Source organism: Pseudomonas sp. W2Aug9 (assembly GCF_023127755.1).
Classification (GTDB): Bacteria; Pseudomonadota; Gammaproteobacteria; order Pseudomonadales; family Pseudomonadaceae; genus Aquipseudomonas; species Aquipseudomonas synxantha_A.
The window spans coordinates 1-57,671 of sequence record NZ_SPKL01000037.1 but is presented as its reverse complement, the minus strand read 5'-3'; the positions used below and the strand labels follow the sequence as shown (position 1 = coordinate 57,671).

Sequence of the window (57,671 nt, the reverse complement as noted above, 5' to 3'; positions counted from 1 at the left end):
ACCGAAGCCCGCGCTGCTGCGCAACTGGAAAAAGCCGTCGGCGGTTTGAAGGGCCTTAGCGCGGCGTTCGGTACCGGCCAGCAAAACGCATTGTCCGCACTGGAAGCCGCCCTCGGAGCCTATCGCAGCGCCGTGCAGAGCTACAAGGCAGCCAACGCCAACATCGTCACCGCCCGCGCCGAAATGACCACCCAGGGCGCCGATATCGTGACGATCAGCGACAAGCTGTACGACATCCAACTGGAACGTCGCGACGCTGAAAGCACCCAGGCCCGCAGCCTGCAATTGATCAGCACCTTGTTGGCACTGCTGGTCGGCGTGATTGCCGCCTGGGTCATCACCCGTCAGATCACCCGCCCGATCCAGGACACCCTGGCGGTGGTGGAGCGCATCGCTTCAGGCGACTTGAGCCACAACATCCAGGTGACCCGTCGTGATGAGCTGGGCGTATTGCAACAAGGCATCCAGCGCATGGGCACGACCCTGCGCGAGTTGATCAGCGGCATCCGCGATGGCGTGACCCAGATCGCCAGCGCCGCTGAGGAGCTATCAGCCGTGACCGAGCAAACCAGCGCCGGTGTGAACAGCCAGAAGATCGAGACCGATCAGGTGGCCACCGCCATGCATGAAATGACCGCTACCGTGCAGGAAGTTGCGCGCAATGCCGAGCAGGCGTCCCAAGCCGCCTCCGACGCCGACGGCCAGGCCCGCGAAGGCGACAAGGTGGTGGCCGAAGCTATCGCCCAGATCGAACGCCTGGCGGCCGAAGTCGCCCGCTCCACCGACGCCATGACGCACCTGCAACAAGAGAGCAACAAGATCGGCAGCGTGATGGACGTGATCAAGGCCGTGGCCGAACAGACCAACCTGCTGGCCCTCAACGCCGCCATTGAAGCCGCGCGTGCCGGTGAAGCCGGCCGTGGCTTTGCCGTGGTCGCCGACGAAGTACGCGGCCTGGCCCAGCGTACACAGAAATCCACCGAGGAAATCGAAGGCCTGGTGGCCGGCTTGCAGAACGGCACCCAACAAGTCGCCAGCGTGATGAACAACAGCCGCAGCCTCACCGACAGCAGCGTCGAACTGACGCGCAAGGCCGGGGTATCCCTGGAAAACATCACCCGTACGGTGTCGAATATCCAGTCGATGAACCAGCAGATTGCCGCGGCCGCCGAGCAGCAAAGCGCCGTGGCGGAAGAGATCAGCCGCAGTATCGTGAATGTGCGGGACGTGTCCGAGCAGACCGCGACTGCCAGTGATGAGACGGCCAAGTCGAGTGTGGAACTGGCTCGATTGGGTAGCCAGTTGCAGCAGATGGTCAGTCATTTCCGGGTGTAGACACCAAAAAGCCGCCTCGATCTAGACCGAGGCGGCTCCACCTCTCAGACCTTAACGGTCATCGAAGCTGTCCCGCAGGAACTTCCATACGTGATACGCACGCAGGCAGTTCACTACGAGGTTCCATGTACGTCGTGCAAACTTAGACATACTCGGCCCTCCGTGAGTTGGGCCTTACCTCCAGCGCACTTACCGGAACATGTGGGCCTTTGGATGCACACCAGTGCTCCTGTGAGGCGGCTGGGTTTATGGTCCTCCCGCGTGAATCCGGCACGGATTACTAGCCCGTGGCGGGCGGTCCAAAATTTGCGCGCGAACCCAGCCAACCTACTTCACGACGAACACAGAACGAGGGCGATACTAGCTCAGCACTCTGCTCCAAGGTGTAACGAACAACGGCCAGCTAGCCTTAAAATCTGTTGCTGTTTTTTGCAAAGTTAAACAACACAAAAGATCAATGCTGCCGTGAAAAACTCTTGTTCGTCTGGTGTTGCATAACGCCCTAAAGCAGCAGTAGTATTGTGACCACGCCAGTGCTCCTGTGAAGCCGCAACCCCAGCCACTAACTGGGTTTGCAAAAAAAACCGCCCTATCAAGGCGGTTTTTTATTGCCTGCCATTTGCCACTTAGCCCTCGCTGTCCTCGACAAACACCAAGCGATTCCCGAACGGATCCCGGATGCTCATTTCCCGCGATCCCCAAGGCGTTTCCTCGACCCCAGGCTTGGCATAGCGGTAATCCTTGCCGAGCAATTGCTGCTGGTACGCATCCACCCTTTGCGCCTGGATCCGCACCGCCGCGCCCGGCGAAGCATCGCCATGGTGCTCGGACAAATGCAACACGCACTCACCCAGCGACACTTGCAGGTACAACGGGAAATTCGCCTCGAACCGATGCTGCCAATCGACCTTGAACCCCAGGAAGTCGACGTAGAATTCCAACGCTTTGGTCTCGTCGAAAATCCGCAGGATGGGGGTGACTTTTCCTAAGTGCATGGCGACCGCTCCGTGTATGAGAACGCCCACTATAAAGACGAAAAGCCGCCACGCAAATCCCCACTGCGCGCCAGGAATCGCCCTGGCCGCTGGCCGTTGGCCTGCCCATTGCTGTAGCTCAGTACGCCGTTAACCCACACACCGTCGATCCCTTCCGCTGCACGTTGCGGTGTGTTGAAATCTGCCACATCACGCACCCGCAACGGGTCGAACAACACCAGGTCGGCCCAGTACCCTTCGCGGATTTCGCCACGCTCGGATAAGCCAAAGCGCGCTGCCGACAGACCAGTCATCTTGTGCACCGCCGTGTGCAACGGGAACAAGCCGATATCGCGGCTGAAGTGCCCCAGCACCCGCGGGAACGCCCCCCACAAGCGCGGGTGGGGAAACGGATCTTCGGGCAAACCATCGGAGCCCACCATCGACAACGGATGGGCGAGGATGCGCCGCACATCGTCTTCGTCCATCCCGTAGTACACCGCTCCCGCCGGTTGCAGGCGACGGGCAGCGTCCATTAGCGAAACGCCCCACTCGGCAGCGATAGCCTGCAGATCCCGCCCACCCATTTCGGGGTGCGGCGTCGACCAGGTGATGGTGATGCGAAACGCGTCGGTCACCTGCTTGAGATCCAGGGTCGAGGAGCTGGCGGCATAGGGATAGCAATCACAGCCCACCGGATGGTTTTTTGCCGCAGCTTCCAGGGCCGCCAACAACTGCGGACTACGCCCCCAGTTACCGGCACCAGCGCATTTAAGGTGGGAAATAATCACTGGCACCCTGGCATGTCGGCCGATCAGAAACGCCTCATCCATTGCCTCCAGCACCGGCTCGAACTCGCTGCGTAAATGCGTGGTGTACACCGCACCATAGGCCGTCAGTTCCTCAACGAGTTGCAACACTTCATCGGTCTCGGCGTTGAATGCGCTGGCGTAGGCCAGGCCTGTGGATAACCCCAGGGCACCGGCCTCCAGGCTCTCTTGCAACTGCACGCGCATGGCCGCGATTTCATACGGTGTGGCGGTGCGATGCAGGTCATCCATATGGTTGCTGCGCAGCGCGGTGTGGCCGATCAATGCCGCAACGTTCACCGCCGGATGGGCGCCTTGCACTGCGTTGCGATAATCGCTGAACCGCGGATAACAGAACTGCTCACGGCTGCCCAACAAGTTCATTGGGTCTGGCGGGTCACTGCGCAAACTCACCGGCGAAGCGCTGATGCCACAGTTGCCGACAATCACCGTGGTCACGCCCTGGCTGAGCTTGGGCAGCATCTGCGGCTGGCGGATCACCACCGTGTCATCGTGGGTGTGCACATCGATAAAGCCCGGCGCCAATACCCGGCCATGCGCATCGATGACATGCGCGGCCTCGTCGGCGGACAGGTCACCCATCGCCTGGATGCGCCCACCGCGCACGCCCACATCGGCGACAAACCCTTCGGTGTTGCTGCCATCAATGACCAGCGCCTGGCGAATCAGCGTGTCGTATTTCATATCAGTCTCCAAGCGGCAGGCTGTCAGGGCCGCCGCGGTAATCATCCAGGGCCAGCTTGATCCGGCGCAGGCGTTCCTGATTGTCGTCCGGCAAGGCCAGCGCCAGCTCGGTGGCAAGCAGGTCGATGGCCAGTAACATGCCGTAGCGGGCGGCGGTGGGTTTGTAGATAAAGCTGGTCTCCGCCGGTTGCAGCGGCAGCAACACATCCGCCAGTTCGGCCAGGGGTGAGTCCGCGAGGGTGAGGGCAATAATCCGCGCGTCGTAGTTGCGCGCCAGCTTCACCACATCCAGTAATTCGGGCGTACGGCCGGTGAGGGAACAGACAATCAAGGCATGTTGCGGGCCCAGGGTCGCGGCCGTGACGCGCATCATCACCGGGTCATGGCAGGCGGCAATCGGGTAGCCCAGACGCACCAGGCGCACTTGCAGTTCATCACTGCACAGGCTGGAGGGGCCGCCCATGCCGAACGCGTGAATCATCCGCGCCTTGCTCAGCAAAGTGACCGCGTCGGCAAAGCTGTGCTGGTTGAAACCTGACAAATGCTGGCGCAACGTCGCTTCGATATCGCCCAGGATTTGCCGATGAAAGGCCGACTGTTCCGGCAGCCCCGCCGGGTCCAGGAAGCGACTGCCCACGCCACTGGCCTGGGCCAGTTGCAGGCGCAAATCGCGCAAGTCACGGCAGCCGACGCTGCGGGCAAAACGCGACAAAGTCGCGGTGCTGACCTCGGCCCGCTGAGACAACGCCTCCAGGCTGGCCGAGGCGGCAAAGCCCACATCCTCAAGCATCAACTTGGCGATACGCCCTTCGCCGGCGCTGAACGAGTCCTGGCGGGCGCGGATCTGGTAGAGGATGTCCATGGAGGCTCCGGTTAGAGGGTCAGGCTCATAAAACCAGTGACAGGCCGTAGGTCAGACCGAAGGCGACCAGCGAAATCAGGGTCTCCAGTACGGTCCAGGTCTTGAAGGTCTGGATCACCGTCATATTGAAGTATTCCTTGATCAGCCAGAAGCCGCCGTCGTTAACGTGAGAAAAAATCACCGAGCCCGCGCCGGTCGCCAGCACCAGCAATTCGGGGTGTGGATAACCCAGGCCCAAAGCAACGGGCGCGACCACCCCGGATGCAGTGGTCATGGCAACGGTGGCCGAGCCCGTGGCGATGCGCATCAACGCAGCGAACAGCCAGCCCATCACCAGCGGCGACAAGTGGAACGCGTGGGCCAGGCCGAGGATTTCATTGGTCACACCGGCATCCACCAGAATGCGATTCAAGCCACCGCCCGCGCCCACCAGCAAGGTGATACTGGCGGTCGGCGCCAGGCACTCGTTGGTGAACTTGAGAATCGACTCCCGGTTGAAGCCCTGGGCCAGGCCCAGGGTCCAGAAACTCACCAGGGTCGCCACCAGCAGGGCGATCACCGAATTGCCGATAAACAGCAGGAACTGATTGAAACCACTGCCCGGGGTGGAAATCACATTGGCCCAGCCGCCGATCATCATCAGTACCACCGGCAACAGGATGGTGCCCATGGTCAGTGCAAAACTGGGCAGGCGAGTACGCGGTTCGCGCTCGATAAACTGGCGCTCCAGCGGGTTCTCGGCCGGCAGGTGAATATGCGGCACGATGAACTTGGCGTAGACGGGGCCGGCGATGATCGCCGTGGGGATACCGATCAAAATCGCATACAGCACCGTCTGCCCGACCGAGGCGTTGTAGGCCAGCACCGCCATCATCGCGGCCGGATGCGGTGGCACCAGCGCGTGCACCACCGACAAGCCGGCGACCATCGGCAGGCCGACCATCAGGATCGATACGCCCACGCGCCGCGCCACGGTAAAGGCAATCGGCACCAGCAGCACAAAGCCGACCTCGAAAAACAGCGGCAGCCCCACCAGGAACGCAATGCACACCATCGCCCAGTGGGCGTTGCGTTCACCGAAGCGGTTGATCAGCGTACGCGCCACCTGCTCGGCGCCACCCGACTCGGCCATCATCTTACCGAGCATGGTGCCCAGCGCCACCACCAGGGCGATATGCCCCAGGGTTTTACCGACGCCCGCCTCATACGACCCCATGATCGTGTCCGCCGGCATTCCGGCCATCAGCGCGAGGCCGATGGACACCAGCGTAATGACGATAAACGGGTTGAGTCGGTAACGTGCAATCAGCACGATCAATGCAATGATGGCAATGGCAGCGTATGCCAATAGCCCGAAGCCCGGTAATGCGGCCATGCGGTACTCCTCGGAAAGGGTCACGTCGAATTGGTTGTGAAACTCATAAATCATTACCGAGGAGTACTTTCAATTTTCATGAAAGTAATTTTCGCCCACGGACAAGCGTTGTCGCATGGAGATATGTCCAGCGCCAGCCCATGAAAATACGGGGGATGTTCTTACATGAAGATCAGGAATGCCGGAAACTCAAGCGCCGCCCTTGAGTCATAGAATGCGCATCCACTCATGCTCAGGAAACCGCCCATGATTCGCACCACACTCGTCGCCAGCGCCCTGCTTCTCTGCTTGGGTGGCACAGCGTATGCCGCCGACAATGCCGCGTTGAAAAAATGCATGGACAGCGCCAATACCACGGCAGACATGGTCAATTGCAACGCCAAACAAGCCAAGGTGCAGGACGAGCGCTTGAACCGCGCCTACAAGACCGCCCTGGCCGCCCAGGACGGCGCGCACAAGCAGCAACTGCAAGACGTGCAGCGCCTGTGGACCAAATACCGCGATGCCAACTGCGCCTTCGCCGGCAGCGCCACTGGCGGCACCATTGATCAGGTCAACGGCTCCGGCTGCGTGCTGGACATGACCCAGACCCGCGCCCAGGAGCTTGAAGACCTGGTAGGCCCCTGACTGCTGGAGCCGGTCTATTGTGGCGAGGGAGCTTGCTCAGTCATGGTGAACCCTGGCGCGCTTGAGCAGCTTCTTGCAGCGCTCGGATAAATGCAGCACCCGCAGATGCTTACCGGCCTTGGCATAGCGCTCGCGCAACGTCATCAGCGCAGCGATCGCCGAATAGTCGACAACACTCAGGTGGCGGCAATCCAACGTCACCTGGGCCGGGTCATTGGCCGGGTCGAACTGGTTCAAGAACGGCGTGGTCGAGGCGAAGAACAAGGTGCCATGCACCCGGTAAAGCTTGCTGCCGTCGGCCTCCAGATGTTCATCGGCGTACAGCTCTCGCGCCTGCTGCCAGGCAAAATTCAACGCGGCGATGACGATACCGCACAGCACCGCGGTGGCCAGATCCGTGAACACGGTGATGATCGTCACCGCCATGATCACCAGCACATCATTGAGCGGCACCTTGTTGATCACCCGCAACGAGGCCCAGGCGAAGGTCTGCTGCGACACTACAAACATCACGCCCACCAGCGCCGCCAGCGGAATACGCTCAATCAGCGGTGACAGAAACAGAATGAACAGCAGGATCATCACACCGGCAAACACCCCTGAGAAACGCCCGCGCCCACCGGAGCTGAGGTTGATCACGGTTTGCCCGATCATCGCGCAACCGCCCATGCCGCCAAACAGGCCCGAGACCATATTCGCTGCGCCCAGCGCCACGCTTTCGCGGTCGGGGTAGCCTCGGGTTTCGGTGATTTCGTCGGTGAGGTTGAGGGTCAGCAGGGTTTCCAGCAGGCCGACCATCGCCATCAGGAACGCGTAGGGCGCGATGATGCCGAGAGTGTCGAAGGTCCAGGGGATTTGCGGCAGGGCGAAGGTCGGCAAGCCACCGGCGATATGCGCCATATCGCCCAGCGTACGGGTCGGCAGACCAAGCAGGTACACCGCCAGACCAACGCCAAGGATCGCCACCAACGCGGGCGGCACAGCGCGGGTCAGGCGTGGCAGCAGGTAGACAATCGCCATGGTCACCACAACCAGGCCCGCCATCACATATAAAGGCGTGCCGCTTAGCCAGCGTTCGCCGCTCTTGAAATGTTCCAGTTGCGCCAGCGCAATGATAATCGCCAGGCCGTTGACGAAACCGAGCATCACCGAGTGCGGCACCATGCGCACCAGCTTGCCCAGGCGCAGCAGGCCGAAGGCGATCATGATCAACCCGCCCAGCAGTACTGTCGCCAGCAAGTATTCCACGCCGTGTTGCACCACCAGCGCAACAATCACCACCGCCATCGAGCCGGCTGCGCCCGAGACCATGCCCGGGCGGCCGCCGAACAAGGCAGTGAGGGTGCAGATGATAAAGGCGCCGTAGAGCCCCATCAGCGGGTTGAGGTGAGCCACCAGGGCAAAGGCGATGCATTCGGGCAGCAGCGCAAAAGACGTGGTGAGGCCGGCCAGGGCGTCGGCGCGCAGACGGGTGAGGTTCATGGAGTACCGGGGAATTGCGAGGGATGAGGCGAGGAATGGTACGGAATTGCGGCGAGTGGGGCTAGCCTCCAGAACTGAGTGGCCCCAATCGGGAGCAAGCCCCCTCCCAGACTTGAATGCATTCCAAAGTTTGAAATCGGTCAAATGTGGGAGGGAGCTTGCTCCCGATAGCGACACCCAGGTCTCAAGCGAATCAGACCATCTCGTTACGAATCCACTCCACCACCGACGTACGCTTGGGCACCCAGCCCAGCAGTTCGCGAGCGTGCTTGCCGCGTACGCGGCTGTTGGAGCCCAACCCGTAGTTGGCCATTTCATAGCCCCACTCGGCTTCAGCCTCGGCCAACGGCCAATCCTGCGGTTCGCCCAGGTTCAGCGCCTGCGCAATCGCCGTAGTCATGTCGATAAACGCCGCTTCGCCGCTTTCCACAAAGTAGAAAGTACCCGGGACGTTTTTGGTCAGTGCCAGCAGATACAGGTCGACCACATCCTCAATGTGCACGTTGGACCAGATGTTCTGCCCGCTGCCCACATGGCGCACTACACCGCTCTTGCGTGCCTGCTTGAGCAAGCGTGGCAATTGCACGCTGTCACGCTTCACGCCCAGGCTGTGGCCGTAGATCAGGGTGTTGCAGATCACCGCCGAATTCACACCGTCACTGGCCGCCGCGAGGATCAGGTTGTCGATCGCCACCCGCGCGGCTTTGTCGACGGTCGGCTCAGGCAGGTTGCCTTCGAAGTAGATGACTTCACTGGCCTTGCCGCCCGACGCATCACCGACAATGCTCGACCCGCTGGTATGCAGGAACGGCTTGTTCGAGCCTTTCAAGGCGGCCAGCAAGGTTTCCACGGCGGCGCGATGGTCGCTGCTGGCAGCGTTGATCACCGCATCAGCCTTCTGTGCCTGCTCGGTCAATACGGCTGCGTCGTCGAGGGTGCCGATCACCGGCGTAATGCCCAGGGCGGTCATTTCGGCGGCTTGTTCGGCGCTGCGCACCAGGCCGGTGACGTCATGGCCAGCGTTGACCAGGCCGGTGGCGATGGAACCGCCGATAAACCCTGCTGCACCGGTAACGAATACATTCATGGAGGTTGCTCCTGACTGGGTAAGTGATGCACCCAGTATCCAGCCCCCACTGCTGTCGAATAAGCCCGTACGGCCCAATTCACTCTTGCGTGCAAGTCACGAATCAGCGCGCATACCGCGCCAGCTTGGCCTGAATGAAGTCCAGGAAGCACTGAATGCGCAGCGCCAATTGCGAGTTGCGATAGAACACCGCGTGGATCGGCTGGCGATAACCGCTGTTGGACGCCTCCAGCATGGGCACCAGGCGGCCGGCATCGATATCGTCGACCGTCATGAAATTCGACAGGCAACAAATACCCTGCCCCTGCAGCGCCAACTGGCGCACAGTTTCGCCACTGGATGCGCTGACACCGGGCTGGATCAGCCAGCGGTCACCTTCACCATGACGCAGCGGCCAGTGGTTGAGGGTCTCGGTGTGGGTGAAGCCCAGCAAGGTGTGATCGGCCAACTCGGCAACGGTCGTCGGCGTGCCGTATTGCTTGAGGTAGTCGGGGCTGGCCAGGATATGCAGCGGCGTGCTGCCCAGGGAGCGCGCATGAAGGGTCGAGTCGGCCAGGGTGCCAATGCGAATGGCGATGTCGGTGCTTTGCTCAAGCAGGTCGATGATCAAGTCGTCGCTGTTGAGCTCCAACTGGATATCCGGGTACAAGCGGCGAAACTCGGCGATGTACGGCACGATCCCGTGCAGCATGAACGGCACGGCGGCATTGATACGCAGGCGACCGGCCGGTTTTTTCTGGCGCGACGACAGGCGCTCTTCCAGCTCGTCCATCTGCGCCAGGATCACCTTGGCCTGCTCGAAGAAGTACTTGCCCTCTTCAGTCAGGTCCATGCGGCGCGTGGTGCGGTTGATCAGCGTGGTGTCGAGCTTGGCTTCCAGGCGCGACAGCGTGCGGCTGACCGCAGACGGCGTTTGCCCGACCTTTTCGGCGGCGGCAGAAATCGAGCCGCATTCAATCACGCTGACGAAGATCTGTAGCTCATCGGAACGGGCTTTCACGGGCGGTCCTTCATTTATCGGCTGACACAGGCACGGTCATTATTAACCAGCCAGCAACAAATGGCCTCCCAACAACGCCATGCCCGTGAAAAACCCACGTTTGAACCACAGCGCACTGATGCGTCGGCGAACCACTTGGCCCAGCCACATCCCCAGCAATGCCGGCACCAGCGCCAACACTGACGCACCGATTTCACCACCGCCCAGCGCTCCGCGCCAGGCCAGCCCGGCGGCCAGCGCCAGTGTCGACACCGTGAACGACAGCCCCAGCGCCTGCACCAACTGATCACGGCTCAAGCCCAGCGCTTGCAGATACGGCACCGCAGGGATCACGAAAACACCGGTGGCCGAGGTGATGATGCCGGTGATCAGCCCACACAAGGGCCCCAGCCAGCGCTCGGCCCAGGGCGCGACCTTGAAGGTCGGCAGGAACAAGCCGCTCAACGCATATACCAGCAACGCCGCACCCAACGCGCGGACCACCCACGGCCCACCGTCCATGCCCAGCCACACGGAGCCTAGCCCGGTGCCGCAGAAAATAAGCGACAGCATCGGCCACAGGCGTTTGAGCAAGGCACTCAAATGACCGCCAAACGTCAGCTGCCAGAGATTGGTGATAGTCGAAGGAATGATCAGCAACGCCGCAGCCTGCGCCGGTAACATAGCCAGGCCGAGCATGCCCATGGCTACAGTGGGCAGGCCAAGGCCGATGATGCCTTTGACCGTACCGGCCAGCAGGAAGGTAGTGATGACCAACGCTGTCAGGGCTGGACCGAGGTTTTGGTAGAATGCTAGGAAGGTATTCATGCACCGATTGTGCAGGGCTGGAGAGAGGCTGAAAATTCGCCATATACTGAGGCAGCCTCTTGTTTTGTGTGAGGCTGATGCCGTCATCGCAGGCAAGCCAGCTCCCACATTTTGAACTGTGAATACATCCAAGTGTGGGAGCTGGCTTGCCTGCGATGACGCCCGCCCAGTCACCGGAAACCTGCAGCCATGCACTTTGACCTGATCGACCTGCGCCTCTATCTGCACATCCTCGACAGCGGCAATATCACTGCCGGTGCAGCCCGTAGTCATTTATCCCTGGCGGCCGCCAGCGCACGCATCCGGGCAATGGAGTCTTCACTGGGCATCGCGTTTCTTGAGCGTGGCCGCCGTGGCGTCACCCCAACGCCGGCAGGCAAAGCCCTGGCTCGGCATGCTCGCCTGCTGTTGCAACAGGCCGAACACCTGCAACAGGACCTGGCCGAATACGCCAATGGCGTCAAAGGCCAGGTACGCTTGCTGTGCAATACCACCGCCCTTAGCGAGTACCTGCCTGAATTGCTCGCACACTTTTTGCGCGAGCACCCCAACCTCGATATCGACTTGCAAGAATTGCCCAGCCTGCGCATCACCCACGCCTTGCGCCAGGGCACTGTCGACCTGGGGATTATTTCCGATGCCGTGGACACCCACGGCTTGCAGACCCTGGCGTTTCGCGATGATCCGCTGGTGCTGATCATGCCCCTGGACCACCCGTTGACCCGCCCGAGTTTTATCGACAGCTTGCAATACGACTACGTGGGCCTGGCGGCCAACAGCGCGCTGGCGGTTTATCTGGAAGAACAGGCACTGCACACAGGCTTTCGCTTGCAGACACGCATTCGCGCCGACGGTTTTAATGGGTTGATTCGCATGGTCGCCGGCGGCGCGGGTCTGGGCATCGTGCCGCAGGCAGCCTTGGAGCGCTGGCCGTCAGAACGCCGTTTCAAGGCCCACCCCCTGCAAGAGGAGTGGGCCTGTCGCTCGTTGCTGTTATGCGCACGCTCGTTCGAGCAACTGCCGGGTTACGCCAGGGCTTTGTTCGACGCCTTGGCCCTGCCCTTGCGGAAGAACCCGTAATACACCGCCGACAGAATCAACAGGAACGGCACGCCGAATACCAAGGTCATCTTGAACGCTTCGGTGAAATAGGTGGTGATCATTACCGCCCCCATCAGCACCAACCCCAGCAGCGTACTGTAGGGAAACAGGCGCAACTGGAACGACAACTTCGCCCCGCCATGGCGCTTGCGATAGCGGCGAAAGAACAGGTGCGTGAGGAATATCATGAACCAGGTGAAGATCGCGCCAAACATCGAGATCGCCATCATCAGGGTGAATGAGCTTTCCGGGTACACCACATTCAGCAGGGTCGCCAGGGCAATGCCCGAGCTGGAAAGCAACAAGGCATTCAGCGGGATGCCGTTCTTGCTCAAGGCGCCCATGGACCTGGGTGCAAAACCTGCACGCGACAGGCTGAACATCATGCGCGTGGTGATGTAGAGCTGACTGTTCATCGCCGACAACGCCGCGATCAGGATCACGAAGTTCATCACCCCGGTGGCGCCGGGAATGCCGATGGTCTGCATCACCGTCACGAACGGGCTCTGGCTCTGACCAGCCTGGTTCCACGGCACGATGGCAAGCATCAGCGCCAGGGTCAGCAGGTAGAACACCACCAGCCGCACGATGGTTGCGCGAAAGGCTTTCTTCACCGCCTGCTCCGGGTCGGCCGCTTCACCAGCGGCCACGGCGATCATCTCGACGCTGAGATAGCTGAAGATCGACACAATCACCGCGATCCACATGCCGCTCAAACCATGGGGGAAAAAGCCGTCGTGGGCCGTGTAGTTCTGCACACCGTACTGCGGGTTGCCGGAACCGAACACCACATACACCGCCAGGATGATGAAGCCGACAATGGCGCTGATCTTGATGGTCGAGAACCAGTATTCGAAGTTGCCGAAGGTCTTCACGCTGATCGCATTGAGCACAATCAACACACTGGAAAACGACACGATCCATACCCACTCCGGTACGTTGGCGAACCAGTACTTCATGTACATCGCCACCGCCGTAACCTCGGCCCCCACCGCCAGCACAATCGCCGCCCAATAGGCATACCGCACCAGGAACCCGGCCAGCGGGCTGATGTAGAACTCGGCATAGGCGCCAAAGGAGCCAGAGGTGGAATGGGCCACCGTCATCTCTGCCAGGCAGCCCATCAGCAGCAAGGTGATCAAGGCGCCGATGGCATAGCTCACCAGCACACTGGGCCCGGCATAGCCAATGGCGTAGGCGCTGCCCATGAACAGCCCGGTGCCGATGGCGCCGCCGATAGCGATCATGCTCATCTGGCCGGAAGTGAGCTGGCGCCTGAGGCCCAGTTCGCGGTGGGTGATTTCTGCAAAGCCGTTGTCTGGCGCGGTCACTGGAGTGCCCCTTTATTATTGTGATGGTTGCTGCTGGCGGTGAATCCTGTGGGAGGGAGCAAGCCCCCTCCCACATTGGGTGTGTGGTGCTATTAAGTAACGCTGTTTCGGACTTTGAATTGCGGCTGGTCCCAGGTGCGGTTGTCGAGAATTTCACCAAGGATTTCCACCGCGTCCCACACCTCGGTAAAGCTTGTGTACAGCGGCGTGAAACCAAAGCGCATGATCCGCGGCTCACGGTAATCGCCGATCACGCCTCGGGCGATCAGGGCCTGGATCACCGCGTAACCTTCGGGGTGTTCGAAGCTCACATGGCTGCCGCGCCGGGCGTGCTCACGCGGCGTGATCAGTTCCAGGCCATGGGCGGCGCAGCGGCTTTCGACCAACGCGATAAACAGGTCGGTCAATGCCAGGGATTTGCGGCGCAGGCTGGCCATGTCGGTCTGGGCGAAAATGTCCAGGCCGCATTCCACCATGGCCAACGAAGTGATCGGCTGGGTACCGCACAGGTAGCGCGCGATGCCGGCGCTGGGGGCGTAGCTCGATTCCATGGCGAACTGACGGGTATGCCCGAACCAGCCTGACAACGGCTGGCGCACCACATCCACCAACGCCGGGTTGACCCAAACAAATGCCTGGGAGCCCGGGCCGCCGTTGAGGTATTTGTAGGTGCAGCCAATGGCATAATCAGCGCCGGCCTGGTGCAGGTCCACAGGCACCGCGCCCGCTGAGTGCGCCAGGTCCCAAAGGCTCAGCGCGCCACACTCGTGGCTCAGCGCAGTCAGCGCCGCCATGTCGTACATGTAGCCAGTCTTGTAGTTGACGTGGGTGAGCATCACCACCGCCACGTCTGCGTCGATGGCCTGGGGCAGTTCGGCCGGGCTGTTGACCAGGCGCAGGGAATAGCCTTGTTGCAGCAGTTCGGCCAGGCCCTCGGCAATATACAAATCGGTGGGAAAGTTATTCGCTTCGCTGACGATCACCTTGCGCGCCGGGGAGCGTTGACGCTGCACACTCAACGCCGCGCTCAGCACCTTGAACAGGTTGATCGAGGTGGTATCGGTGACCACCACTTCGTCCTCACGCGCACCGATCAACGGTGCCAGGCGATTGCCCAGGCGCTGGGACAAATCCGCCCAGCCTGCGCTGTTCCAGCTGCGAATCAAGCCATTGCCCCACTCTTGGGCGATCACCTGCTGTGCCCGTTCCAGCGCTGCCACCGGGCGCGCGCCGAGGGAGTTGCCGTCGAGGTAGATCACGCCCTCGGGCAGGGCGAATTGGGCACGCAGGGGTGCCAACGGGTCCTGGGTGTCGAGGGCTTGGCAATGGCTTCGAGTGGTCATGGGTCGTCCTGGTTTTTGTAAGTGAGGATGGACCAAATAATGAACGAACTTTTAGAGAATTTTCGTGCAAAGTGGTGGGTAAACGGCTATTTAAGCTGTAGGAAATTCGAATTTAATCTCAAAATACGCGGATATCTTCCAAGCATGATTCTCGACGCCACCGACCTGCGCCTCCTGCATTTTCTGCAACAGGATGGCCGTATCAGCAACCAGGAACTGGCGGAAAAAGTCGCGCTGTCACCCTCTGCCTGCCTGCGCCGTTTGCGTTTGTTGGAGAGCGAAGGAATCATCAGCGGCTATCGCGCGGTATTGAATGCCGAACAGTTGGGGATCGAACTCGAAGCCATCGTGCACCTGTCGCTGCGCCAGGATATCGAGGACTGGCATGAGACGTTCATCAAGAAGGTGCAAGGCTGGCCAGAGGTGGCAAGCGCCTATGTGATCACCGGTGCCAGCAACTATGTGCTGCGGGTGCAGGCACGCAACCTCAAGCACTTTTCGGACTTTATCGTGAACCACCTGAACCGCACGGCGGGGGTGATGGATATTCGCTCTGAAATTGTGCTGCAGAAGATCAAGGATCGGGATGAGGTGCTGGATCTGGTCCTGCGCAAGTAACCCATCACTACAGATCAAATGTGAACTAAATGTGGGAGGGAGCTTGCTCCCGATAGCGCAGGATCAGTTAGTAAATAAGTGACTGACACACTGCTATCGGGGGCAAGCCCCCTCCCACATTCTGCCCGCGCTCAGTCCTCGAGAGCCCGTGTGCGTTGCATGCGCTTTTGCTCCACCGGCGCATCAGCCACCTGCAACTCAAAGTCAAAATCAATCTGCGCAAACCGCCCTTCCACGCCAAATTCCCGCGCCAGTTGCGGATCGTCGCTGAAGCGGATCTCGGCAATCAGTTCATCGCGGGTGGCATAGGCAAAGTCATCATGCAGGTACGGGTCATCCGAGAGGTTGATCTGGGTGGTCAGGTGCCGATGCCCGGGCGCCGAGATGAAAAAGTGGATATGCGCTGGCCGTTGCCCGTGGCGCCCCAATTGATCGAGCAACTGCTGCGTCGGCCCGGTCGGCGGGCAGCCGTAGCCCGAGGGTACGATGCTGCGAAAACGGTAGTGGCCCTGGGCATCCGTCTCGATACGTCGGCGCAGGTTGAATTCAGACTGGTTCGGGTCGAACCACGAATAAGTACCGCCCGTATTGGCCTGCCACACATCGACAATCGCCCCCGCCAATGGCTTGCCCTCGGTATCGCGCACTTGCCCGCGCATGAACAACGGCACCGCGTCGTCCTTGCCATCATCCAGCCGTGCCTCGTATTTGGACAGCGGCGCGCCGGCCACGTAAAGCGGGCCTTCGATGGTGCGCGGTGTACCGCCGGACTTGCCCGCCTGCTCATCGGCGGCGTCCATCAACAGGTCCAGGTAATGCTCCAGGCCCAGGCCAGCGGCGAGCAGGCCGGCTTCCTGGTTTTTACCCAGATCATTGAGGTAGTTGACCGCCTTCCAGAACTCCTCGGGAGTCACTTCCAGGTCTTCGATGATGTTCACAGTGTCGCGCAGGATCCGGTAGATCAGCGCCTTGGCGCGCGGGTTGCCGGCGTCATTGAGGTTGCCGCTGGCTTCTTCGAGAAAGCGTTGGGCGTGGGCAGTCTGGGACAGGCGGATGGACATGGTGCACTCCTCATCTTGTAATTATCAGGTTGAAACCGGCTTAGCGGTCGTCCGCATGGATGGACGACGGGTGCCGGCACAGCGCATTCACTTCGATAGCCATGTAAGGAAACAATGGCAGTTGCATCAGCAGGTCATGCAGGTCCTGCACGCTGTCGACATCGAACACGCTGTAGTTTGCGTAGTGCCCGGCGATGCGCCACAGGTGGCGCCACTTGCCCTCTTGTTGCAGGCGTTGCGCCAGGGCTTTCTCTTCGGCCTTGAGGCTGTCGGCACGCTCGGGATGCATGTCGAGGGGCAGGTTCACAGTCATTTTTACGTGGAACAACATGGCAGGCGCCTCTTAATATTTGTCACGGCTAAAGAACGCCAGACGCTCTTCATCGAGCGCCAGGCCCAGGCCCGGTGCAGTGGAAACATGCAGCTGGAAATCGCGGTACACCGGTGGCTCGGCAAGGATGTCTTCGGTGAGCAACAACGGGCCGAACAGCTCGGTGCCCCACGCCAGTGTGCTCAGCGTAAGGAAGGCATGGGCCGACGCCAGGGTGCCGATACCGCCTTCGAGCATGGTGCCGCCGTACAGGCCGATGCCTGCCGCCTCGCCGATCGCCGCCGTACGCAGCACGGCGCGGGGGCCGCCGTTCTTGGCAATCTTGAGGGCAAACACCGAGGCCGCGCCTTCACGCGCCAGGTTGAACGCATCTTCGACACACTCGATAGACTCATCGGCCATGATCGGCACCGGGCTCGACAGGTTGAGCCGGGCCATACCGCCACGGTTGTTGCGTGAGATGGGTTGCTCGATAAGGTCGATACCGTTGTCGCCGAGCACCTTGCACGCCCGCAGCGCCACGGCCTCATCCCAGGCCTGGTTGACGTCGACACGCACACTGGCGCGCTCGCCCAAAGCTTTTTTGATCGCGATCACATGGGCCAGGTCGCGGCTGACTTCACCGGCGCCGATCTTCAATTTGAAGATGCGGTGACGGCGCAGGTCGAGCATTTTCTCGGCCTCGCTGATGTCCTGTTCGGTATTGCCGCTGGCCAGGGTCCAGGCCACCGGCAACGCGTCACGCACGCGCCCGCCCAGCAGTTCGCTGACCGGTAGGCCCAGGCGTTTGCCGAGGGCGTCGAGCAAGGCGCTTTCGATGCCGGATTTGGCAAAGGTGTTGCCGCGAATACTGCGCTCCAGGCGCAACATGGCGGCGTTGATGTTGTTCGCATCCTGGCCGATCAGCAGCGGCGCGAAATGGCGGTCGATGTTGACCTTGATGCTGTCGGGGCTTTCATTGCCATAGCTGAGGCCACCGATGGTGGTAGCTTCGCCGATGCCTTCAATGCCGTCGGTGCACCGCAGACGGATAATCACCAGGGTCTGGTTTTGCATGGTGTGCATCGCCAGCTTGTGCGGGCGAATGGTGGGGAGATCGACGATGAGGGTGTCGATCGACTCGATGGTGCAAATCGGCATGGCAATACCCGTTGGGTTCTTTATAGATTTGCGTCGATTCTGTTCCGCATTTTTTCGGGCTTCCAATATAGAATTGGTCTTGTGCGATACCCTCAAGGTATGAAAGGAGTCGATATGGAACTGCGTCACTTGCGCTATTTCCAGGTGCTGGGCGAGACCCTTAATTTCACCCGGGCTGCCGAACGCCTGCACATCGCCCAGCCGCCCTTGAGCCGGCAAATCCAGCAGCTGGAGGATGAACTGGGGGTGCTGCTGCTGGAGCGTAGCCGACCGTTGCGCCTGACCGAAGCCGGGCGGTTTTTCTATGAACACGCCAATGTGCTGCTTGAACAGCTGGGCACGGTTTGCGACAACACACGGCGCATTGGCCTGGGCGAAAAGACGTGGCTGGGCATCGGCTTTGCACCCTCGACCTTGTACGGCGTGCTGCCGGAACTGATTCGCAGGCTGCGCAATCACGAGGCCCTGGAGCTGGAGTTGGGCTTGTCGGAGATGACTACGCTGCAACAGGTCGAAGCGCTCAAGGCCGGGCGCATCGATGTGGGTTTCGGGCGCATTCGCATCGACGACCCGGCCATCGTCCAGCGCGTATTGGTGGAGGATCGCCTGGTGGCCGTGCTGCCCAGCGGTCACCCCTTGCTGGGTGCCCCTGCCACCCTCGCCCAGTTGGCCACCGAGCCCTTTGTGCTCTACCCAGGCAACCCGCGCCCCAGTTATGCCGACCATGTGATCGCGCTGTTCGACGCCCACGGTTTGAGCCTGAAGGTGGCGCAGTGGACCAACGAGTTGCAGACCGCCATCGGCCTGGTAGGCGCCGGTATGGGTGTAACGCTGGTACCGGCGTCGGTGCAGGTGCTGCATCGGGCGGATATTGGCTATACGCCGGTGGTGGAGGCGACTGCGACCTCGCCGATCATTCTGAGCCGACGGGTGAATGACCAGTCGCCGGGGCTGACTCATTGCCTGCAACTGGTGGAAGAGTTGATCTGAGATTCCATATGCACTGAAAATCCAATGTGGGGGGGGCTTGCTCCCGATAGCTGTGGTTCAGTCAACTTTTCCAGTGCCTGACACACCGCTATCGGGAGCAAGCCCTCTCCCACATTTTGATCTTCATCAGGTTCAAGTAATGCGCATGCGCTTGCGCTGCTGTGTCTGACTGGGCGACTCATCAAACAACTTGCGGTACTCCGCCGAAAACCGCCCCAGGTGAGTAAAGCCCCAACCCAACGCAATTTCAGAGATAGTACGCACCGAGCCCTGTTCAAGAATCTCCTGTCGCACCGCCCCCAACCGATGCTTCTTCAGATACGCCATGGGCGACAAGGCGAAGTACTTGCGAAACGCATCGAACAGCTTGAACCGCGACACCCCGGCCGCCGCTTCCAGGTCTTCCAGGTGCAGCGCTTCACGGGCGTTGTCGTGGATGTACTGGCGCGCACGAATCAGGTAGTGCGGCAGTTTTACCCCCAACACCTCGCGCAACTCTTCAGAATAGTTATTCGGCTGGGCCAGGATCAGCCCTTTGATCAGCGAGCTTTCCAGGTCCCGGGTAAATGCTGCCTGCTCGTACAACTCGCTGCTGCATTCCAGTTCGGCGATGAAGTATCGTGCCATGCGCCACCACGAAGCCGGGGCGCCGTCCACGGCATCCATCACCGATTCAAAGCGCAGCGGCGCATCAATGGGCCGTTGCAGCAAACCTTCCAGCGACTCGCTCATCGCCGTACGGGTGATCACCACCTGCAACTTGCGACAGTCACCGGAAATCGCCAGCACCTGGTGCTCGTTGGGTGAAATGATCACGCCCTGGTCGCGGTTGGAACTGAGGCGTTCACCGTTCTTGCTCAGCTCCTGTTCGCCCACCAACGGCAGGCTCAGGCTGTAGCTGCTGAAATGCTCGGCGTCTTCGATGTCGATAGTCACGTCGGTGCCGTACTCAATCACACCCAGGGTGGTGGCGCGGGACTTGAACACGTTGGCGCTGTGATGAAATCGCAGGCGCTCAGGGGTAGCCGTCGCCAGGCGATGGGGCCCGCAGATGCCGGACATCCAGCTGCGGGCACCTTCGAGGTCAAAGCGTTGAATATGAATATCGTGTGTCTGGCTACTCATCGGGCTGCACCCACGGCGGTTAGGCGTTTGCGCGCTCTGGCGGCGCATCGTTGAACATCGACAGCAAGTTCCAAGCCACGTCGGCGCCGTTGCAACCACGTGGATAGCAACCGTCGACTATGTGGATAAATTCAGGTTTTCTGCGACCGTCACCTGCAATGACAGTAGCCCATTGCGTCACCGCGCCGCACCGTGTTGAGTATTTGCTGCCCAACTTTGCGGCCCATCTTCCCCCATTAAGCGGATAGCCCACCGCCCTTCTGCAGCGCCTTAATGGCTCACCCGTTTTAGCCATTATCAAAAGGTGCCTCCCATGAGTGGTGCAAGAACCGTCGAGCAGTGGAAAACCTTTATCGAAAGCTGCCTGGACTTTCGCCCGGCAGATGAAGTGTTCCGCATCGCCCGCGACATGTTCACCGAACCCGAGTTGTTCGACCTGGAGATGGAACTGATCTTCGAGAAAAACTGGATCTATGCCTGTCACGAAAGCGAACTGGCCAATAACCACGACTTCGTGACGATGCGTGCCGGGCGCCAGCCGATGATCATCACCCGCGACGGCGAAGGCCGGCTCAACGCGTTGATCAATGCCTGCCAGCATCGCGGTACCACCCTCACCCGCGTGGGCAAGGGCAACCAGTCCACCTTCACCTGTCCGTTCCACGCCTGGTGCTACAAAAGCGATGGCCGGCTGGTCAAGGTCAAGGCGCCGGGGGAATACCCCGAAGGGTTTGATAAAGCCACCCGCGGCCTGAAAAAGGCGCGCATCGACAGCTACAAAGGCTTTGTCTTTATCAGCCTCGACGTAAACGGCACCAACAGCCTGGAAGATTTCCTCGGCGACGCCAAAGTGTTCTTCGACATGATGGTCGCGCAATCGGCGACCGGTGAGCTGGAAGTGCTGCCGGGCAAGTCGGCCTACACCTACGACGGCAACTGGAAGCTGCAAAACGAAAACGGGCTGGACGGTTATCACGTCAGCACCGTGCACTACAACTACGTGGCCACGGTGCAGCATCGCCAGCAGGTCAATACCGAGAACGGCGCAGGCGCAAGCACAACGCTGGACTACAGCAAGCTCGGCGCCGGCGACGCGAATACCGATGACGGCTGGTTCGCCTTCAATAACGGCCACAGTGTGTTGTTCAGCGACATGCCCAACCCCAGCGTACGTTCCGGCTACGCCACCATCATGCCGCGCCTGGTGGCCGAACATGGCCAGCAAAAGGCCGAATGGATGATGCACCGCCTGCGCAACCTGAACATCTACCCCAGCCTGTTCTTTCTCGACCAGATCAGTTCGCAGCTGCGCATCATCCGCCCAGTGGCCTGGAACAAGACCGAGATCATCAGCCAATGCCTGGGGGTCAAGGGTGAATCCGACGCGGATCGCGAAAACCGCATTCGCCAGTTCGAAGATTTCTTCAACGTCTCGGGCATGGGCACGCCGGACGACCTGGTGGAGTTTCGCGAAGCCCAGCGCGGTTTCCAAGGCCGCCTGGAACGCTGGAGCGATATATCACGGGGCAGCCACCGCTGGGAGACCGGACCCACGCCTAACAGTGAAGCCATCGGCATTCAACCGGCCATGACCGGCACTGAATTCACCCACGAAGGCTTGTACGTCAACCAGCACCGCAATTGGCAACAGTTTCTGCTCAAGGGTTTGGACCAGCGGGCCCTGAGCCTGCGGGAGGTGAAGTGATGAATGCGCAATTGCAGTACCGGGTCGAGCAGTTTTTTTACCGTAAATCCGAACTGTGCGACGCCCAGGACTGGGACGCCTACGTGCAGTTGTTCGACCCCCAGAGCGAATTCCATTTGCCGCAATGGGACTCGGAACACGTCTACACCAAAGACCCAAAACGTGAGATGTCGTTGATCTACTACGCCAACCGTTCGGGCCTGGAAGACCGCGTGTTCCGCCTGCGCACCGGCAAGGCTGCCTCGGCGACGCCAATGCCGCGCACTCTGCACCTGATCAATAACCTGCGCATTTCGGAGCAGGCTGACGGCACGTTGGAGGTGCGCTTGAACTGGCACACGTTGTTCTATCGCCTGGCCACGTCCGAGCAGTTCTACGGGCATGCCACGTACCACCTGAAGCCTGCGGGCGACAGCTGGCTGATCATGCGCAAGCACGCCTTACTGCTCAACGACACCATCAACTCGGTGCTGGATTTCTATCACCTATAGGCACCGGGAGTTTTTCCAATGAATCACAAAGTGGCCTTCAGCTTTGCCGATGGCAAGACCTTGTTCTTCCCGGTGGGCGCCAATGAAATCCTGTTGGATGCAGCCCTGCGCAACGGTATCAAGATCCCGCTCGATTGCCGCGAAGGCGTGTGCGGCACTTGCCAGGGGCGTTGCGAATCCGGCGAGTACACCCAGGACTATGTCGACGAAGAAGCGCTCTCGAGCCTCGACCTGCAGCAACGCAAGATGCTCAGTTGCCAGACTCGGGTGCAGTCCGACGCCACCTTCTACTTCGACTTCGATTCAAGCCTGTGCAATGCATCCGGGCCAGTGCAGGTACGCGGTACGGTGAGCGACGTGCAGCAGGTCTCCACCAGTACGGCGATCTTGCAGGTGCAACTGGACCAGCCACTGGATTTCCTGCCTGGCCAGTACGCTCGTGTCGCGGTGCCCGGCACCGACAGTTGGCGCTCCTACTCCTTCGCCAATCGGCCGGGTAACCAACTGCAGTTCCTGGTGCGCCTGCTGCCGGATGGGGTGATGAGCAACTACCTGCGCGAACGCTGCCAGGCGGGCGACGCGATGCTGCTGGAGGCGCCATTGGGGGCGTTCTACCTCCGGCATGTCACCCGGCCGCTGGTGCTGGTGGCGGGTGGTACCGGGTTGTCGGCGTTGCTGGGTATGCTCGATGAACTGGCGGCCAACGGCTGCTCGCAACCGGTGCACCTCTACTACGGCGTGCGCAGTGCCGAGGATTTATGCGAAGCGGCGCGTATCCAGGACTACGCGAGGACAATCCCGGGCTTTCGCTACACCGAAGTACTCAGCGATGCTTCATCCGAATGGCCCGGCAAGCGCGGCTACCTCACCGAACATTTTGACCTGGCCGAATTGCGGGACAGATCGGCGGATATGTACGTGTGCGGCCCCCCTCCAATGGTCGAATCCATTCAACAATGGCTGGTGGATCAGGCACTTGATGGCGTTCAGCTGTATTACGAAAAGTTTACGCAGAGTAATATCTGACCCTCAGCAGTTCTGAGGGGCCGATGCGGCGTGCAATCACCCTTGAGAAAAACAAGTAGAAGGGAATGTTAATGGCGGATGACATGGTTAACCCGGTGGGCCTCAAGCGTGGCCTGAAGAACCGGCACATTCAGCTGATCGCCTTGGGAGGCGCGATTGGTACAGGCTTGTTCCTCGGCTCGGCCGGGGTACTCAAGTCGGCGGGGCCGTCGATGATCCTGGGCTATGCAGTGGCCGGCTTTATCGCGTTCCTGATCATGCGCCAGCTCGGCGAGATGATCGTCGAAGAGCCGGTGGCCGGCTCCTTCAGCCACTTTGCGCACAAATACTGGGGCGGCTACGCGGGTTTTCTGGCCGGCTGGAACTACTGGGTGCTCTACGTGCTGGTGGGCATGGCCGAGTTGACGGCGGTAGGCAAGTACATCCAGTTCTGGTGGCCGGAGATTCCAACCTGGGTCAGCGCGCTGGTGTTCTTTGTTGCGGTGAACCTGATCAACACCCTGAACGTGAAGTTCTTCGGTGAAGCCGAGTTCTGGTTTGCGATCATCAAGGTGGTGGCGATTGTCGGCATGATCGTGCTCGGCTGCTACCTGCTGTTCAGCGGCACTGGCGGCCCGCAAGCGTCGGTCAGCAACCTGTGGAGCCACGGCGGGTTCTTCCCCAACGGCGGCATGGGGCTGCTGATGTCCATGGCCTTCATCATGTTCTCGTTCGGCGGCCTGGAACTGGTCGGCATCACCGCCGCCGAAGCCAGCGAACCGCGCAAGGTCATCCCCAAAGCGATCAATCAGGTGGTGTACCGCATCCTGATTTTCTACGTCGGCGCGCTGACCGTGCTGTTGTCGCTATACCCGTGGGATCAATTGCTGCAAACCCTCGGCGCGTCGGGCGATGCCTACAGCGGCAGCCCGTTTGTGCAGATCTTCTCGTTGATCGGCAACGACACCGCCGCCCACATCCTCAACTTCGTGGTGCTGACCGCGGCGTTGTCGGTGTACAACAGCGGCGTGTACTGCAACAGCCGCATGTTGTTCGGCCTGGCCGAGCAGGGTGACGCGCCCAAGGCGCTGATGAAGCTCAACAAACAAGGCGTGCCGCTGCGGGCCCTGGCGATTTCGGCGTTGGTGACGATGCTGTGCGTGGTGGTCAACTACGTCGCGCCGCACAGTGCGCTGGAGTTGCTGTTCGCGCTGGTGGTTGCTTCGTTGATGATCAACTGGGCGCTGATCAGCCTGACCCACATCAAGTTCCGCAAGGCCATGGGCGAGCAAGGCGTGACACCGTCGTTCAAGACCTTCTGGTTCCCGTTCAGCAACTACCTGTGCCTGGCGTTCATGGTGATGATCATTGGCGTGATGCTGGCGATTCCGGGGATTCGCGAGTCGGTGTATGCGATGCCGGTGTGGGTGGGAATTATCTACATCGCCTATCGGTTTCGGATCAGAAACGGGAAAGTTGCAGTAACCCAGTAACCTCTGTGGGAGGGGGCTTGCTCCCTCCCACATTTTTAGCTGCATTCCAAATGAAAAGCCCCGCAGATCCGGGGCTTTTTTGTTTAGAGCGTGGAACGTACTCGCCAGAGTTCAGGGAACAGCACCGTGTCGAGCATCTTGCGCAAATACCCCACGCCCTCTGTGCCGCCGGTACCCGGCTGGAAGCCGATGATGCGCTCCACCGTGGTGACATGTCGGAAGCGCCATTGGCGGAACGAATCTTCCAGGTCGATAAACTTCTCGGCCAACTGATACAGGTCCCAGTACCGATTCGGGTCGCGATACACCTCGCGCCACGCCGCCTCCACGGAGTCGTCATGCACTGTGGCCGCCGTCGGGTCGCGTTCGGCGCGCTGCGGGTCAATCGCCAGTCCGGCCTTGACCATCAGGTTGACCGCTTCGTCATACAGCGACGGCGTGGCAATTGCCACCTGCAATTGCTGCAGCAAATCCGGGCGATGAGCATGGGGCCGCAGCAGCGCCGGGCTTTTGTTGCCCAGGATGAATTCGATCTCACGGTACTGGAACGACTGAAACCCCGACGACTGCCCCAGGAACGGGCGAATCGCCTTGTACTCCGACGGCGTCATGGTCGCCAGCACGGCCCAGGCGTGTACCAGTTGATCGAAGATCCGCGACACCCGCGCCAGCATCTTGAACGCTGGTGGCAGCTCACCCAGGCGCACATGTTCGCGGGCAGCCTTGAGTTCGTGAAGCATCAGCTTCATCCACAGCTCCGAGGTCTGGTGCTGGATGATGAAGAGCATTTCGTTGTGGTCTGGCGACAGCGGGTGCTGGGCGCTGAGGACTTTGCCCAGGTCCAGGTAATCGCCATAGCTCATGGACTCGGAAAAATTCAGTTCGGCGTTATGCCATTCTTCCGGCGGTTGGTAATCAGCTGAGAAAGGACATTGGCTCATCGCGTGGGCTCCTTGAGCGGGCGGAGAATGGCGCGGACCGGGCTGGCATCGAGATGGGCAAAACGTAGCGGCAGCGCGATCAGTTCATAGTCGCCCTCCGGCACTTCATCGAGCACGATGCCTTCGAGGATCGCCATGCCATGGCGCGCCACGGCGTTGTGGGAATCCATGGTCTTGGATTGTTGCGGGTCCAGGGACGGCGTATCGATACCGATCAGGCGCACACCCAGGCCGGCGAGCAGCTCAATGGTTTGCGGGGCGATGGCAGTGAAATTCGAATCCCATTCAGTCAGTGGCGCTTGTGGATAAGTACGCAAGAGCACGCGCTCCGGCAGGTTATCCACACGCCCTTGCAACTGATGCGGCTGCACCAACGCGCCGCTGCCCAGGCAATGCAATACCCGGCACGGGCCCATGTACACATCCAGCGAAACCTCGCCAATCGGCGCGCCATCGGCGCTGTAATGCAGCGGTGCATCCACATGGGCACCGGTGTGCGGCGACAGGGTTACGCGGCCCACATTTACCGGACACTCCGGGCCGAACTGCCACACGCGCTCTTCCTGGAACGGCGTATCGCCCGGCCAGGTCGGGGTCGCCGTGCTCAAGGGCGGGCTGATATCCCACCACGTTTTTATTGGGTTCATTGCAAGGCTCTCACTGGGTACTGGGGTGAATGATACGAGGGCCAGCTCTGAATTTTCTTGCGAATTCTGGCGTGAGATGGGAAATATTTCGCACTTACTGCGAGGAAATGGTCAGTTACTGCACAAATCTTTCGTTTAGACATGCCCCTTGTGGGAGCCGGGCTTGCCCGCGATGACGATGGCGCAGCCAGCCTCTTCATTGCCTGACACTCCGCTATCGCGGGCAAGCCCGGCTCCCACAGGGATGGGGGTGATTTCCAGTTCATCACATGGCCTGCGCTTCTGGACATCCCGATGTCGAGTTCAGACCACTGGCGCAGCGCCCAAGGCCTTAGGGTTGAGCTTTCCCTTCCCTGCCTCGGAGTCATCATGTCCAAGCCCATCACCGTACTGCGCGACACCCACCCACTGCCGGTCCTGGATGCCTGCAAATGGGAAAAGCTTGAAGGCGACCCGCACACCGTCAACCTCAACGCCTACACCAGCGAAGACGGCAGCAAGATCATGGGCACCTGGATCTGCACACCGGGCAAGTGGTACGTGGAATACGTGAAGTGGGAATACTGCCATTTCCAGGAAGGCTACTGTGTGATCACGCCTGAAGGGATGGCGCCGATCCATCTGCGCGCAGGGGATATCTTCGTGGTGGAGCCAGGCATGAAAGGTACCTGGGAAGTAGTGGAGACCGTGCGCAAGTACTTCGTTTTTGCTTGATCCCGCCACCTGAAAAAGGGTCATCCTGGCCCTTTTTGCTTCAACGCCCCGGCGTCGTGCCAACTGCCCCGCTGCCCCCCAAACCACAAAAAGTAAAAACAAACAACAGCCGTTTTTTCGAGTTGTATTTTTCGGCGAAACACTCCAAAAAAAACCGGCATAATGAAAAAAAGTCGCCTGCCTACATTATCAGCGCGCCCATACACTACTTTAGTTATAGATAGTATTAATTTTGACAGCTGCGCCTGCTTCGTATAATTTCATTGCAGCCTTGTTAGTATTCAGGCTCATTGGATTACAATCGCATGATAATAGGGATATAGGTAAAAGGTGCAGAAGCTCACATTATCTGAACTTTCAATCACCTTCTGTAGAAAATGCCAGGAGAGTTGAATTAGAATCCCGGCGTATTGACTGCACGGCTCTAAGCCTTCAACACTTCTCGCATCACGTGCTGCCCGCGGCAGTTGAGACCGCGCTTTTGTATGTAAAAGGACTAGAAAAATGCCTGATAAAACTACGCGCCTGACCATCCTCATCGACGCGCCGACCAAACAACGGCTGGAATCCTTGTCCAACGACGTTGACCTTACTATCTCTCAGGTCATTCGCAAACTGATTCGCGATCACCTCCAACAACACGAAAACCTGGTGGCCTCACCTGTCCGAGAGCCCGCAAAGGAAGACTCTTCGATGTATTCCTGATATATAAATTCGAACATCAGCCTATGGACGGACAATAACTTCTGCTGCGAGAAAGTTTGCTTTTTTGACGTACCCACTCGTCAATTAACAATAGCCATCGCCAAGTTATGATGCATGGAGAGTTTCGCCTGTGAAACAGCAACTGCTCGCTTGCTACACTCTTTTGAGCAAACACGTTAACGAGCCGGGTGCCTCAGCCAATTCCCCGCCTACCTGCACTTTATTTTTTTCAATAAGTGATAGCACGTACCGTGCAGTGGTGTTTCATATTACGGCTGACAACTTCGAAACTGCGTGGCGACTGGGTGAGATTGAACTGCTACATCGCGACAAACAGGCTGTTCTCCAAGGGACTCATAAAACAGATCGTTGGTGGATCCGCGTCGAACGTGCATTCAACGTGACGCCAATAACCTGGGAACAGTTCAGTGAACGCCTCAAGCGCCACAAGCGCAATTACTTCAGGCACGGCCTTGCATTCGATGCCGATATGCAGCTGGCAATCACCGAACAGGAATTGAATGCCAATGCCATCCTGTACGGCGGCAGCGACATTGCCCACGCGACCTTCAACACCAATAACTTCGTCACCTATGCCAAGCGGCGGTTCAGCGGCTCACAGGCCGCAGCCATCGTGGCAGCGCTTGCCCCCGAAACCCGCGTGTTCACCTTCAACACCATCGGTGTGTTCTGCGCCGAAGATGGCGTCGCCCACCCCCTTAACAGCAGCGGGCCGCAAACCGGCTGGCGTGCCCTGGGAGCGCTCGCACCTGATGATGTTCGGGCGTGTATAAACAGCGCATCCAGCTACCTGAGCACGCAGGTGCAAGACAGCGGGCAGTTTATCTACGGCTACTTCCCCTGCTTTGACCGAACCATCAAAAACTACAACACGCTACGCCACGCAAGCACCACTTACTCGATGATCGAGGCCTGGGCACTGACCGGCGATGAACAGCTCAAGGCAGCGATCGAGCGCTCGCTGACTCACCTCGCCGAGGTACTGATCAGGCCCTCCTTGCTGCCCAATGGCAGCGTGGCGGCGTTTCTCATCGACACCGACAACGAGATCAAGCTGGGCGGCAATGCGGTGTGCCTGCTGGCACTGGTCAAGTACAGCGAAGTCACCGGCACTCGCCGTTACCTGCCGCTTCTTGAAGCCCTCGCCAACGGCATGGCCTGGATGCAGGATCCTGTCAGCGGGGCGTTTGTGCACGTTTTGCATGCCCATGACCTGAGTGTCAAAGAACCATTTAGGATTATCTACTACGATGGCGAGGCCGCTTTCGGGTTGATCCGTCTCTATGGGCTGACCCGCAACGAGCGCTGGCTGGCCGTGGTGGAAAAAGCCTTCGACTATTTCATCGAGAAAGAGCACTGGCGCGAGCATGACCATTGGCTCAGCTACTGCGTGAACGAACTGACCCGCTACCGACCTGACGAAAAATATTTTCGCTTTGGCCTGAACAACGTCGCCGGCTATCTGGGGTTCGTCCAGCAACGCATCACCACCTTTCCGACGTTGCTGGAGTTGATGATGGCAGCGCAGCAGATGCTGACACGCATCGCCCAGCAACCATCACTGCGCCACCTGCTTGAAGAGATTGATCTGCACGCGTTCTACCGCGCGCTGCATCATCGCGCCCGCTATCTGCTCAATGGCTATTTCTGGCCGGAACTGGCGATGTATTTTGCCAACCCGGCGCGCATCGCCGGGGCCTTCTTTATTCGTCATCACGCGTTCCGGGTACGGATCGACGATGTAGAACACTATCTTTCCGGGCTGATCGCTTACCACCGTTATCTGCTTGATGGTGCCCCTCAGGTCAGTTGGGTCCAGGCCGCAACCGGCGTGGATCGAGCCTGGAACGCAGATACCCTGGCGCAAGTCACCCAGGGCACGTGGGCAACCCCAACGCCGCCCGGCTGGCGCGCAACGGGGCTGACGCCCTCCATGCAGTTCTTCAAGCCGCAGCGGATCCTCAGTCGCCATCCCAGCCGGGTCGGCCCCAATGAAGCGCAATCGGCGCAACGCTGGGCCCAGGCCAAACCCGAACGTCGACCGTCAGCCTTCCTGTGTGTAGACCCCACCCCCTACCTGAGCAGTGGGCTGCCGGTATTGCAGGTTGCCGACACCAGCGAGGCCATGTTGCAGATGGGCCGCCACGCCCGGCAGCACTTCAGTGGAACAGTGTTTGGCGTTACCGGCAGTTTCGGCAAGACCACTGTGGTGGCAATGCTTGCCCAGGCGTTGAAACCCTGGGGCAACGTGGGCCAGACCGAAGCCAACGCCAACCTGCCCCACGGCATTGCCTGGAACCTGGCGAGCATGACTGAGCCGGCAGAATTCTGGGTGCTGGAAATGGCCGTTGGGCGTATGCCGATCAACTCGGCGCTGGTTCGCCCGCAGATCGCCGTCGTCACCGGCATCGCACCGGCGCACTTGGAGTATCACGGAACCCTGGAAAACCTGGCGCGCAAAAAAAGCGCAATATTCGCCTCCATGGCCCCGGGCGGTCACGCGGTACTCTGTCGCGACATGCCTTACTACGAGCTGTTCGCCGAAGCCGCCGAGGTGGCCCACTTGCACGTGATCAGCTTCGGCGAACACCCCGAAGCGGACCTGCGCTTGCTGGATTGGAACAGTGAAGTCCATCAAGTAAACGTCAACGCACTCCTTGCCGGGCAACCCTTGAATTTCAGTCTGAAGGCGCGCGGCAGGCATATGGTAATCAACGCGTTGGGAGTACTGGCGGCCCTGTCTGCACGCGGGCTTGCGGTCGAGCAGGCGCTGGAAACCCTAGGGACCTTCATGCCCGTCGAAGGCCGCGGCAATACCCTGTCAATTACCTGCACAGGCGGCCATTTCCAACTGATCAACGATGCCTACAACGCCAACCCTGGCTCGATGAGTGCCGCGCTGCGCTCAATGACCGATCTGCCTGCCCCACCGCAGCACCGTGTGCTGGTGCTGGGGGATATGCTCGAACTCGGGCCCGACGCCCAACGTTATCACCTGGAGATGGCCGAGCCTTTGCGGGCGGTGGCGCCACGGCATGTGGTGCTGTGCGGCCCGTTGATGCACGCGCTGTACCTGTCGTTGCGTGACGAGCTGCCAGTGCAATGGTTCGAGAATGCCAAGGCGCTGAACCAGGCACTGGCGAACGACCCGCAACCGTGGTTTCAGCCTGGCGATTGGGTCATGGTCAAGAGCTCGGGCGGGACGGGGCTGTCGCAGCTGTGTGATTGGTTGACCTCACGCGAACAGGCGGTGCCGGTCTAGCCCGCGCACTGCGCCGCCGTCTTCAGCCCGATGTCATGGCGCAACTGGTGAAAGGCCGTCGGCACGCCCAGCGCCTTGATCAAATGCGCCTGGTGCCCGGCCCGCATCAGTGCCTGGAAGAAAGCTTCCTGCAGGGCGAACGGTGCGACTTGATCGTCCGGGCTGCCAATCACATACAACTGCCGTGCGGGTGCGACGGCTATGCCATCGATGTGCCGGGCCGGATCATAAGGGTGCAGCAACCCATTGGTGTCACGCCCAGGCCTTGAAGGCAGGCCCTTGCTCTGGCGGATCATCTGCGCCCGCTGCACCAGCGAGAAAGCACCGGAGGTCATCACCGCGCATTTCACGTCGGTACGGCCCAGCGTCAACAGTGCAGCGGCAACCGTAGCGCCACCACTGTGCCCGAGCAACACGAACTGCCCAATGCCATAGCGCTCGCGCAACTGATCCAGCGCCCCATTGAGCGCAATGAACTCCTGCGCCTGACGCCGTTGCCCGTGGTTGCCGCTGGAACCGTAGGTGCCGGGGCGCGCTACGATCACCAGGGGCACACCCGCGCGCTTGGTCAGCATCGTGGCCTGGCTGACTTTGGCGGCCAAGGTGTTGCCGGCAATCGCCTGCGGCGCACGATGCATCTCGCTCGTGCGATCACCGTGGAACATCACAATCACCACGGACGCACGCTCCAGGGCGCCGCCAGCGAAGTAACGAATGCAGGCATCGCCTCGGGCAATCTCGACCCACAGCGCCGAACCTGGCTCAGTGCAGGTAGCGCGGTCGGCGGGCGCATTCCAGCGCAGTGGGGTCGTCGCCTCATCGAACGCCTGCGCCCAGGACGTACAGACCATCGTCAGGCCCAACAGCACACCGATGCCGAACGTTCTACCCATCCTGCCTCCTTAGCGTTCTCGCAACGCTTCGCGTGCCCGGTTCATCGGTTTGATCAGGTAGTCGAGCACGGTTTTCTGACCGGTCTTGATGTCTACCGAGGCGATCATGCCGGGCACGATCGAGAACGTCTTGCCGGCCTTGTTTTTCAAGGTGTCGGCATCGGTGCGGATAAACACCCGATAGTAAAAAACTTCCGGTTTGACTTCGTCCTGAATGGTGTCCGGCGAAATGGTCACTACCTTGCCGTCCATGCCGCCGTAAATGGCATAGTCATAGGCCGTGATCTTGACCTTGGCCATCTGGTCGGGATGGATGAAGGCAATGTCCCTGGGCGAGACTCGCGCCTCGATCAGCAGCTGTTCATCCAGCGGCACAATCTGCATCAGCCGCCCATTGGGAGGGATGACGCCGCCGATGGTCGTGACCTCGATATCCTTGACGATACCGCGCACCGGCGAGCGCAAGGTCAGGCGGGTTACCGAATCCGAACGCCCGCGCATCACCGACGACAGCGTCTGCACATCCGCGTTGACCTTGGCCAGGTCCTCACCGGCGCGCACCAGGTAATCGGAGCGCGCCTGGCTGAGTTTCAATTCCAGCTCGGCCTTCTGGCGCTTGAGGCGCAGCACCTCGACATTGCTGGCGGCCCCAACCTTGGCCAGGTTTTCGGTAATCTCCAGCTCACTGCGCACCAGCCCCAGGGAAGAGCGTACACCGGCCAGGGATTCCTCAAGGCCTTTGCGCCGGGTGTTGAACAGATCGGTTTCAGCGCTGATCAGCGCCGGGTAACGTGACAGCTCCGCCGGGAATGCCAACGGTTTGCCGTTCACTTCCGCCTGCAACCGCGCCACGCTGGCCAGGGACGCACGGTACTTGGAAGCGCTTTCATCGAAGTTGGATTCGGTCTTGGTCGGATCAAGCCTGGCCAGGACCTGCCCCTGTTTGACGATATCGCCCTCCCCCACATTCAGCTCCGTGACGATCCCGCCTTCCAGGGACTGAATGATCTGCTCGCGGGAGGTGGGAATGACCTTGCCGCTGCCGGTGGACACCTCGTCCACTTCAAACACGGAGGCCCAGGCGCCAAACGCGACAAGCATGACGGCCACCCACGCCACCACCCGTGTAGCGCGCAGCACCGTACTGTCATCCACGCCCGCGTGGGGGCGGCCGATGTGTTCGTCTTCACTGGCAAGCAGGGGGATTGTTTTCAGCGCATGGGTTTTCACTGGTTTTTCCCCTTGGGTCTGGATAGCCGTGCAATGGCGTTGTCCTTGCTGTCATCGACGATGACCTGGCCGTTGTCGACCACAATGATGCGGTTGACCAGGCTCAATACACTCATGCGGTGGGTGGCGATGATCAGCGTGCGATGGGCCGCCCAGCGATCCAGGTTCTGAATCAATTGGCGCTCGGTAGCTTCATCCAGGGACGCGGTGGGCTCGTCGAGCAAGACAATATGCGGTTGGCGAATGATCAAGCGTGACAAGAGCAACGATTGGCGCTGGCCGCCAGAGAGGCCTAGCCCGCCTTCGAGGATCAGGTGGTCCATGCCGTCGGCGAATTTGCCGATGAAGTCGGCGGCGCCGGTTACCGCCAGGGCCTGGAGGATTTCCTCATCCGATGCATGCGGCGCCCCCATGATCAGGTTGTCACGCAGGGTGCCGTGGAACAGACGCGAGTTTTGCGTCATCAACCCCACATCCCGGCGCACGTCCGCCGGGTCGAGGTGGCCCAGGGCAACCCCGTCGAGGCTGATGTTGCCGCTCTTGAGGTCGAGCATCCCGGCCAGGGCCTGCAGCAAGGTCGATTTGCCCGCGCCGTTACGGCCGAGAATGGCGATGCGCTCGCCCGGCTGGATCTGCAGATCCGCCACCAATAACGCCGGCACCGGCGCTTCGTCGCAATACTGGAAGGCCGCCTGTTTGAGCACGTAGTGACCGCGCACCAGCGGTAAATGCACGCGCTTGCTGCCTTCAGCGTGGTCCACCGGCAATTCCATGATGCGGTTCAAACTCTGCAATGCCACCTTGGCCTGCTGCCAGCGCGTGAGTACCTGAGTGATCTGCGACATCGGCGCCATCATGCGCGAGGCCAGGATCGAGGCGGCCACCAGGCTGCCGGTGGTCATATCGCTGGCCATGACCATGGGCGCCCCGAATACGACGACCACGGCAAACACCGAGCCCTGGACGTTGTTGCTCCATGCCACCAACTTATTGGTGAGCAGGCGCAGGCGCAGGCTGGCATCGCCACAAGTGGCGTTGTAATGGTTCCATTGCTGCGAAAAACGCTGCTCGGCTTGCAGGGCCTTGATGTCGTCGAGGCCTTGTACGGTTTCAACCAGCATCGCGCTGCGCAACGCGCCTTCGCGCATCGACTCAGTGGCCAACGCCGCGAGTTTTTTCTGCGCCAGCAGGCCCGGCACCACCAGAAACAGCACGGCCACCAGGGGCACAGCGACCAACGGACCGGCGATCAACCAATAGATCACCAGAAACAGCAGGAAAAACGGCAGGTCTGCCAGCGCGGTCGCCGTGCTTGAGGTGATCAGTTCACGCAGTTGTTCCAATTCCTTGAGTTGGGAAATGAACGAACCGGTGGACTTGGGTCGGGCGCTGTTGCGCAGGCGGATGGCGTGCCCGAACACCAGGTCCGAGACGCGCAGGTCGGCGCGTTTGCCGAGCATGTCAGTGATGCGCACGCGGGTGATGCGCATGATGAAATCAAAGACCAGCGCCAACATCACGCCGCCGAACAGCACATACAGGGTGGGCATGGACTCGGCGGGAATAACGCGGTCGTACACCTGCATCGAAAAGAGCACCCCGGCGAGGCCGAGTACGCTGGTGACCAGGGACGCCAGCATCACGTAGCCATACGGCCGCAGGTCGCGCAGCACGATGGCACTGAACCAGTTCTTTTGGTACGGCTTGATGTAATCATCGACGCGAGTGTCGCGCACCGCGCGCATTGGCCGCAAAATCACCGTCTTGCGTGCCTGCTCAAGCAATTCGCGGCGGCCCAGACGGCTTTGCAAACCGCCATCACCGCTGTAGGCGATGCCGATGCTGTCATCCTCACCGATGAGCTCCAGCACACCGACCTGCCCATCCGCAAACTGCACCACCAGCGGCAACTGGCGCTGCATCAGGGTCGAGGCGCTAAAGTCGCCGATCACGCAATTCAACCCGGCCTGACGCGCCATACGCCGCACCACGTCTTCCACCGACGCGCTGTCGGTCCATTGGGCTGCCAGGCGCACGCTTTGCGCTGAACACTCCAGGCGGTAATGGCGGGCCACCCCCAGAATTGCCTCCAGCCATACCTCGTAATCAAAGGTCGGCGGCGGTGTGTGCTGTAGGGGCGCTGCACTCAAGTCGTCATCCAGTTTCACGGCTTCATTCATGGCCGAATCTCCACACCCTGCAGGGTGCTGTTGTCCAAATGGAACGCCGTGCGAAGCCCGCCCGTGTTGTAGAGGCAATCGATATTCAGGCGACGCAGGTCTGCCGCCGTGTTTTCCCGATCCATGCGCGCCTGGTGGATTTCCTGCTCGGCATTGAGCAAGTCGAGTAACGGCCGCGTGCCCAGCTCAAGGTATTGCTGGCGATAAAGGTCACGGGTTTCGGAGATGCTGCGCTCACGAAAATCCAGGGTCGACAGACGTTGCGACAAGCTTGATATCTGGTCGCGGGCTTCGAGCAAACCCTGGCGAACCGCAAGCCGTGCGGCGTCGTTGGCCGCCTCGGCCGAGCGCAGCGCCTGCTGCGCCGCGGTTTTGCGCGCGGTGATTGCGCCGCCCTGGTACAGCGGCATCTTCACGTTGAGAAACACGCCGTAGCGGGTGCGATCGCGGCCGCCGGGCAGGTTGCTTTCATCGTTGTTGTCCAGGTAGTGCGTGATGGACGGGTCCAGCGACACCGTGGGCAAGGCTTCGGCACGCGCCTGTGCAATCAGTGCCAAGGCATCGACCCGCTGGGCCTGGGCGATCAGCAACGTCGGGGTGACGGCGGCATCGGGCACCACGCCCACGCAGGACTGTTCCAGGCTGGCAGGAAAGCCGCTGGCCACGTTCACCGGCGACTGGGCCCCCAGCAAACTGCTCAAGGCGCTGCGCCAGCGGTTGAATTGCGCGGTGAACTGCATTTGGGTGGCCATTGACGCCTCGACTCGCGAACGGGCCTGGATCAAATCGGAACGGGTGCTGGCGCCCATGTCGCTGCGTTTTTTGGCCAGTTCGGCAATCGCCGAAATCCCCTCGATCTGCTCGCGGGCCACAGTCACCAAACGTTGCGAGCGTTGCAGTTCGATCATTGCAAACGAGGTGTCGCGGGCCACTTGGTCAATCGACAACAAGATCGCCGCCTGGCTGCCGCTGACCCGCGCCAGTGCGCTGTCCACTGAGCTGGAAACCTTGCCGAAGTCATAAAGCATCTGCGACGCCGACAACGAAAACGCTCGGCTTTGGCCATTGCCACTCAAGCCGCTGTCATAGCCCGAATTGAAGCCACCGCTGACTTGCGGGTAATACCCGGACCGGGCGATGTTCACGTTCTCGTTTTGTTGGTACAGCTGGCCGATCGCCTCGGCAATCGCCGGGTGCCACTCTACGGCCAACTGAATGGCGCGCATGAGGTCGAGGTTGCTCGGTATGTTGCGCTGGGGTGCCACCGGTGCGCTGACGCCCGCTGGCCCTCCCGGTAAATTCGTGCCCAGGTTGCTGGGGCTGATGATGTTGACGGGTTCTTCATCGTCGAAAAGCGACGTGGCCATGACCGGCTCAATCCCTGGCGCGATCATTGCGACTGCCAGAACCGTGGCAGACAGTTGGTTGGCCAAACTCTTATGCCTCACTGCAAGTCACCTGACTGTTGTCAAACCGGAGGGGGACAACAACGAACCGTGACTGGCATCAGTCACGGCCCATCGCTGCAAGCTTGTTGGTAAGGAAAACCGGGCATTGCGGCCCGGTTATCGGGAAGTGGCGTTACACCACGTTGATGCCGCTTTGTACCCAAAGCTGATGGGCCTGATCTTCCGCACTGGTGTAGACCACGTACTCCAGACCGTTCTCTACTTGCGTCACACCGCCAGTCCAGTCGCCGGTCAGGTGCACGCTGTCCTGATCGTCGCCCTGAATCATCAAGCGATCCGACTCAGGCCCGGTGATGGACACCAGGTCTTCCAGGCTCAACGTCAGGTCCACTGCGCTGATATCGTTCAGGTCGATACTCTGCACATCGCTGACTTTGCCGATCAGGTCGGTGAGGTTGATGGCAGCATCCCCCCCTTCCCACAGCAACCCGTTTGCACCCGCGCCCGCATCGACGTGGGTGAAGTCGGTGTCATCAACCACCACCGCATCGTGGTGCTGAGCATCAACGCTGGCGGCGTCATCCGCGGCCTGATCCACCGCCCCCAGGGCTGCGGCAAAGCCGACACCCTCAGTGGCAGGCGCGCCCGGGTTGGCGTCGTCCCAGACCAGGTCACGGTCTGGCGAGTCGATGCGGATGTACACGTCTGCGGTCTCCTCCTGACCCGTCGGCGTGGTGAGTTTGTAGGTGAATTTATCCACCTGGCCAATCTCATCCAACGTCAGGCCGGCATTCGGCGTGTAGACGTATTTGCCATCGGCAAAGACGGTCAACGTGCCGTGCTCACCGACGACTTGCGCCCCCGTCTGCCCAGGCACCACATAGGCCCCGGCTACCAGCACGCTCAACACCGTCAATGGCGAACCGAGCACATCCGGCCCGGCCAGGCTGCCAGCCAACAAGTCGCCGGTGGCGTTGGTCATTTCACCGGCCACAAATTGCGTGGTGAAGGTGGTAGTCAAGGTCTGAGCCACCGTGATGGTCGACAATGACAGCACCGAGCCTGTGGATGCGGTGACCCGATACGAACCGGCGTCCAGCCCGGTGAACGTATGCGACGACTGGGTGGTGGTCTGTTGCGTTTCCCATTGGCCTGCAATCAGTTTTTGCAGATTGACGGTGGTGGACGGCAACAGGGTCAAGCCGGAAGCGCTGACATCGACCTTCAATACAGCCGTAGAGTCGGCAGCCACGACGATGACTTCGCCCGTACCCGAGCCCGTGCCGATCGCCGGCAGGTTGTAGCTCAAGGCCGGCGCGTTGGCTTCTGTCACCAGGTTGACGATCGCTATCTGCGCCGAGCCCAGGTCATCGTTCGCTACCGGGCTGACCGTGCCTGGAGCCGATGGGTCTGTTGCGTTCCAGGTCACGTCGACACTTGGGCTGTCGATGCGCACATACAAGGTGGCGGCGGCAGAACCACCCGCACCATTGACCAAGTGGTATTCGAACGCATCCACTTTGCCGATGTTGGCGACATCGCCGTTCGGGGTGTACTTGTAGTCACCATTGGCAAAAATAGTCAGTTGACCATATTGGCCTTGCAGCACCGTGCCGGTAGTGGCGTCCGCATCGACGAATTCACCGCCGACCTCGACCTGCACCTTGACGGGCCCGCCGTTGCCCGGCACATCCGGAGTGCCTCCCACACCCGGGTCGGTGATGACGTTGCCGGAGACTTCGGGACCGGCTTCGCCAGTGAAATCAGTCAGGCTGTTGTTGGTGACGCTCAATACCGCCGTCGCCCCCGCACCGATGCTGACCAGGTTTGGGTCCAGCTGGAGGGTGAAGCGGTATTGCCCGGCCTGCAGCCCTTCGATCTCGGCAGTGGTGCTTTGACCGAACAGGCCCAACAGATCCAGCAAGCCCGAACCGTTACTGCCCTGTTGAACCGGCAACCAGCCACCCGCGCCGTCGCTCACCTCCAGGACCGCAGTGAAACCGCCTCCCAGCAGCGAAACCAGATCCGCCTGGGCAAACTGCAGATTCAGCGTGCCGCTGGAACCTTCGGCAACCGTGAACTCCTGCGCCTTGGTGTGATCGCCCAGGATGATCCCGCCAACACCCAGCAGGGTGAAGACACGCATATCCGCCAGGTTGGTGTTGGATGTAACAGGTTTGATGGTCACTTCGCTTGTGGCGAGGTCGTCGAAGGCTTCTAGGTCGGCATCGGCATCGGCATCGGCGTCAGCATCCGCATCCGCATCCGCATCCGCATCCGCATCAGCATCAGCATCCGCATCAGCATCGGCGTCGGCATCCGCATCGGCATCGGCATCGGCATCGGCATCGGCATCAGCGTCGGCGTCGGCGTCGGCATCAGCGTCAGCATCGGCATCGGCATCCGCATCCGCATCGGCATCCGCGTCGGCGTCGGCGTCCGCATCGGCGTCAGCATCAGCGTCGGCATCAGCATCGGCATCGGCATCGGCGTCCGCATCAGCATCAGCATCGGCATCGGCATCGGCATCGGCATCGGCGTCAGCGTCCGCATCGGCGTCGGCATCGGCATCAGCGTCAGCGTCAGCGTCAGCGTCAGCATCGGCGTCGGCATCCGCATCGGCATCCGCATCGGCATCCGCGTCGGCGTCGGCGTCGGCGTCGGCATCGGCGTCGGCATCGGCATCAGCATCAGCATCAGCGTCGGCATCGGCATCGGCATCAGCATCGGCATCGGCATCGGCATCAGCATCAGCGTCGGCATCAGCATCCGCATCCGCATCCGCATCAGCGTCGGCATCGGCATCAGCGTCGGCATCGGCATCAGCATCGGCATCAGCATCGGCATCGGCATCGGCATCGGCATCGGCATCAGCATCAGCATCAGCGTCAGCATCGGCGTCAGCATCGGCGTCGGCGTCGGCGTCAGCGTCAGCGTCAGCGTCAGCATCGGCGTCAGCATCGGCGTCGGCGTCGGCGTCAGCGTCAGCGTCAGCGTCGGCATCCGCGTCCGCGTCGGTATCATCAATATCAACGGCGACCACGTTAGTCGGGACAGACTCATTCCCCGCAGGGTCCGTCAAGGTGACGGCAAGCGTTTCACCGTTAACCTGAGGCGTGTTCAAGGTAACCTGGAAGGTGCCGTCATCTCCCACTGCCCCGGTGCCGATTACATTGCCATCGGTATCCTTTATGGTCACCGTGGCATTGGGTTCGCCTTTACCGCTGAGCGTTGCGCCGTCGGGGCTCAACGCCAGGTCGGTCGGTGCGGAAGGTGCGGTGGTATCACCCGCCACCACAGGGCTGGCAGGGGATTCATTGCCGGCAGCGTCTTTGAGAATGACGCTCAGCGTTTCGCCGTTAGTCTGCGGCGTGTTCAAGGTGACCTGGAAGCTGCCGTCATCCCCCACCGTGCCGGTGCCGATTACATTGCCATCGGCATCCTTTATGGTCACCGTGGCATTGGGTTCGCCCTTACCGCTGACGGTCAAACCGTCAGGGCTGACCTCCAACTCTGAAGCGGCGGCAGGTGCCGTGGTATCACCGGCGACAACAGTTGCAGGCGGCGAGACTTGGCCCAAGGCATCCTTGAGGGTGACTTGCAGCGTTTCACCATTGGTTTGCGGTGTGCCCAGGCTGACCTGGAAATTACCGTCTGTGCCAACGGTGCTGGTGCCGAGCACATTGCCCGCGGCATCTTTGACCGTTACCGTCGTACCGCCCTGGCCTTTACCGGTGAGGAGCGTGCCCGCATTGTTGACGGCCAGCCCGCTCGCGGCTCCTGGAGCGGCGGGTGGCGAATCGTTACCACCGCCTCCGCCGCCGCCACCCATTGCTGCGGCGGCGCCGCCCACGACGAGGAGCCCCAGCCCCCACAGCACCCAGTTCGGAACGGAACTGTCTGCGGCGATGGCGGCCACACCCAGGTCGTCGAGGGTCGAAATCTCAGTGAAGGTGAAGCCCGAATAAGGCGTGGAATAGTTGCCGAGCAACAAAGTGCCGTCTGCACCTTCCAGCACCAGTTGGTTTTTCGCACCGTCGGCGCCCACCACAAAAAAGTTCTGAACCGTAACGGTCTCACCTGACTTCAGCGTGACTACCAGATTCTGCCCGGACTGTTGAAACGACTGAACGCTTTCCGGCCCGAAGGGCAACTTTACAATGCTGGTGCCTTTGAGGCTGGTAGTTCCCAAGGCATGTTCCGTCGCCGTCCCCGTCGCCTTATCGACAATTGTTATATTTTTCATCTCTCACCCGTTTCAATTTATGGACACACAAAGCTCAGCGCGAGCGAATGCCCACGACAGTGATTACCGTCGAGCGCTAAATTTGTTTTTGCGTTATTGGTGAACTGTTCGGACTAAGTGGCGATCACCCAACGCCCGTTTCTTCACGCAGTCGCGCGTTGATGGGCTCGGACTCGCGACTCACAGGCGGCAATTGATGTGACAGGCAGGTAAGCCTGGAAGGCGCCGCCACCGGCAATGAGTGGGTACGCCCGCAAGCCCACAACTCAAGCAATCTGGAGAGATGGAGAGCCATGAGACTGGCCTTGTCGAGTCCCTGACCGGTGTGGGCCAAAGCAGCTGATCGCTCGGCAATACTCGCTGTCCGCTTCCTTTCGCTAGCCATTTTTAAGGCACCTGCACAACCTGGAAAAAATAAAACACTGCGGAGAAAACTGTGGAGGCATACCCAACTGAAAACGCCCGCCAGCCAGATACTAGCGAGGCAATAGCCGACATCAAAGGGAAAACTAAACAGGTATTAAGCACGCCTAATTAACGGTCATGCCCATCACATATATGACGCCCATCAATTATTTTTTCATCATCACACCATGATAATTAATCACTCCACATGTGCGACCCACATGATGAATCAATGATCAAAAACCGAGAAAAACCATCAAACCTTTTCAAGTTGTAATAATTTATTTCAAGGCGGTACACACCTCAAACAGGCTCATGCGAACCAGTTAGTTGATTAGTAATAAAACCGCATATAGCAGCGAAGCTCGCGTAATGCGAGGCAGCAAAAGTTGTTAGTCACGATGGGGACAGGTATTAGGGGATATATCGAGGGGGCAGGTGCACAAGGCGCCTGAAATGCTGCGAACGCATAGACAAGCCAACCTCCGAGAACCCACCCAAAGGGGGGCTCTCGGAACTTGCCTTTATTGAGGTTTGCGATAGCTATTGATGATGGCAGAGAAGTCTTTACCCCCCTCCCCGCGCTGGCTCATCGACTGGTACAACTGCTGGGCCACTGCGCCGAGGATCACCGGCTGACGCGCCTGGCGTGCGGCTTCTGTGGCCAGGCCCAAATCCTTGAGCATCAGGTCGGCACCAAAGCCACCGGTATAGCCACGTGATGATGGCGCGGTTTCGATCACGCCCGGCCAGGGATTATAGGTATCGGAACTCCAGCAGCGCCCGGTGGAGCTGTTGATGATGCCGGCCAGCACTTGCGTATCAATGCCGAGCGCATCGCCCAGGGCCATGGCCTCACTGACGCCGACCATGCTGATACCCAGCAGCAGGTTGTTACAGATCTTGGCGATTTGCCCGGTGCCGACATCGCCGCAGTGCACGATGTTGCGGCCCATCTGCGCCAGCACCGGTTGCAGGGTGGCGAACAGCTCCGGGTTGGCGCCGACCATGAAGGTCAGCGTCCCGGCCTGGGCGCCGCCGGTGCCACCGGAGACCGGCGCATCGGCCACGGCCACGCCTTGTTTCGCTGCCACAGCCGCTACATCACGGATGGTTTGCGGATCGATGGTGCTGCAATCCACCGCTGGGACACCTTTGCCGATGCCCGCGAGCACACCGTCGTCATTGAGCCATACGCTGCGCACGTGAGCAGCGGCCGGCAGCATGGTAATCACCAGTTCTGCGCCCTGGGCCGCATCACGCGGTGAGCTGCCGATGGTGCCGCCCAGTTCGGCGAGTTCCTTGAGTACCGCCTGGTTCAGGTCGAACAGGTTAAGCGCGTGCCCAGCCTTGATCAGGTTGCGGGCCATGGGCGCGCCCATGTTGCCCAGGCCGATAAATGCAATCTTCATGGTCGTCTCCCAGGTTCAGCGCAGGTTGATGGTGGTGTTGACGCCATCGTTGACCGTGTCGTCATCGAACCAGCGGCTGGTGACGGTTTTGGTCTGGGTGTAGAACTGCACCACTTGCTTGCCGTACGGGCCCAGGTCGCCGAGCTTGGAACCGCGCGAGCCGGTGAAGCTGAAGAACGGCACTGGCACCGGAATCGGAATGTTGATGCCGACCTGACCCACATCGATTTCGCTCTGGAATTTACGCGCCGCCGCACCACTTTGGGTGAACAGGCCCGTGCCATTGCCGAACGGGTTGGCGTTAACCAGGGCGATGGCTTGGTCGAGGGTGTCGACTTCCAGCACTACCAGCACGGGGCCGAAGATTTCCTCGGTGTAGATGCGCATGTCGGTGGTCACGCCCGAGAACAGAGTCGGGCCGACAAAGTTACCTTGTTCGAAGCCCGGCACCTTGATATCGCGGCCATCCAGCTCCAGCTTGGCGCCTTCTTTCACGCCGCTTTCGATCAGTTCAAGGATGCGTGCCTTGGCGCGCTTGGAGATCACCGGGCCGACATCCGTGCCAGCTTCGCTGCCAGCATTGACCTTGAGCTTTTGTGCCAGGGCCTTGAGATCCGGCAGCCACTGCTTGGACGCGCCCACCAGCACCACCACCGAGGTGGCCATGCAACGCTGGCCCGCCGCGCCGAAACCGGCGCCGACCAGGGCATTGAGGGTGTGTTCACGGTTGGCATCCGGCAGCACCACGGCGTGGTTCTTGGCGCCCATCATCGACTGCACGCGCTTGCCGTGTTTGCCGGCCAGGTCGTAGACATGGGTGCCGACGGCGGTGGAACCGACGAAGGACACGGCCTTGATATCTTTATGAGTACAGAGTGCATCCACCACGTCCTTACCGCCATGCACCACGTTGAGCACACCGGCCGGCACACCGGCTTCCAGCGCCAGCTCCACCAGCAGCATGGTCGACAACGGGTCTTGCTCGGAAGGCTTGAGGACGAAGGTGTTACCGCAGGCAATCGCCATCGGGAACATCCACAGCGGAATCATCGCCGGGAAGTTGAACGGAGTGATGCCGGCGCACACGCCGATAGGTTGGCGCAGGGTGTAGGTGTCCACGCCACCGGCCACGTTTTCGGCGAATTCGCCCATTTGCAGGGTGCCGATGGAACAGGCGTGTTCGACCACTTCCAGACCACGGAAAATATCGCCCTCGGCATCGGCAATGGTCTTGCCCTGCTCGGCGCTGAGGACCACGGCGATACGCTTGGAGTGTTCACGGATCAGGGCTTGCAGCTTGAGCATGATGCGCATCCGCGCACCGATCGGCGTCAGCTTCCAGGTCTGAAAGGCGCGATGGGCGGCGTCGATGGCAGCGTTGACTTCATCGGCAGTGGCAAACGGGACCTTGGCCAGCACTTGTTGGGTGGCCGGGTTGACGATGTCTTGCCACTCGGTGGTCTTGGATTCGACCCACTCGCCGTTGATCAGCAACTTGACCTGTTGCACGGAAATATCGGCAGATGCGTTCATGTGGTCTCCAGAATCTTGTAGTTATGCAGAGAACCAAGGCGTTGAATCGCCTTGAAGAATGAGGCGTTCGGACTGTTTTTGGAGTATAGATGTGCAAACTTCTAATAAGAACGCACATAAAAGCCGGTCCAATATGCAAAAAAACATCACCTCCCTGGGCGCCCTGAACTGGGATGACCTGAAGTTTTTCCTCGAAGTAGCGCGCACCCGCAAGGCCAGCGTGGCCGCCAAGCGCCTGGCGGTGGACTACACCACCGTGTCGCGGCGCATCAGTTCACTGGAAGTGTCGCTCGGTACGTTGCTGTTCGAAAAATCCCGGACCAACGGCTTCGTGCTCACCACCGAGGGCCAGCGTTTGCTCGGCTACGCGGAGTCCATCGAAAGCACCCTGCACATGGCCTGCGAACAAGTCTCCGGCTCCGGCGTGGCGCTGTCCGGCCATGTGCGCATGGGCTGCACCGAAGGGTTCGGTAGCTTCTTCGTCACCCCGCAGTTGAGCCATTTCGTCGACACTTATCCCGCGATCTCGGTAGACATCCTGCCCCTGCCCCACTTCATCAGCCTGTCCAAGCGCGAAGCCGACATCGTCATCGCCCTGGAGCGCCCGGAACACGGGCCGTATGTGTGCTGTAAACTGTGCGACTACAAACTGCAGCTGTACGCCACCCAGGACTACCTCGACCAACACCCGCCAATCCGCAAACCTGCGGATTTGGCCGAGCATCCGTTTATCAGCTACGTGGATGACCTGGCCTTCAGCTCGGAGCTGCTGTACCTGGCCAACGTGGTGCCCGGCGCCAGCGCCAGCCTGCGCAGTACCAGCGTGATCGCGCAGTACGTGGCGGCGCAGCAGGGCCGGTCGATGGCGATATTGCCGTGTTTTCTGGCGGCGCAGGATCCGTGCTTGTTGCCGGTGCTGGGAGAGCAGATTGCGATTACGCGGCAGTTCTGGATGTATTGCCGGGAGGATTTGAGGAAGTTGAAACGGATTACGTTGTTGTGGGATTACATCAGGGAGGTGACTGAGCAGAATCAAGGGTTGTTGATGGGGCAGACGCGGGAGATGCGGTTTGCAGGCTGAATGTGGGAGCTGGCTTGCCTGCGATAGCGGTGTATCAGCAAAAGCTATATCTACCGATCAACCGCCATCGCAGGCAAGCCAGCTCCCACATATTGAATGCATTTCAGCTGGGGGAAGGTGAACCCGCTTAGTCTGCGATCACAACAATCGACACCCGGCGATTCTCGGTGCGGCCTGCTGTGGTCGTATTCGGCGCCACCGGCTCGCTGCTGCCCAAACCGCGCAGTTGGATGTTTTCTTCTTTCATACCCACGCGGGTCAGCACCTTGCCCACGCTCTTGGCGCGGCGCAGGGACAGCGCCACGTTGTAGGGTTCTTTGCCGGAGGCGTCGGTGTGGCCGTCGACACGTACGCGCTCGATGCCCGCGCCTACCAGGGCCTGGCCGATGCGTTCGACGATGTCGGTGCTGGGTTTGTTGAGGGTTTCGATGTCGCTGCCAAACAGGACCTTGCCGGACAGGCCGAAGGCCCAGCCCTCGTCGGTCAGCTCGAAGCCTTGCTGCTTGAGTACGGCGACTTGCGCCGGGGTGAGCCCCTTGGGCGGGGGCGTCTGGCAGCCGCTGAGGGCCAGGAAGGCAACGAGTAAGGAAATAAATAAAACGCGTGTGTTAGCGAACAAGGGAATCAACTCCTGTGTTGAACGTTGACGACGGGATGCTCCGACTCCGCCGTTTGCTGGCCGCCTGAAGACAGGCGTTTGGCCTGGTACATCGCCGCATCGGCGGCGTTGAGCAAGGTGCCGGGAGTGGCGCCATGATCGGGATAAATGGCAATGCCGATACTGAGGGAGGTCAACACCTGAGTACCCCCTGGCAGCGAAATCGGCACGTCCATGCTGGCAATGATTTTATCGGCGATGCGATGGGCGTCTTCGGCCTTGTGCAGCGGCGCCAGCAATACCGCAAATTCATCGCCGCCCAGGCGTGCCACCAGGTCATCCTCGCGCAGTTGCGCACGCACGCGATCGGCAACAGCCACCAACACGGCATCGCCAGCAGCGTGACCGAAGCTGTCGTTGATGTCTTTGAAGCGGTCGCTGTCGAGAAACAGCACCGCCACCCGCTCGTTGACCTTGGCGGCACTACGCAAGGCGCGAATAAGCCGGCCTTCGAAGAACGCGCGGTTGGGCAGGCCAGTGAGGCTGTCATGGCTGGCCTGGTGGGCCAGGGTTTCGTTTTCGCTTTGCAGGTGGCTCTGCCAGGCCTCCATCTCGCCGAGCAGGGCGTTGAAGTCGCTGCCCAGGCTGTCGAGTTCGGCGATCTGCGCCGAGGGTACGCGGCGGTCAAAGTCTCGCTCGCTGCGCGCGGCGTGAGCGACGGCGGCCAGGCGTTGCAGTGGCACGGTGATGCCATTTAACAGACGCCGCGACAAGTGCAAGGCCACCCAGGCGCTGAGGGCGGTGCAGATCAGAATCCCGATCAGGCCGCTGAGCAAGAAGCGCAACAGGCTGCCACCGTGGCCGACCAGATGGATGCTGCCGACGGTTTGCCCTTGGCGCAGAATCGGCTGGCTGATGGGCTGTTCGAGCAGGGCGTGCGCTATTTGCAACTCGACCCGTGACAACATGCCGGTTTCCGGGCGAACCCAGCGCGCCAGCAGCTTGCCGTTGATATCGAATACTTCTGCCTGGGCCACTTCTTCGGTGGAGGCGATCAGGCTCAGGGCTTCGGTGGCCGCCGCGCTGTCGTTGAACACTACAGCCGCTTCCACGGTGTAGTTGATGGAGCGGGCGATCAGGTGCAGGTTGTGCTCGGCGTAAACCCGCAGGGCAAGTACGCCGAGCAGGGTCAGGGACACACTGGCCAGGGTGACCGCCACCAGCGCCAGAATCATATGCCCGCGGGCAATCACCGAGCGCAGGGTCGGCCGCACTTTATCGCGGCTCATGAGCCAGGCGCTCGACGGCGAGACAACTGCAACACACTGGGATGGATACGCACGCCGCTGCGGGCGACGGAATCCAGGTTGACCTCGAACGACACCTGCTCATCGCTGACGCGCAGGCAGAACAGGCTGCCCACCGTGCACTGGTCGCCCCCTTCGCTAATGCTGAGTACAGGGTGGCCAATCAATGAGGTAAACAGGCGGTTGCGTTCGTCGGGGGTGATTTTGCCGATGTAGACGGCATCGCAGGCATTGACGATATCCGGATGATCGACCAGCAGGCGCCGTACCAGCACTGGACGACCGGTGGCCTGGGTGGTGCCTTTGACCAGGTCATCGGTGTACTGAGTCGGCCCCACAACACACAGCCGCAATTGCGCAGGCTCCACCGGCCATCGCGCATAACTGAGAATGCCCAGGACGACCTGGGTGACCGCCTGGGCGCGCTGCTCGGCGAGGCTCGGCGTCTGCGCCCAGACGCGCGGTGCGAGCAGGCACAGAACCGCCACCAGCAACATCCGTCTCCAGCTCAAACTGCGCTCTGTGGGCGAGACAGCCACGTTCATGCAGCACTTCTCTCAGGTATTTTCCAGGGTGATGCCGCAACGATAGCACAGCGGCGGGAAACCCCATGCCGCACGGCTGACACGAGGCCTACTATTTTTTCAGAAAAATCAGACATCTGAATCAGAAATATTTCATGACCTATCAGTCAGTTTTTCAGGCACGGCGTCCAACTCCAGCATCAACCCGCTCAAACGCTTGACCTTGCGCCGTACCGCCTCCTCAAACACCCCACCGCGGGGCTCGATCAAGCTGAACCAGCGCTTGGCGCGGGTAATACCGGTATAGATCAACTCCTTGGTCAACACCGGGTTCAAAGCGTCCGGAAGGATCAGCGCCGTATGGGTGAACTCCGAGCCCTGGGATTTGTGCACGGTCATCGCATACACGGTTTCAACATCATTCAAGCGGCTGGGCAGCACAAAACGTACGCCGCCCTGGCCATCGTTACGTGGGAAGGCCACCCGCAGCACGTGGGAGCCGCCCTCGTTTTCGGGCAATTTCAACGCGATACCGATGTCGCCGTTCATCAGGCCCAGGCCGTAATCGTTACGGGTCATCAGTACCGGACGACCTTCGTACCACTGCTCGTCGCCTTCGATCAGGCGTACTTTGCGCAGGGCCGCGGTGATGCGCTGATTCAACCCTTCAACGCCCCAAGGGCCTTTGCGCACGGCGCAGAGCAGTTGGAACGCATCGAAGGCTTGCAGCAACTGTTGCGCCCAATGCGTCCAGGCCGGGTCATCACGTGGCGTATCCAAGGGTGGACGTGCCGATTGCAGCAGATTCAGGTAGTAGCGATAGCCTTGGGCACCGTCGCCCTGGCCGTCCAGCACCAGGCGCTCAAGGGCAGAGTCATGCTCGCCCTTGAGGCTGACGCAAAACAGGTCGTCATGACGACCTGCGGCCAACAGCTGACGTGCCTGTTCGGCATTTTGCTGGTTGACCCAGCGCGCCAGCTGGCCGATGCCGCTGCCTTCGCCGAAACGACGTGAATAGCGCAGCATCACCACCTGCTGGGCCAGGGGATGGCTACCGTCGAGGTCTTCTTGCAAGCCGCTGGCACTGAGGTCTTCGCCGCTGACGGCTTGCAGCCATTGCCGAGTGTGCGGGCTGTACCAGCCGTCTTCGGCATCGCGGCACAAATCACCGAGTACCGCACCCGCTTCCACCGACGCCAACTGGTCCTTGTCGCCCAGCAATACCAGACGCGCATGGGGTGGCAAGGCGTCGAGCAGGTTGGCCATCATTTCCAGGTCGATCATCGAGGCTTCATCCACCACCAGCACGTCCAACGGCAATGGATTACCGAGGTGATGCCGGAAGTGGCGAGTACCGGGACGACTGCCCAGCAGGCGGTGAACCGTGGTGACCTGCGTCGGGATTTTTTCCCGCACGCTGTCGGGCACTGTCAGCGACAGCACTTGCTGGCTGATGGATTCGGTCAGGCGCGCAGCGGCTTTACCGGTGGGCGCGGCCAGGCGAATGCGCAACGGGCTGCCGGACTCCACGGCGGGCGCCTGCAGCAATGCAAGCAGGCGCACTACGGTGGTGGTCTTGCCGGTGCCGGGGCCGCCGGTGACGATACTGAATGCGCCGCGGGTAGCCAGCGCACAGGCAAGTTTTTGCCAATCAATCACCCCATCCGGCGCCGGTTGGTCGAACAGGCGGTTGAGGCGTTGTGGCAAATCGGCAGCTGCGGGCTCCACGCTCGCGAGGCGCAGGCGCAGGGCGCGATCGATACGTCGCTCGTAGGTCCAGTAGCGGCGCAGGTACAGGCGTTTGCCGGACAACACCAATGGCCGGCTCTGGGCCACGTCGCTGCCATCGACCGCCAGCGCGACCAGTGGGCTGCCCGCCAGGGCATGGCACCAATGGGCACCGTCCAGGCCGTGCAGCAACTGCGACGGCAACAGCATGGCGCCCGTGTGCGGGTCGCCCTCCGGTGGCAAAGACAAGGCAAAGTCCGGCGCCTTGAGGGTTTCGAACAGGTCCAGGCAGACGTGGCCATGGCCCAGTTGATGGCTGGTCAACGCGGCCGCCAGCAGCACCAAGGGATCGGCCTGGGCATCAAGCTCGTGCAGGAAGCCGACGAAGGCTTTGTCCAGGGCCCGCAACCAGCCACGCTCGACCCAACGCTCAAGCAACTGCACCAGGTCAGTGGCGTGACTCAGCGGTGCCAGCTCCTCCAGCGGTAACGGCGACAGGCTCATAGCAACACTCCTTGTTCCCAGACGGGCTCGACCTTGGGCGCAATTGGCTTGCCCTGGAACAACAGGTCCAGGCTTTCGATCAGCTCACGGGGCGGCCGGGTGAAATACGCCCCCTGGCTCACCGACTGGGTGCCACGCAGGAACAGGTACAAGGCGCCGCCGACGTGCTGGTCGTAGTCATAATCGGGCAGGCGTGCCTTGAGCTGGCGATGCAGGGCCAGCAGGTAAAGTACGTATTGCAGGTCGTACCGATGCTCAAGGATCGACCGCTCCATGGCTTGCTGGGTGTAGGCCGAATCGTCGGGGCCGAGCCAGTTGGATTTGTAGTCCGCCACGTAGTAGCGCCCCTCGTGTTCGAACGTCAGGTCGATAAATCCCTTGAACATGCCGTTGAGCAGCACCGGCTCCGCGGCCACACGGGAAACGCCGCCGTGGGTGTGCCGGCACACCAGCTTGTCGAGGGCGAGCACATCGACTGTGTGACTGGCGAACCAGAACTCCATTTCAATCTGGTACTGCTCAAGACCGCTGAGGGTCACGTGGTCGTTGTACAGCGGCAACGGCGTTTGCAACAGATGCCCCAGCCAGCCGCTGAGGGTGACGATCCAGCCTTCCCAATTGCGGCGGTTACAGCGTGCGCCCACGGCCTTTTCAATGGCCTCGGGCGTCACGTTGAAAGCCTCTTCACCGGCCCACTCCAACAAGCCGTGGAGGAAGGTGCCTGGATTAGGCCCGCGTGGGAAACGGTGAATATCACCGCCGGACGCCACCACTTCCCGTGGTGCATCGGGGTCGAGGCGTTCGTCATCGAACAGCTTCTGGGCCTGCGGGCTTTCCGGCGCTTCGAGGCTGGCGGCGCTCATGCTGTCGCCAATGCGCAAAGCACTGTAGGAGGCAATCCACCAGTTTTCCGCAGCCTTGCGTTTGGGCAGCAACGGCGCAAGCAACGTCGCTTCATTGCGCGGCGGGTGGAACAGGATGTCCTGGATATCCGGCACAAGGCCATAACGGATGGCCGGGCAACCTTCCTGTAAATCCAGCAACCAGCGCGCCAGGCCGGTGGACTCGCCCAACGACGTCCCGCCCCCCAGCAAATACCCCAATGCCGACAGGTGCAAGACCGAGCTGCTGTTATTGCCGCGCTTGAGGTCGGCAATGCCCAGCCAGCACGCGTGTTTGGCGCGGGTCAAGGCCACGTAGAACAAACGCAGGTCTTCGGCCAGGCGCTCGTCATCGGCTTGGGCGATCAGCTCGGCCGTTGGCCGCAGGCTCACTTGGGACTTGCCGTGTTCATCGTGGTAATGCAGCGGCAAGCGACTGCCATCCATCGGTTTGGCCGAGCAGATGAAGGGCAAGAACACCAGGTCGTATTCCAGGCCCTTGGATTTGTGGATGGTCACCACCTTGACCAGTTGCTCATCGCTTTCCAGACGCAGGATCTGTTCTTCACCGGCCTGGCCCGACAGTGCCAGGTGTTCGGCCAAGTGGCGGATCAACGCCTGTTCACCATCGAGTTCCGACGCGGCTTGTTGCAGCAACTCACTGAGGTGCAACAGGTTGGTCAGCACGCGCTCGCCATCACTGCGGGCGATAAGGGTTTGAGGCAGCTTGAAGTCGTGGAGCAGGCGACGCAGCATCGGCAGCACGCCTTGGGTGCGCCAGATTGCGCGGTAGCCACGGAACTGCATCACGCGCGATTCCCACGCCAATTCGTCCTGGTTCAGACGCTCCAGTTCCGCCAGGGACAGGTTCAAGGTGACGCAGGCCAGGGCGGCGCGCAGCGGGCGCTCGACATCCGGCTCGGCGCAGGCCTTGAGCCAGGCCAGCAGGTCGTGAGCTTCCTGGGCGGCGAAAACCGAGTCCTTATCCGACAGGTACACACTGCGCACGCCACGGCTGGCCAACTCAGCGCGCACGGCCTGGGCTTCCTTGCCGTCGCGTACGAGGATGGCGATGTCTGACGGCAATACGCCCTTGAGGCTGCCCTCTTTTACAAAACCTGCTGTGCCTTGCTGCCCACCATTGAGCAACGCGACGATCTGTGTGGCGCAGGCCGCAGCCAAGTGCTGACGGTAAACCGCGGTGGAAATCGGCTGGTCGGTAGGCAGGTGCCACAGGTTCATGGCCGGCAACGGTTGGCCGTCAACCTGCAGGTGCTCGCTGCGGCCCTGGGACAGCACCGGGTGAAACGGCACCGGGTTCTCGCCGTTGGGCTCGCGGAACAGGAACGCACCACGGCCGGTTTCCGCACGCTGGAACACGTGGTTCACCGCTTCGACCATCGCATGGCTGGAGCGGAAGTTGGTGCCCAGGGTGTGATGGCGGCCGGTGGTGGACTGCCGGGCGCGCAGGTAGGTGTAGATGTCGGCACCGCGAAAGGCGTAGATCGCCTGCTTGGGGTCGCCGATCAAGAACAGGCCACTGTCCAGGTGGTTTTCGTCGATGCGGTAGATGCTGTCGAAGATGCTGTATTGCACCGGGTCGGTGTCTTGAAATTCATCAATCAGCGCCACCGGGAATTGCTCACGGATCACACTGGCCAGGCGCTCGCCACCGTCTGCCTGAAGGGCCGCGTTGAGGCGGATCAGCATGTCGTCGAAGCCCATTTCAGCGCGGCGACGCTTCTCTTCTTCGAAGCGTTTACCCACCCAGCCAGCCGCATGTTGCAATACCGCGGCGTCGGGCGTTGGCAATGCATCGAGGCTGGCTTTGAGGCCGGCCATCGCCTCGATCCCCGGGTGCTGCGGCGGTTCGCCCTTCCAGGCTTCGGCCATGCCCTCGGGCGTCAGGCGCGTGAAGCCGGTACCGATGTCCAATTGCTCCAGGGTTTCATCGGCGGCCCAGGCGCTGATCTTTTCGAACCAGGGTTCGAAGTAGCGCGCTTGCATCTTGCGCCCATCGACCGTTTTGGCGGCGACGGCTTGCAGGCAGATATCGCGCAGCTCGGCCGCCCATTGTTGCCAGGGTGCCTTGAGGGTCGTCAGCGCGGCGCGACGCTCTTGCAAACAAGCGTTGATCAGTTCGGCCGGCTCGCGACTTTCGTCGGTGGGCCGCTCGCTGCCGAACAGCGCACGCACCCTTGGCATCAGCGCCGCGGGGCCGCCCCAATTGTTGCGCACCCAGTTGAGCGCATCGTCGTGCATCGGGTAGCAGAACAATCGCCAGTAATCGCGCAGCACTTCGCCCAGCAGGTCGCTATGGTCAGTTTCCAGGGTCTGGGTGAACAGGCTGCCACTGTCGAACGCATGTTCACGCAGCATGCGCTGGCACCAGCTGTGGATAGTCGAGACGGCGGCTTCATCCATCCATTGCGCGGCGATGTCCAGGCGGTTGGCGCAGGCCGGCCATTGCTGCGGAGCGTATTGCTCGCGCAGGTCGGCGATCAACGCATCGGGCTGTTCGATTTCGTCGCGAAAGAAGCGCGCAGCTTCGGCCAGGCGGATGCGGATGCGTTCACGCAGCTCCTTGGTGGCCGCATCGGTGAACGTGACGACGAGAATTTGCGGCGGCAGCAGTTCGCGGCCGAAGCCTGACTCATCACCACCATGGCCGAGCACCAGGCGCAGGTATAACGCGGAGATGGTGAAGGTCTTGCCAGTGCCGGCACTGGCTTCAATCAACTGGCTGCCTTTAAGCGGGAATGCCAGGGCCAAGGGTTTGCCGATCATGCGCTGGCCTCCGCGCTGGAAAGCGATCGCCATGGTGCGTTGATGAGCGGGCGATACAGGGTTTCGCACCAGCCTTCGAATTCCTCACTGGCGACCAACGCCGCGTAGTCGGGAAATTGCCGCGTGAGAGCAGGCGTTTCGCGGCGTTCGCCGTCAGTGGTGATGCCATCGCCTTCGTAAGCTTTGCTGGCCGCGGCTTGGGCCTTGGCGGGATCAGTTTGGCCGAGCCAGGCGAAAGCGGTTTTTACTGCAACGGGCAGCGGTGTGCTCATACCGGTTTGCCAAGCCAGCAGCAGGTTGCCGAGGATTTCCTGGGCAGTAGGTTTATCCAACGGCTCGAGCAGCAAGGTGTCGTCACTTGCTACCAGGCCGGTACTCAATGGCAGGCCACAGGCGCAGGCCACCACATGGTTGACCCAAGGGCGGATCAAGCGATGCCACTTGCGTGTCTTGATCGAGCCAATGCTATTGGGGATGGTGGTAACGCTTAACAGGCCGCCATCACTGCGGCGATGCAAGCCGCTGATCCAGCCTTCCAACTGAATGCCTCGATACTCAAAACTGATAGGTTCAGCGCCGGTATGTGGGGTCGGCCACAGCGCCAGAAGCTGTTGATAGCGCTGCACCAGGTCAGGCAACGGCTCGATCAACTCCTTACGCAGGCACTCACCGAAACCGACCATCGGCAACAGGCCACTGCCCTGCAAACGCAGGGCTTGGGCGTTGAGGGCCTGGTCGAGGTGATCGGGGTGGGTCAGTGCAGCATTTAGCAGACTGTCGCTGAGGCTATAGCGCTGCAGTGCGTCGAGGACGAAGGGTTCTTCGTCAGCCAGAGGCACTTCTGCGGCTTCGAAGAATACTTTCAGACGCTGGCTGAAGAAATGTTTGACTGGGTTGCGCAAGAAGTCCTGCAACTGACCGAGGCTCAGGGGTTCTTCCTGTTGATGCTGCAGCAATACATTCGCTGGGGGCATGACATCCCGCGCTTCATGCAGCAATTGCCATTCGCGGGCGTAGCTGAACAGTGGATCGCCTTCATGGAAGTAGCGGGCGCTGAAGGGTTGGAGCGGGTGTTCCTGGGTCATTGCGTCGATCAGCGGCTTATCGCTGCCGGCGTGCTGCCAGCCGCTGGCGAGGTGGTCGCGCAACTGGCCGATCAATACCGAGGCAGGGCGATCGCTGTTATCGCGGATGCTGCGGCCAACCCAACTGATATAGAGCTGGTCGCGGGCCGAGAGCAGCGCTTCGAGCAGTAAGTAGCGGTCGTCTTCGCGGCGCGAACGGTCACCGGGACGGTAGTCGCTGCCCATCAGGTCGAAGTCCAGCGGCGGTTGTGCTCGTGGGTAGTCGCCGTCGTTCATGCCGAGCAGGCAGACCAGCTTGAACGGGATCGCACGCATGGGCATCAGGGTACAAAAATTGACAGCTCCGGCGAGAAAGCGCTGGGACAAGCGACCCTGATCTAATCCGGCCAGCCATGCCTCACGGACGACCGTAAGGGGTAACTCGTCCTGTAAGCCAACGGATTCGCAGGTTTCCAGCCAGGTCTCTCTCAGTTGCTCAAGCTGGCCCAAGAGGTAGTCATCGTGCTCGCTGCTGGGCAGGAAGAACAGCTGCATCAAGCGTTGCAATCGCTCGCCCCACACCCTGGGAGCAGCCGGTTGTGATAACGCCTGATGGGCATCATTCAAGGCATCGAGCAGGGCGACCAGCGGGCCGATCAATGCCGCATCGAGGCCGCCGATTTCGTCGTAGGGCTCAATACCTTCACAGGCCATGCCAGTGCCGACTGCATAGCCCAGCAACATACGGCGCAGGCCGAATCGCCAGCTGTTTTGTTCCAGATCTGTGGGTAGACCCAAACCGACACGTTGTTCGGCGTTCAGCCCCCAGCGGATACCGGCGCCTTCGATCCAGCGATGCAGGGTGGGCAGGTCGCGCTCTTTGATAGCAAAACGCTCACGCAGGGCGGGAACGTCGAGCAGGTCGAGGATTTCACTGACGGGGAAACGACTGTCGGGAAGCTTGAGCAGATGTTCGACGGCGATCAGTAGAGGATCGCGGCCGCGTTGGCCTTGGTCTGTCAGGGTATAGGGGATGAAGCGTGGGTCATTTCGCTCAAGCTGGCCGAAGACCGCGCGGATGTGCGGCGCGTAGCTGTCGACGTCGGGAACCATGACGATGATGTCCCGAGGGCGCAACGTTGGATCGGCGCTGAAGCGTTGGAGCAATTGGTCGTGGAGGATTTCCACTTCGCGCTGGGCGCTGTGGGCGATGTGGAACCGGATGGACGTATCATGCTCCAGATCAACAGCGGGCCACAGTTCGCGGGTTTCATTCAGCGGGCGCAGTTCGAGGATATCGTCCTGCAGCTGGTTGAGCAGCGTGGTGGGTTCGCTGTCGCTGAACAGATCGATGCGCCCATCGCGAAATGCGGCGCGGTAGCTGTTGGGGTCATCGTAGCTGTCCAACAAACTGATGTAATCACGGCCCTGCTTGCCCCAGGCCGCCAGTAGCGGATGGGCGTGCTGGTGCAAGGTTTGGGGATCGATAGTGACCGGCATACCGGCTTTGCGCGCCTGGCGCTTGTATTCATTACGCAGTAAATCCTTGTCGGCGACGATGTCGGACCAATGATGGCGGCAAGGGTTATGTACACAGAGCAGGACCTGGCTGAAACGGGCCAGGCCAGCGAGGGCTTCCAGTGCTTGGGCCGGCAGTGATGAAATGCCGAATACAATCACCCGGGAAGGCAAGCCGGGCGGCGCTTGCTCAAGGCTGTTGATGCGCTCGATGAAGCGCTGGTGAACGCCTGCTCGGCTTTCAGCCATGCCCTCCTCTCCTACATCCAGCAGCAGCGCACGCCATAACTCGGCTTGCCAGCAGTTGGCAGGGTTGAGGGGCTTGGATTCGCCTCGACCATTGCGCAGTTGGTGCCGACCTGCGGCCCAGTCTTCCAGCCAATCAGCGCGGTAGACCTGGTATTGGTCGAACAAATCGGCCAGGCGCTCGGCAAGTTGGTAGCGTTTACGCAGGTCGGTGTCTTGAGTCAGGAAGCGCTGTAGGGGCTCAAAATGCGGCTGGCCAATCAGTTCGGGTAACAGGCGCATAAGACGCCAGGTCAGCGGGGCTTTATCGAGCAGGGACTTGGGTGGAATTTCATCACGGCCCAGGACCATGCGGTAGAGCTGCCACATAAAGCTGCCAGGCAGTTGCACGTCGATTGCTGCGGCAATGCCGCAGCCGCCCATATCATCTTCTTGCGGATCTTCAGCCAAGGCCAGCTTGAGCCATTGGGCGATGCCGTTGCTTTGTACCAACGCGATTTCGTTTTCCAAAGGCGCCAGTGGATAACGGCGCATCCAGCTGACCACCAGGCTGCGCAGTTCGTCCAGGCGGTTGCCGTGAACCACCATGAATCCAGGGCTGAGGGACGTCGCGTCCGGCATAACGGCTTCCTTGGGAAAAGCAAAATCGAGGGGTGGACTTTAGCACTGTGGTGCATGGGGCGGACACAGCCTGACAGGCGTGCGCGGATAGAGTGGACACTTTTCGACCGCCCAAAACAAAACCCCTGTTTGCGTTAGCAAACAGGGGTTTCGGAATTTAATCTTGACGATGACCTACTCTCACATGGGGAAACCCCACACTACCATCGGCGATGCATCGTTTCACTGCTGAGTTCGGGATGGGATCAGGTGGTTCCAATGCTCTATGGTCGTCAAGAAATTCGGGTACTGAGTCGTGACCAGTTGGCCTCGCTTCAGCAAATTGGGTATGTGACAGTTTTCGGTGTTTTGTGAGCGTCGAACTTTCGGTTCATTGCGTCTTCACACACCGCAATCTGATGCTCGTTAGAGTAGTCA

General features: G+C 60.6%; 42 protein-coding genes and 1 rRNA gene (1 of these 43 running past the window's edge). 13 read left to right on the top strand and 30 right to left on the bottom strand.

Going from position 1 to position 57,671, the window contains the following annotated elements:
- On the top strand, positions 1-1,335 hold the 3' portion of the coding sequence (locus E3O56_RS24805) for a methyl-accepting chemotaxis protein (RefSeq protein ID WP_032879524.1). The gene continues 585 nt to the left of window position 1, outside the view; only the last 1,335 of its 1,920 coding nucleotides appear in the window; its start codon lies beyond the left edge, outside the window; it ends in the stop codon at positions 1,333-1,335.
- A gap of 626 nt (positions 1,336-1,961) precedes the next feature.
- Here the strand turns inward: E3O56_RS24805 and E3O56_RS24800 are convergent.
- From E3O56_RS24800 to E3O56_RS24785, 4 genes are read right to left on the bottom strand one after another with little or no spacing between them, the layout of a single operon-like run.
- Positions 1,962-2,330: a glyoxalase superfamily protein gene (locus tag E3O56_RS24800; protein ID WP_032879523.1), complete on the bottom strand. Its 369-nt coding sequence runs from the start codon at positions 2,328-2,330 to the stop codon at positions 1,962-1,964.
- A 29-nt stretch (positions 2,331-2,359) separates the two neighbouring features.
- Positions 2,360-3,823, bottom strand: coding sequence for a D-aminoacylase (locus E3O56_RS24795; RefSeq protein ID WP_103734923.1), 1,464 nt, complete (start codon positions 3,821-3,823; stop codon positions 2,360-2,362).
- Position 3,824: 1 nt separating this feature from the next.
- On the bottom strand, positions 3,825-4,685 hold the full coding sequence (locus E3O56_RS24790; RefSeq protein WP_032879520.1) for a MurR/RpiR family transcriptional regulator: 861 nt from the start codon (positions 4,683-4,685) through the stop codon (positions 3,825-3,827).
- Positions 4,686-4,710: 25 nt separating this feature from the next.
- Positions 4,711-6,060, bottom strand: a complete 1,350-nt coding sequence (locus tag E3O56_RS24785) for a gluconate:H+ symporter (protein WP_228308955.1) — start codon at positions 6,058-6,060, stop codon at positions 4,711-4,713.
- Positions 6,061-6,306: 246 nt separating this feature from the next.
- Here E3O56_RS24785 and E3O56_RS24780 point away from each other — a divergent pair, with 246 nt between their 5' ends.
- Entirely contained in the window at positions 6,307-6,687 is a 381-nt protein-coding gene (locus E3O56_RS24780) for a lysozyme inhibitor LprI family protein (protein ID WP_248129133.1), read from the top strand.
- A 36-nt stretch (positions 6,688-6,723) separates the two neighbouring features.
- Here the strand turns inward: E3O56_RS24780 and E3O56_RS24775 are convergent, their stop codons facing one another.
- The 4 genes from E3O56_RS24775 to E3O56_RS24760 form a co-directional block, all read right to left on the bottom strand.
- Positions 6,724-8,169, bottom strand: coding sequence for a SulP family inorganic anion transporter (locus tag E3O56_RS24775; protein ID WP_032879517.1), 1,446 nt, complete (start codon positions 8,167-8,169; stop codon positions 6,724-6,726).
- A gap of 193 nt (positions 8,170-8,362) precedes the next feature.
- Positions 8,363-9,256 (bottom strand): NAD-dependent epimerase/dehydratase family protein, encoded by an 894-nt coding sequence (locus tag E3O56_RS24770; protein WP_248129132.1) that lies wholly within the window; start codon positions 9,254-9,256, stop codon positions 8,363-8,365.
- Between the two features lie 103 nt (positions 9,257-9,359).
- Positions 9,360-10,256, bottom strand: a complete 897-nt coding sequence (locus E3O56_RS24765; RefSeq protein ID WP_248129131.1) for a LysR family transcriptional regulator — start codon at positions 10,254-10,256, stop codon at positions 9,360-9,362.
- A 42-nt stretch (positions 10,257-10,298) separates the two neighbouring features.
- Positions 10,299-11,063 carry a sulfite exporter TauE/SafE family protein gene (locus E3O56_RS24760; protein WP_248129130.1) on the bottom strand — a complete coding sequence of 255 codons (765 nt, stop codon included), beginning with the start codon at positions 11,061-11,063 and terminating at the stop codon, positions 10,299-10,301.
- Between the two features lie 189 nt (positions 11,064-11,252).
- On the opposite strand from E3O56_RS24760, the gene E3O56_RS24755 reads away from it, so the two are divergent.
- Positions 11,253-12,143 (top strand): LysR substrate-binding domain-containing protein, encoded by an 891-nt coding sequence (locus E3O56_RS24755; protein ID WP_248129129.1) that lies wholly within the window; start codon positions 11,253-11,255, stop codon positions 12,141-12,143.
- On the opposite strand, the gene E3O56_RS24750 is transcribed toward E3O56_RS24755, so the two are convergent.
- The gene (locus tag E3O56_RS24750; RefSeq protein WP_248129128.1) at positions 12,089-13,495 is read right to left on the bottom strand and encodes an amino acid permease; all 1,407 of its coding nucleotides are present in this window, start codon (positions 13,493-13,495) and stop codon (positions 12,089-12,091) included. The genes E3O56_RS24755 and E3O56_RS24750 overlap by 55 nt on opposite strands.
- 92 nt (positions 13,496-13,587) lie before the next feature.
- Positions 13,588-14,838 carry a kynureninase gene (kynU, locus tag E3O56_RS24745; protein ID WP_248129127.1) on the bottom strand — a complete coding sequence of 417 codons (1,251 nt, stop codon included), beginning with the start codon at positions 14,836-14,838 and terminating at the stop codon, positions 13,588-13,590.
- A 144-nt stretch (positions 14,839-14,982) separates the two neighbouring features.
- Here kynU and E3O56_RS24740 point away from each other — a divergent pair, with 144 nt between their 5' ends.
- Positions 14,983-15,456, top strand: coding sequence for an Lrp/AsnC family transcriptional regulator (locus tag E3O56_RS24740; protein ID WP_032879507.1), 474 nt, complete (start codon positions 14,983-14,985; stop codon positions 15,454-15,456).
- Positions 15,457-15,587: 131 nt separating this feature from the next.
- On the opposite strand, the gene catA is transcribed toward E3O56_RS24740, so the two are convergent.
- Genes catA through E3O56_RS24725 form a run of 3 tightly spaced genes read right to left on the bottom strand, consistent with a single transcriptional unit; the run spans position 15,588 to position 17,988 of the window.
- Entirely contained in the window at positions 15,588-16,517 is a 930-nt protein-coding gene (gene catA / locus E3O56_RS24735; protein WP_032879505.1) for a catechol 1,2-dioxygenase, read from the bottom strand.
- A gap of 40 nt (positions 16,518-16,557) precedes the next feature.
- Positions 16,558-16,848 carry a muconolactone Delta-isomerase gene (gene catC / locus E3O56_RS24730; protein WP_043046752.1) on the bottom strand — a complete coding sequence of 97 codons (291 nt, stop codon included), beginning with the start codon at positions 16,846-16,848 and terminating at the stop codon, positions 16,558-16,560.
- Between the two features lie 12 nt (positions 16,849-16,860).
- Complete coding sequence (locus E3O56_RS24725) at positions 16,861-17,988, bottom strand: muconate cycloisomerase family protein (RefSeq protein WP_103734931.1); 1,128 nt, start codon at positions 17,986-17,988, stop codon at positions 16,861-16,863.
- A gap of 114 nt (positions 17,989-18,102) precedes the next feature.
- Between E3O56_RS24725 and E3O56_RS24720 the strand changes: the two genes are divergently transcribed.
- Complete coding sequence (locus E3O56_RS24720) at positions 18,103-18,978, top strand: LysR family transcriptional regulator (protein ID WP_032879497.1); 876 nt, start codon at positions 18,103-18,105, stop codon at positions 18,976-18,978.
- 132 nt (positions 18,979-19,110) lie between these two features.
- Here E3O56_RS24720 and E3O56_RS24715 read toward each other — a convergent pair whose 3' ends face one another.
- Positions 19,111-20,103 (bottom strand): AraC family transcriptional regulator, encoded by a 993-nt coding sequence (locus E3O56_RS24715; RefSeq protein ID WP_103734932.1) that lies wholly within the window; start codon positions 20,101-20,103, stop codon positions 19,111-19,113.
- Between the two features lie 313 nt (positions 20,104-20,416).
- Between E3O56_RS24715 and antA the strand changes: the two genes are divergently transcribed.
- The 4 genes from antA to E3O56_RS24695 all read left to right on the top strand — a co-directional run bounded on the left by antA (position 20,417) and on the right by E3O56_RS24695 (position 24,797).
- On the top strand, positions 20,417-21,808 hold the full coding sequence (gene antA / locus E3O56_RS24710; RefSeq protein ID WP_032879492.1) for an anthranilate 1,2-dioxygenase large subunit: 1,392 nt from the start codon (positions 20,417-20,419) through the stop codon (positions 21,806-21,808).
- A complete protein-coding gene (gene antB / locus E3O56_RS24705; RefSeq protein WP_005791362.1) occupies positions 21,808-22,299 on the top strand; it encodes an anthranilate 1,2-dioxygenase small subunit in 492 nt (163 codons plus the stop codon). Before antA ends, antB begins: the two co-directional genes overlap by 1 nt.
- 18 nt (positions 22,300-22,317) lie before the next feature.
- On the top strand, positions 22,318-23,325 hold the full coding sequence (gene antC, locus E3O56_RS24700; RefSeq protein ID WP_032879489.1) for an anthranilate 1,2-dioxygenase electron transfer component AntC: 1,008 nt from the start codon (positions 22,318-22,320) through the stop codon (positions 23,323-23,325).
- Positions 23,326-23,396: 71 nt separating this feature from the next.
- Positions 23,397-24,797 carry an amino acid permease gene (locus E3O56_RS24695; protein WP_005791366.1) on the top strand — a complete coding sequence of 467 codons (1,401 nt, stop codon included), beginning with the start codon at positions 23,397-23,399 and terminating at the stop codon, positions 24,795-24,797.
- Positions 24,798-24,880: 83 nt separating this feature from the next.
- Here E3O56_RS24695 and kynA read toward each other — a convergent pair whose 3' ends face one another.
- Together kynA and kynB are read right to left on the bottom strand one after the other, a co-directional pair.
- A complete protein-coding gene (gene kynA, locus E3O56_RS24690; RefSeq protein ID WP_005791367.1) occupies positions 24,881-25,738 on the bottom strand; it encodes a tryptophan 2,3-dioxygenase in 858 nt (285 codons plus the stop codon).
- A complete protein-coding gene (kynB, locus tag E3O56_RS24685; protein WP_005791369.1) occupies positions 25,735-26,385 on the bottom strand; it encodes an arylformamidase in 651 nt (216 codons plus the stop codon). The genes kynA and kynB overlap by 4 nt, the downstream gene beginning before the upstream one ends.
- A gap of 369 nt (positions 26,386-26,754) precedes the next feature.
- Here kynB and E3O56_RS24680 point away from each other — a divergent pair, with 369 nt between their 5' ends.
- The 3 genes from E3O56_RS24680 (at position 26,755) to E3O56_RS24670 (ending at position 31,087) form a co-directional block, all read left to right on the top strand.
- Entirely contained in the window at positions 26,755-27,099 is a 345-nt protein-coding gene (locus E3O56_RS24680) for a cupin domain-containing protein (RefSeq protein ID WP_003194115.1), read from the top strand.
- Positions 27,100-27,603: 504 nt separating this feature from the next.
- Positions 27,604-27,804 (top strand): hypothetical protein, encoded by a 201-nt coding sequence (locus E3O56_RS24675; protein WP_005791371.1) that lies wholly within the window; start codon positions 27,604-27,606, stop codon positions 27,802-27,804.
- 400 nt (positions 27,805-28,204) lie between these two features.
- Positions 28,205-31,087: a UDP-N-acetylmuramoyl-tripeptide--D-alanyl-D-alanine ligase gene (locus E3O56_RS24670; RefSeq protein ID WP_248129126.1), complete on the top strand. Its 2,883-nt coding sequence runs from the start codon at positions 28,205-28,207 to the stop codon at positions 31,085-31,087.
- On the opposite strand, the gene E3O56_RS24665 is transcribed toward E3O56_RS24670, so the two are convergent.
- From E3O56_RS24665 to E3O56_RS24635, 7 genes are all read right to left on the bottom strand, one after another.
- Positions 31,084-31,938: an alpha/beta fold hydrolase gene (locus E3O56_RS24665; RefSeq protein ID WP_248129201.1), complete on the bottom strand. Its 855-nt coding sequence runs from the start codon at positions 31,936-31,938 to the stop codon at positions 31,084-31,086. The genes E3O56_RS24670 and E3O56_RS24665 overlap by 4 nt on opposite strands.
- A 51-nt stretch (positions 31,939-31,989) precedes the next feature.
- Entirely contained in the window at positions 31,990-33,156 is a 1,167-nt protein-coding gene (locus E3O56_RS24660) for an HlyD family efflux transporter periplasmic adaptor subunit (RefSeq protein ID WP_218276555.1), read from the bottom strand.
- A gap of 50 nt (positions 33,157-33,206) precedes the next feature.
- Positions 33,207-35,390, bottom strand: a complete 2,184-nt coding sequence (locus E3O56_RS24655) for a type I secretion system permease/ATPase (protein ID WP_032879484.1) — start codon at positions 35,388-35,390, stop codon at positions 33,207-33,209.
- A complete protein-coding gene (locus E3O56_RS24650; protein ID WP_050549390.1) occupies positions 35,387-36,784 on the bottom strand; it encodes a TolC family outer membrane protein in 1,398 nt (465 codons plus the stop codon). The genes E3O56_RS24655 and E3O56_RS24650 overlap by 4 nt, the downstream gene beginning before the upstream one ends.
- 187 nt (positions 36,785-36,971) lie before the next feature.
- Positions 36,972-41,045, bottom strand: a complete 4,074-nt coding sequence (locus E3O56_RS24645; protein WP_248129125.1) for a BapA/Bap/LapF family large adhesin — start codon at positions 41,043-41,045, stop codon at positions 36,972-36,974.
- A gap of 929 nt (positions 41,046-41,974) precedes the next feature.
- Positions 41,975-42,862 (bottom strand): 3-hydroxyisobutyrate dehydrogenase, encoded by an 888-nt coding sequence (gene mmsB / locus E3O56_RS24640; protein WP_248129124.1) that lies wholly within the window; start codon positions 42,860-42,862, stop codon positions 41,975-41,977.
- A gap of 15 nt (positions 42,863-42,877) precedes the next feature.
- On the bottom strand, positions 42,878-44,395 hold the full coding sequence (locus E3O56_RS24635; RefSeq protein ID WP_032879481.1) for a CoA-acylating methylmalonate-semialdehyde dehydrogenase: 1,518 nt from the start codon (positions 44,393-44,395) through the stop codon (positions 42,878-42,880).
- A gap of 133 nt (positions 44,396-44,528) precedes the next feature.
- Here E3O56_RS24635 and E3O56_RS24630 point away from each other — a divergent pair, with 133 nt between their 5' ends.
- The gene (locus E3O56_RS24630) at positions 44,529-45,476 is read left to right on the top strand and encodes a LysR family transcriptional regulator (protein WP_248129123.1); all 948 of its coding nucleotides are present in this window, start codon (positions 44,529-44,531) and stop codon (positions 45,474-45,476) included.
- A gap of 127 nt (positions 45,477-45,603) precedes the next feature.
- On the opposite strand, the gene E3O56_RS24625 is transcribed toward E3O56_RS24630, so the two are convergent.
- The 7 genes from E3O56_RS24625 to rrf all read right to left on the bottom strand — a co-directional run bounded on the left by E3O56_RS24625 (position 45,604) and on the right by rrf (position 57,531).
- Entirely contained in the window at positions 45,604-46,095 is a 492-nt protein-coding gene (locus E3O56_RS24625; RefSeq protein ID WP_032879478.1) for an OmpA family protein, read from the bottom strand.
- A gap of 5 nt (positions 46,096-46,100) precedes the next feature.
- Positions 46,101-47,363: a diguanylate cyclase gene (locus E3O56_RS24620; protein WP_032879477.1), complete on the bottom strand. Its 1,263-nt coding sequence runs from the start codon at positions 47,361-47,363 to the stop codon at positions 46,101-46,103.
- Positions 47,360-47,926: a YfiR family protein gene (locus E3O56_RS24615; protein WP_032879475.1), complete on the bottom strand. Its 567-nt coding sequence runs from the start codon at positions 47,924-47,926 to the stop codon at positions 47,360-47,362. The genes E3O56_RS24620 and E3O56_RS24615 overlap by 4 nt, the downstream gene beginning before the upstream one ends.
- Positions 47,927-48,058: 132 nt before the next feature.
- On the bottom strand, positions 48,059-50,137 hold the full coding sequence (gene recD, locus E3O56_RS24610; protein WP_248129122.1) for an exodeoxyribonuclease V subunit alpha: 2,079 nt from the start codon (positions 50,135-50,137) through the stop codon (positions 48,059-48,061).
- Positions 50,134-53,805, bottom strand: coding sequence for an exodeoxyribonuclease V subunit beta (gene recB / locus E3O56_RS24605; protein ID WP_248129121.1), 3,672 nt, complete (start codon positions 53,803-53,805; stop codon positions 50,134-50,136). Before recB ends, recD begins: the two co-directional genes overlap by 4 nt.
- A complete protein-coding gene (gene recC, locus E3O56_RS24600) occupies positions 53,802-57,254 on the bottom strand; it encodes an exodeoxyribonuclease V subunit gamma (protein WP_248129120.1) in 3,453 nt (1,150 codons plus the stop codon). Before recC ends, recB begins: the two co-directional genes overlap by 4 nt.
- Before the next feature lie 161 nt (positions 57,255-57,415).
- Positions 57,416-57,531: ribosomal RNA gene (gene rrf, locus E3O56_RS24595) — 5S ribosomal RNA — on the bottom strand.
- Between the last annotated feature and the right edge of the window lie 140 nt (positions 57,532-57,671).

Coding starts and splice junctions, on each gene's coding strand:
- E3O56_RS24800 (WP_032879523.1), bottom strand. CDS start 2,330: ATGCACTTAGGAAAAGTCACCCCCATCCTGCGGATTTTCGACGAGACC.
- E3O56_RS24795 (WP_103734923.1), bottom strand. CDS start 3,823: ATGAAATACGACACGCTGATTCGCCAGGCGCTGGTCATTGATGGCAGC.
- E3O56_RS24790 (WP_032879520.1), bottom strand. CDS start 4,685: ATGGACATCCTCTACCAGATCCGCGCCCGCCAGGACTCGTTCAGCGCC.
- E3O56_RS24785 (WP_228308955.1), bottom strand. CDS start 6,060: ATGGCCGCATTACCGGGCTTCGGGCTATTGGCATACGCTGCCATTGCC.
- E3O56_RS24780 (WP_248129133.1), top strand. CDS start 6,307: ATGATTCGCACCACACTCGTCGCCAGCGCCCTGCTTCTCTGCTTGGGT.
- E3O56_RS24775 (WP_032879517.1), bottom strand. CDS start 8,169: ATGAACCTCACCCGTCTGCGCGCCGACGCCCTGGCCGGCCTCACCACG.
- E3O56_RS24770 (WP_248129132.1), bottom strand. CDS start 9,256: ATGAATGTATTCGTTACCGGTGCAGCAGGGTTTATCGGCGGTTCCATC.
- E3O56_RS24760 (WP_248129130.1), bottom strand. CDS start 11,063: ATGAATACCTTCCTAGCATTCTACCAAAACCTCGGTCCAGCCCTGACA.
- E3O56_RS24755 (WP_248129129.1), top strand. CDS start 11,253: ATGCACTTTGACCTGATCGACCTGCGCCTCTATCTGCACATCCTCGAC.
- kynU (WP_248129127.1), bottom strand. CDS start 14,838: ATGACCACTCGAAGCCATTGCCAAGCCCTCGACACCCAGGACCCGTTG.
- E3O56_RS24740 (WP_032879507.1), top strand. CDS start 14,983: ATGATTCTCGACGCCACCGACCTGCGCCTCCTGCATTTTCTGCAACAG.
- catA (WP_032879505.1), bottom strand. CDS start 16,517: ATGTCCATCCGCCTGTCCCAGACTGCCCACGCCCAACGCTTTCTCGAA.
- catC (WP_043046752.1), bottom strand. CDS start 16,848: ATGTTGTTCCACGTAAAAATGACTGTGAACCTGCCCCTCGACATGCAT.
- E3O56_RS24725 (WP_103734931.1), bottom strand. CDS start 17,988: ATGCCGATTTGCACCATCGAGTCGATCGACACCCTCATCGTCGATCTC.
- E3O56_RS24720 (WP_032879497.1), top strand. CDS start 18,103: ATGGAACTGCGTCACTTGCGCTATTTCCAGGTGCTGGGCGAGACCCTT.
- E3O56_RS24715 (WP_103734932.1), bottom strand. CDS start 20,103: ATGAGTAGCCAGACACACGATATTCATATTCAACGCTTTGACCTCGAA.
- antA (WP_032879492.1), top strand. CDS start 20,417: ATGAGTGGTGCAAGAACCGTCGAGCAGTGGAAAACCTTTATCGAAAGC.
- antB (WP_005791362.1), top strand. CDS start 21,808: ATGAATGCGCAATTGCAGTACCGGGTCGAGCAGTTTTTTTACCGTAAA.
- antC (WP_032879489.1), top strand. CDS start 22,318: ATGAATCACAAAGTGGCCTTCAGCTTTGCCGATGGCAAGACCTTGTTC.
- E3O56_RS24695 (WP_005791366.1), top strand. CDS start 23,397: ATGGCGGATGACATGGTTAACCCGGTGGGCCTCAAGCGTGGCCTGAAG.
- kynA (WP_005791367.1), bottom strand. CDS start 25,738: ATGAGCCAATGTCCTTTCTCAGCTGATTACCAACCGCCGGAAGAATGG.
- kynB (WP_005791369.1), bottom strand. CDS start 26,385: ATGAACCCAATAAAAACGTGGTGGGATATCAGCCCGCCCTTGAGCACG.
- E3O56_RS24680 (WP_003194115.1), top strand. CDS start 26,755: ATGTCCAAGCCCATCACCGTACTGCGCGACACCCACCCACTGCCGGTC.
- E3O56_RS24675 (WP_005791371.1), top strand. CDS start 27,604: ATGCCTGATAAAACTACGCGCCTGACCATCCTCATCGACGCGCCGACC.
- E3O56_RS24665 (WP_248129201.1), bottom strand. CDS start 31,938: ATGGTCTGTACGTCCTGGGCGCAGGCGTTCGATGAGGCGACGACCCCA.
- E3O56_RS24655 (WP_032879484.1), bottom strand. CDS start 35,390: ATGAATGAAGCCGTGAAACTGGATGACGACTTGAGTGCAGCGCCCCTA.
- E3O56_RS24650 (WP_050549390.1), bottom strand. CDS start 36,784: ATGATCGCGCCAGGGATTGAGCCGGTCATGGCCACGTCGCTTTTCGAC.
- E3O56_RS24645 (WP_248129125.1), bottom strand. CDS start 41,045: ATGAAAAATATAACAATTGTCGATAAGGCGACGGGGACGGCGACGGAA.
- mmsB (WP_248129124.1), bottom strand. CDS start 42,862: ATGAAGATTGCATTTATCGGCCTGGGCAACATGGGCGCGCCCATGGCC.
- E3O56_RS24635 (WP_032879481.1), bottom strand. CDS start 44,395: ATGAACGCATCTGCCGATATTTCCGTGCAACAGGTCAAGTTGCTGATC.
- E3O56_RS24630 (WP_248129123.1), top strand. CDS start 44,529: ATGCAAAAAAACATCACCTCCCTGGGCGCCCTGAACTGGGATGACCTG.
- E3O56_RS24620 (WP_032879477.1), bottom strand. CDS start 47,363: ATGAGCCGCGATAAAGTGCGGCCGACCCTGCGCTCGGTGATTGCCCGC.
- E3O56_RS24615 (WP_032879475.1), bottom strand. CDS start 47,926: ATGAACGTGGCTGTCTCGCCCACAGAGCGCAGTTTGAGCTGGAGACGG.
- recD (WP_248129122.1), bottom strand. CDS start 50,137: ATGAGCCTGTCGCCGTTACCGCTGGAGGAGCTGGCACCGCTGAGTCAC.
- recB (WP_248129121.1), bottom strand. CDS start 53,805: ATGATCGGCAAACCCTTGGCCCTGGCATTCCCGCTTAAAGGCAGCCAG.
- recC (WP_248129120.1), bottom strand. CDS start 57,254: ATGCCGGACGCGACGTCCCTCAGCCCTGGATTCATGGTGGTTCACGGC.